The organism is Caldicellulosiruptor kronotskyensis 2002 (assembly GCF_000166775.1).
Classification (GTDB): Bacteria; Bacillota; Thermoanaerobacteria; order Caldicellulosiruptorales; family Caldicellulosiruptoraceae; genus Caldicellulosiruptor; species Caldicellulosiruptor kronotskyensis.
In genome coordinates this window covers 2,680,687-2,738,357 of record NC_014720.1, presented here as the reverse complement: position 1 = coordinate 2,738,357, position 57,671 = coordinate 2,680,687, and the positions used below count along the sequence as shown (strand labels likewise).

General features: G+C 34.2%; 51 protein-coding genes and 2 CRISPR repeat arrays (2 of these 53 only partly in view). Of the genes, 29 read left to right on the top strand and 22 right to left on the bottom strand.

The features are described from left to right. Nucleotides 1-1,465 carry the 3' portion of an MBL fold metallo-hydrolase gene (locus CALKRO_RS12565; protein WP_013431368.1) on the top strand. It extends 311 nt beyond the left edge of the window, so 1,465 of the gene's 1,776 nt are visible here — the last part of the coding sequence; the start codon falls outside the window, past its left edge; it ends in the stop codon at nucleotides 1,463-1,465. Nucleotides 1,466-1,506: 41 nt separating this feature from the next. Here CALKRO_RS12565 and CALKRO_RS13625 read toward each other — a convergent pair whose 3' ends face one another. Next, the gene (locus tag CALKRO_RS13625; RefSeq protein WP_013431367.1) at nucleotides 1,507-1,656 is read right to left on the bottom strand and encodes a hypothetical protein; all 150 of its coding nucleotides are present in this window, start codon (nucleotides 1,654-1,656) and stop codon (nucleotides 1,507-1,509) included. A gap of 43 nt (nucleotides 1,657-1,699) precedes the next feature. Further along, nucleotides 1,700-3,245: direct repeats of the CRISPR family, unit length 30 nt; unit sequence GTTTCAATCCCCAAAGGGGAGGCTACAAAC. A 431-nt stretch (nucleotides 3,246-3,676) separates the two neighbouring features. On the opposite strand from CALKRO_RS13625, the gene CALKRO_RS12555 reads away from it, so the two are divergent. The 7 genes from CALKRO_RS12555 (at nucleotide 3,677) to cas2 (ending at nucleotide 11,788) form a co-directional block, all read left to right on the top strand. Continuing rightward, entirely contained in the window at nucleotides 3,677-5,740 is a 2,064-nt protein-coding gene (locus tag CALKRO_RS12555) for a TIGR02556 family CRISPR-associated protein (RefSeq protein ID WP_013431366.1), read from the top strand. Between the two features lie 20 nt (nucleotides 5,741-5,760). After that, entirely contained in the window at nucleotides 5,761-6,666 is a 906-nt protein-coding gene (gene cas7b / locus CALKRO_RS12550; RefSeq protein ID WP_013431365.1) for a type I-B CRISPR-associated protein Cas7/Csh2, read from the top strand. Between the two features lie 20 nt (nucleotides 6,667-6,686). Beyond that, a complete protein-coding gene (gene cas5b / locus CALKRO_RS12545; protein ID WP_013431364.1) occupies nucleotides 6,687-7,439 on the top strand; it encodes a type I-B CRISPR-associated protein Cas5b in 753 nt (250 codons plus the stop codon). 91 nt (nucleotides 7,440-7,530) lie between these two features. Further along, a complete protein-coding gene (locus CALKRO_RS12540) occupies nucleotides 7,531-9,954 on the top strand; it encodes a CRISPR-associated helicase/endonuclease Cas3 (RefSeq protein WP_013431363.1) in 2,424 nt (807 codons plus the stop codon). A gap of 28 nt (nucleotides 9,955-9,982) precedes the next feature. Continuing rightward, entirely contained in the window at nucleotides 9,983-10,480 is a 498-nt protein-coding gene (gene cas4 / locus CALKRO_RS12535) for a CRISPR-associated protein Cas4 (RefSeq protein ID WP_013431362.1), read from the top strand. A 46-nt stretch (nucleotides 10,481-10,526) separates the two neighbouring features. After that, nucleotides 10,527-11,519: a type I-B CRISPR-associated endonuclease Cas1b gene (cas1b, locus tag CALKRO_RS12530; RefSeq protein WP_013431361.1), complete on the top strand. Its 993-nt coding sequence runs from the start codon at nucleotides 10,527-10,529 to the stop codon at nucleotides 11,517-11,519. A 5-nt stretch (nucleotides 11,520-11,524) separates the two neighbouring features. Beyond that, a complete protein-coding gene (cas2, locus tag CALKRO_RS12525) occupies nucleotides 11,525-11,788 on the top strand; it encodes a CRISPR-associated endonuclease Cas2 (RefSeq protein ID WP_013431360.1) in 264 nt (87 codons plus the stop codon). A 347-nt stretch (nucleotides 11,789-12,135) separates the two neighbouring features. Here the strand turns inward: cas2 and CALKRO_RS12520 are convergent, their stop codons facing one another. Both CALKRO_RS12520 and CALKRO_RS12510 read right to left on the bottom strand, forming a co-directional pair. Beyond that, a complete protein-coding gene (locus CALKRO_RS12520) occupies nucleotides 12,136-12,432 on the bottom strand; it encodes a hypothetical protein (protein WP_013431359.1) in 297 nt (98 codons plus the stop codon). Nucleotides 12,433-12,632: 200 nt separating this feature from the next. Next, nucleotides 12,633-13,258: direct repeats of the CRISPR family, unit length 30 nt; unit sequence GTTTCAATCCCCAAAGGGGAGGCTACAAAC. Nucleotides 13,259-13,768: 510 nt separating this feature from the next. After that, entirely contained in the window at nucleotides 13,769-16,213 is a 2,445-nt protein-coding gene (locus tag CALKRO_RS12510) for a transglycosylase domain-containing protein (protein WP_013431357.1), read from the bottom strand. Between the two features lie 182 nt (nucleotides 16,214-16,395). Here CALKRO_RS12510 and hydE point away from each other — a divergent pair, with 182 nt between their 5' ends. Both hydE and CALKRO_RS12500 read left to right on the top strand, forming a co-directional pair. Then, a complete protein-coding gene (gene hydE, locus CALKRO_RS12505; RefSeq protein WP_013431356.1) occupies nucleotides 16,396-17,451 on the top strand; it encodes a [FeFe] hydrogenase H-cluster radical SAM maturase HydE in 1,056 nt (351 codons plus the stop codon). A gap of 94 nt (nucleotides 17,452-17,545) precedes the next feature. Next, on the top strand, nucleotides 17,546-18,202 hold the full coding sequence (locus tag CALKRO_RS12500) for a hypothetical protein (protein WP_013431355.1): 657 nt from the start codon (nucleotides 17,546-17,548) through the stop codon (nucleotides 18,200-18,202). Nucleotides 18,203-18,246: 44 nt separating this feature from the next. On the opposite strand, the gene CALKRO_RS12495 is transcribed toward CALKRO_RS12500, so the two are convergent. Continuing rightward, complete coding sequence (locus CALKRO_RS12495; protein WP_013431354.1) at nucleotides 18,247-19,671, bottom strand: MFS transporter; 1,425 nt, start codon at nucleotides 19,669-19,671, stop codon at nucleotides 18,247-18,249. Between the two features lie 235 nt (nucleotides 19,672-19,906). Between CALKRO_RS12495 and CALKRO_RS12490 the strand changes: the two genes are divergently transcribed. Beyond that, the gene (locus CALKRO_RS12490; RefSeq protein ID WP_013431353.1) at nucleotides 19,907-20,557 is read left to right on the top strand and encodes a hypothetical protein; all 651 of its coding nucleotides are present in this window, start codon (nucleotides 19,907-19,909) and stop codon (nucleotides 20,555-20,557) included. A 78-nt stretch (nucleotides 20,558-20,635) separates the two neighbouring features. Further along, nucleotides 20,636-21,211 (top strand): Uma2 family endonuclease, encoded by a 576-nt coding sequence (locus CALKRO_RS12485; protein WP_013431352.1) that lies wholly within the window; start codon nucleotides 20,636-20,638, stop codon nucleotides 21,209-21,211. Nucleotides 21,212-21,234: 23 nt separating this feature from the next. Here CALKRO_RS12485 and queF (CALKRO_RS12480) read toward each other — a convergent pair whose 3' ends face one another. Beyond that, nucleotides 21,235-21,630: a preQ(1) synthase gene (gene queF / locus CALKRO_RS12480; protein ID WP_013291477.1), complete on the bottom strand. Its 396-nt coding sequence runs from the start codon at nucleotides 21,628-21,630 to the stop codon at nucleotides 21,235-21,237. 1,154 nt (nucleotides 21,631-22,784) lie between these two features. Here queF (CALKRO_RS12480) and CALKRO_RS13635 point away from each other — a divergent pair. Further along, on the top strand, nucleotides 22,785-22,973 hold the full coding sequence (locus CALKRO_RS13635) for a hypothetical protein (RefSeq protein ID WP_162467053.1): 189 nt from the start codon (nucleotides 22,785-22,787) through the stop codon (nucleotides 22,971-22,973). A gap of 891 nt (nucleotides 22,974-23,864) precedes the next feature. Continuing rightward, the gene (locus CALKRO_RS12475; RefSeq protein WP_013431351.1) at nucleotides 23,865-24,908 is read left to right on the top strand and encodes a GNAT family N-acetyltransferase; all 1,044 of its coding nucleotides are present in this window, start codon (nucleotides 23,865-23,867) and stop codon (nucleotides 24,906-24,908) included. 192 nt (nucleotides 24,909-25,100) lie between these two features. Here the strand turns inward: CALKRO_RS12475 and queF (CALKRO_RS12470) are convergent, their stop codons facing one another. Further along, entirely contained in the window at nucleotides 25,101-25,496 is a 396-nt protein-coding gene (gene queF / locus CALKRO_RS12470; protein WP_013291477.1) for a preQ(1) synthase, read from the bottom strand. Between the two features lie 163 nt (nucleotides 25,497-25,659). On the opposite strand from queF (CALKRO_RS12470), the gene CALKRO_RS12465 reads away from it, so the two are divergent. Genes CALKRO_RS12465 through CALKRO_RS12455 form a run of 3 tightly spaced genes read left to right on the top strand, consistent with a single transcriptional unit; the run spans nucleotide 25,660 to nucleotide 28,521 of the window. Beyond that, nucleotides 25,660-26,583: a helix-turn-helix transcriptional regulator gene (locus CALKRO_RS12465; RefSeq protein ID WP_013431350.1), complete on the top strand. Its 924-nt coding sequence runs from the start codon at nucleotides 25,660-25,662 to the stop codon at nucleotides 26,581-26,583. A gap of 44 nt (nucleotides 26,584-26,627) precedes the next feature. Continuing rightward, nucleotides 26,628-27,182, top strand: a complete 555-nt coding sequence (locus CALKRO_RS12460) for an IS607 family transposase (RefSeq protein WP_013431349.1) — start codon at nucleotides 26,628-26,630, stop codon at nucleotides 27,180-27,182. A 19-nt stretch (nucleotides 27,183-27,201) separates the two neighbouring features. Continuing rightward, nucleotides 27,202-28,521 (top strand): IS200/IS605 family accessory protein TnpB-related protein, encoded by a 1,320-nt coding sequence (locus CALKRO_RS12455; RefSeq protein ID WP_013431348.1) that lies wholly within the window; start codon nucleotides 27,202-27,204, stop codon nucleotides 28,519-28,521. Nucleotides 28,522-28,678: 157 nt separating this feature from the next. Here CALKRO_RS12455 and CALKRO_RS12450 read toward each other — a convergent pair whose 3' ends face one another. The 3 genes from CALKRO_RS12450 to CALKRO_RS12440 are packed head-to-tail and all read right to left on the bottom strand — an operon-like array spanning nucleotide 28,679 to nucleotide 30,231. Then, complete coding sequence (locus CALKRO_RS12450) at nucleotides 28,679-28,924, bottom strand: thioredoxin family protein (RefSeq protein WP_013431347.1); 246 nt, start codon at nucleotides 28,922-28,924, stop codon at nucleotides 28,679-28,681. A gap of 32 nt (nucleotides 28,925-28,956) precedes the next feature. After that, a complete protein-coding gene (locus CALKRO_RS12445) occupies nucleotides 28,957-29,928 on the bottom strand; it encodes a permease (protein ID WP_013431346.1) in 972 nt (323 codons plus the stop codon). A gap of 6 nt (nucleotides 29,929-29,934) precedes the next feature. Next, on the bottom strand, nucleotides 29,935-30,231 hold the full coding sequence (locus CALKRO_RS12440; protein WP_013431345.1) for an ArsR/SmtB family transcription factor: 297 nt from the start codon (nucleotides 30,229-30,231) through the stop codon (nucleotides 29,935-29,937). Between the two features lie 890 nt (nucleotides 30,232-31,121). Here CALKRO_RS12440 and CALKRO_RS12435 point away from each other — a divergent pair. Both CALKRO_RS12435 and CALKRO_RS13710 read left to right on the top strand, forming a co-directional pair. Next, nucleotides 31,122-31,598: a type II toxin-antitoxin system VapC family toxin gene (locus CALKRO_RS12435; protein ID WP_013431344.1), complete on the top strand. Its 477-nt coding sequence runs from the start codon at nucleotides 31,122-31,124 to the stop codon at nucleotides 31,596-31,598. Nucleotides 31,599-31,603: 5 nt separating this feature from the next. After that, complete coding sequence (locus CALKRO_RS13710; protein WP_013431343.1) at nucleotides 31,604-31,777, top strand: hypothetical protein; 174 nt, start codon at nucleotides 31,604-31,606, stop codon at nucleotides 31,775-31,777. 593 nt (nucleotides 31,778-32,370) lie between these two features. Here the strand turns inward: CALKRO_RS13710 and CALKRO_RS12425 are convergent. The 10 genes from CALKRO_RS12425 to CALKRO_RS12380 form a co-directional block, all read right to left on the bottom strand. Further along, nucleotides 32,371-34,341 carry an ABC transporter permease gene (locus tag CALKRO_RS12425; protein WP_013431342.1) on the bottom strand — a complete coding sequence of 657 codons (1,971 nt, stop codon included), beginning with the start codon at nucleotides 34,339-34,341 and terminating at the stop codon, nucleotides 32,371-32,373. Next, the gene (locus CALKRO_RS12420) at nucleotides 34,334-35,107 is read right to left on the bottom strand and encodes an ABC transporter ATP-binding protein (RefSeq protein WP_013431341.1); all 774 of its coding nucleotides are present in this window, start codon (nucleotides 35,105-35,107) and stop codon (nucleotides 34,334-34,336) included. The genes CALKRO_RS12425 and CALKRO_RS12420 overlap by 8 nt, the downstream gene beginning before the upstream one ends. A gap of 138 nt (nucleotides 35,108-35,245) precedes the next feature. Then, nucleotides 35,246-36,256 (bottom strand): sensor histidine kinase, encoded by a 1,011-nt coding sequence (locus tag CALKRO_RS12415; RefSeq protein ID WP_013431340.1) that lies wholly within the window; start codon nucleotides 36,254-36,256, stop codon nucleotides 35,246-35,248. A gap of 10 nt (nucleotides 36,257-36,266) precedes the next feature. Next, entirely contained in the window at nucleotides 36,267-36,938 is a 672-nt protein-coding gene (locus tag CALKRO_RS12410; RefSeq protein WP_013431339.1) for a response regulator transcription factor, read from the bottom strand. Between the two features lie 130 nt (nucleotides 36,939-37,068). After that, nucleotides 37,069-37,704 (bottom strand): response regulator transcription factor, encoded by a 636-nt coding sequence (locus tag CALKRO_RS12405; RefSeq protein WP_013431338.1) that lies wholly within the window; start codon nucleotides 37,702-37,704, stop codon nucleotides 37,069-37,071. Nucleotides 37,705-37,710: 6 nt separating this feature from the next. After that, nucleotides 37,711-38,736 carry a sensor histidine kinase gene (locus CALKRO_RS12400; RefSeq protein ID WP_237699098.1) on the bottom strand — a complete coding sequence of 342 codons (1,026 nt, stop codon included), beginning with the start codon at nucleotides 38,734-38,736 and terminating at the stop codon, nucleotides 37,711-37,713. A gap of 161 nt (nucleotides 38,737-38,897) precedes the next feature. After that, a complete protein-coding gene (locus CALKRO_RS12395; protein ID WP_013431336.1) occupies nucleotides 38,898-40,013 on the bottom strand; it encodes an ABC transporter permease in 1,116 nt (371 codons plus the stop codon). Beyond that, complete coding sequence (locus tag CALKRO_RS12390) at nucleotides 39,995-41,140, bottom strand: ABC transporter permease (protein ID WP_013431335.1); 1,146 nt, start codon at nucleotides 41,138-41,140, stop codon at nucleotides 39,995-39,997. Before CALKRO_RS12390 ends, CALKRO_RS12395 begins: the two co-directional genes overlap by 19 nt. After that, nucleotides 41,124-42,089: an ABC transporter ATP-binding protein gene (locus CALKRO_RS12385; RefSeq protein ID WP_013431334.1), complete on the bottom strand. Its 966-nt coding sequence runs from the start codon at nucleotides 42,087-42,089 to the stop codon at nucleotides 41,124-41,126. Before CALKRO_RS12385 ends, CALKRO_RS12390 begins: the two co-directional genes overlap by 17 nt. 506 nt (nucleotides 42,090-42,595) lie before the next feature. Then, on the bottom strand, nucleotides 42,596-43,333 hold the full coding sequence (locus CALKRO_RS12380) for a DUF554 domain-containing protein (RefSeq protein ID WP_013431333.1): 738 nt from the start codon (nucleotides 43,331-43,333) through the stop codon (nucleotides 42,596-42,598). 243 nt (nucleotides 43,334-43,576) lie between these two features. Between CALKRO_RS12380 and CALKRO_RS12375 the strand changes: the two genes are divergently transcribed. The 5 genes from CALKRO_RS12375 to spoVG all read left to right on the top strand — a co-directional run bounded on the left by CALKRO_RS12375 (nucleotide 43,577) and on the right by spoVG (nucleotide 48,955). After that, nucleotides 43,577-44,077 carry a MarR family winged helix-turn-helix transcriptional regulator gene (locus CALKRO_RS12375; protein ID WP_013431332.1) on the top strand — a complete coding sequence of 167 codons (501 nt, stop codon included), beginning with the start codon at nucleotides 43,577-43,579 and terminating at the stop codon, nucleotides 44,075-44,077. After that, nucleotides 44,061-45,797, top strand: coding sequence for an ABC transporter ATP-binding protein (locus CALKRO_RS12370; RefSeq protein WP_013431331.1), 1,737 nt, complete (start codon nucleotides 44,061-44,063; stop codon nucleotides 45,795-45,797). Before CALKRO_RS12375 ends, CALKRO_RS12370 begins: the two co-directional genes overlap by 17 nt. Before the next feature lie 49 nt (nucleotides 45,798-45,846). Beyond that, a complete protein-coding gene (locus tag CALKRO_RS12365; protein WP_193345563.1) occupies nucleotides 45,847-47,628 on the top strand; it encodes an ABC transporter ATP-binding protein in 1,782 nt (593 codons plus the stop codon). Between the two features lie 121 nt (nucleotides 47,629-47,749). Then, on the top strand, nucleotides 47,750-48,568 hold the full coding sequence (purR, locus tag CALKRO_RS12360; protein ID WP_013431329.1) for a pur operon repressor: 819 nt from the start codon (nucleotides 47,750-47,752) through the stop codon (nucleotides 48,566-48,568). 120 nt (nucleotides 48,569-48,688) lie between these two features. Beyond that, nucleotides 48,689-48,955, top strand: coding sequence for a septation regulator SpoVG (gene spoVG / locus CALKRO_RS12355; protein ID WP_013404331.1), 267 nt, complete (start codon nucleotides 48,689-48,691; stop codon nucleotides 48,953-48,955). A 73-nt stretch (nucleotides 48,956-49,028) separates the two neighbouring features. On the opposite strand, the gene CALKRO_RS12350 is transcribed toward spoVG, so the two are convergent. From CALKRO_RS12350 to CALKRO_RS12340, 3 genes are all read right to left on the bottom strand, one after another. Further along, the gene (locus CALKRO_RS12350) at nucleotides 49,029-51,251 is read right to left on the bottom strand and encodes a hypothetical protein (RefSeq protein WP_013431328.1); all 2,223 of its coding nucleotides are present in this window, start codon (nucleotides 51,249-51,251) and stop codon (nucleotides 49,029-49,031) included. Between the two features lie 92 nt (nucleotides 51,252-51,343). After that, nucleotides 51,344-52,195 (bottom strand): divergent polysaccharide deacetylase family protein, encoded by an 852-nt coding sequence (locus CALKRO_RS12345; protein ID WP_013431327.1) that lies wholly within the window; start codon nucleotides 52,193-52,195, stop codon nucleotides 51,344-51,346. 86 nt (nucleotides 52,196-52,281) lie between these two features. Beyond that, the gene (locus CALKRO_RS12340) at nucleotides 52,282-53,610 is read right to left on the bottom strand and encodes a hypothetical protein (protein ID WP_013431326.1); all 1,329 of its coding nucleotides are present in this window, start codon (nucleotides 53,608-53,610) and stop codon (nucleotides 52,282-52,284) included. Between the two features lie 268 nt (nucleotides 53,611-53,878). Between CALKRO_RS12340 and cas6 the strand changes: the two genes are divergently transcribed. The 5 genes in view from cas6 to cas5b (CALKRO_RS12315) are tightly spaced (at most 48 nt apart) and all read left to right on the top strand, a layout consistent with a single transcriptional unit that may run on beyond the window. Further along, on the top strand, nucleotides 53,879-54,664 hold the full coding sequence (cas6, locus tag CALKRO_RS12335) for a CRISPR-associated endoribonuclease Cas6 (RefSeq protein WP_013431325.1): 786 nt from the start codon (nucleotides 53,879-53,881) through the stop codon (nucleotides 54,662-54,664). 5 nt (nucleotides 54,665-54,669) lie between these two features. Continuing rightward, a complete protein-coding gene (gene cas8a1, locus CALKRO_RS12330; protein WP_013431324.1) occupies nucleotides 54,670-55,932 on the top strand; it encodes a type I-B CRISPR-associated protein Cas8b1/Cst1 in 1,263 nt (420 codons plus the stop codon). 1 nt (nucleotide 55,933) lies between these two features. Then, complete coding sequence (locus tag CALKRO_RS12325; protein WP_013431323.1) at nucleotides 55,934-56,479, top strand: hypothetical protein; 546 nt, start codon at nucleotides 55,934-55,936, stop codon at nucleotides 56,477-56,479. A 3-nt stretch (nucleotides 56,480-56,482) separates the two neighbouring features. After that, nucleotides 56,483-57,598, top strand: coding sequence for a type I-B CRISPR-associated protein Cas7/Cst2/DevR (cas7i, locus tag CALKRO_RS12320; protein WP_013431322.1), 1,116 nt, complete (start codon nucleotides 56,483-56,485; stop codon nucleotides 57,596-57,598). 48 nt (nucleotides 57,599-57,646) lie between these two features. Next, nucleotides 57,647-57,671, top strand: the 5' portion of a protein-coding gene (gene cas5b / locus CALKRO_RS12315; RefSeq protein ID WP_013431321.1) for a type I-B CRISPR-associated protein Cas5b. 803 nt of this gene lie beyond the right edge of the window; 25 of the gene's 828 nt are visible here — the first part of the coding sequence; it begins with the start codon at nucleotides 57,647-57,649; its stop codon lies beyond the right edge, outside the window.

The following is a 57,671-nucleotide window of genomic DNA, read 5'->3' as shown; positions in this document are numbered from 1 at the left end:
TGAAAAAGTTCCAAAAGAAATTTCAAGAAGGATGGATAAGGTTTCTGGGAATCTGCATAGCTGTTTTATCTGGAATGAAATTAGAAAGCTAAAAGAAAATTTAACAACATTTAAACTCTGTTTAAGTGGCAAAAACGATATTGTGAAGATAGTAGAAGATACAGACGATGCTTTTGTCAAAACACGTGCAAGTTATTGTCTTTACAATTTGGGAATTGTGGAGTGCAGGAAGCATTTAACTGAAAAATATTTGAGGCATGAAGAAAAAGTAAAATTGGGGATTGATGCTTCTGATGACATCTATTATTTTGAGAATTTAGAGGATATTTCAAAAAAGGTGTGGTATTTTAATTATCAAGATGAGCACATGCATTTTTTCACATATCCTGAATATAACATACATTTTTTGAGATTTGAAAATGAAATTTTAGTTATCGACTGCGGAAGTCAACCAAGAGAATTTTGCATTGTTGACATAGAAGGATTTTTAGCACAAAAAGGTTATTCAACAAATATGATAAAAGCTGTTTTAATTTCTCATGCGCATTACGACCATTACAGTTTTGTCCAGTATCTGCCTCATCAAATACCAGTTTATGCCACCAAAGAGACAATTGATCTTATATTCATCATGAACAGGGAATGTCTGAGAGGAAAGAAAATTAACTTTATCCAATATGCAGAAGAGTTTGAGATTGGCAAATTCAAAGTATCAGCGTTTCCAAACGGACATATTTTGGGTTCTGCAGGGTTTGACATTCATTTTGGCAACAGAAGACTCATATACACAGGTGATTTTTCTCTGCACAGTCAGATGATATTGGAAGGCATGTCATTGCAAGAAATTTTGAAAAAAGGAAAGGTAACCTATCTTGTCAGCGAACACACATATGGAATGAAAGATTTTGCTATCAAGTATGAGGATGCTGCAAGGTGTTTGGCACATGCGGTGGATTTTCTGGTAAAATTAAAACTGAAGGTTTTTATACCTGCGTTTTCTATAGGCAGAGCTCAGGAAGTTTTAGCAATTATAAATGCCTATTGCAGAACAAGACCGAAGGTGATAGTTGACGGGCTGGCAAAAGAGATAAGTCTTTATTACTTAGAAAAAAGAGAGAAAAATTTTTTCTACAATGTTAGTCTTGGAAATTCAAATGATGTTGAAAATAATATTAAAAAAGCAGACGTTGTGGTTGCAAGCTCTGGTATGCTTCAGCCAAACAGCATTGCAGTAAAGTATGTTCAACTTTTGAACGGCAGTGCATTTGGGTTTATCAAAAGCGGATATATAGAAGAACAGCAGTATATTCATGAGATGATAAAGGTAATAAAGAATTTTGAGGTTCACTATTTTGATATTCCTCTTTCTGCTCATTCTAACTACTTTGAAATTTTACACACATTAAAAATTTTAAATCCTGAAAAGATTATACTTGTTCACGGGCAAGGATTAAAAGGGCTATGAAAAGCCCTTTTTTTTATAAAAAAATTGGTTATAAACTTTACTTAACAAATTTCTAAAAGAAGGCGCTTCTTTTTTATCCAATTTTTAAGCAAATACTCTTCTAATTCCCTTAATTTCCAAAACAAAAAGCATACAGACCATGCACCTGCACTACCATTTACTACACCATTGGTAGCAGTATCAATCTCCAACAGAAAGTCTCCTTTTCTCCTCTACCTCCAAAACTTAGACTTCTTATTAATCCCCAAAGGAAAGACTACAAACGCACTGTTTGAAAAATGCCCAAGGGCTTACTTTTAGTTTCAATCCCCAAAGGGGAGGCTACAAACACAAATGGTAATAGCATAATTTAACAATGGAAATCAGTTTCAATCCCCAAAGGGGAGGCTACAAACTATCAACATAACCAAACTGTGGTTCAGCCTGTTGAGTTTCAATCTCCAAAGGGGAGGCTACAAACTGATAATCAAATGGTTTTTCATACACCACAAAAAAAGTTTCAATCCCCAAAGGGGAGGCTACAAACTGATTGGCTCACTCAAGAGAGAAGCTTCACATTAGTTTCAATCCCCAAAGGGGAGGCTACAAACCGTCGTTTGTTAGGAGGTGCTGAATGATGATTAGACGTTTCAATCCCCAAAGGGGAGGCTACAAACTGATTGGCTCACTCAAGAGAGAAGCTTCACATTAGTTTCAATCCCCAAAGGGGAGGCTACAAACGTTTTATATTTTGCTTTATTATACTTTTAGGTATAAGTTTCAATCCCCAAAGGGGAGGCTACAAACCGGTATTTCGCCCTGCGGATGCCCAATGTCGTCGCTGGTTTCAATCCCCAAAGGGGAGGCTACAAACTCGAGGTTATTTTAGAACAATAGAACAAAAATATAGTTTCAATCCCCAAAGGGGAGGCTACAAACTTCACGTTCAAGTCTGTCTCTTACAAGAGCAATTATGTTTCAATCCCCAAAGGGGAGGCTACAAACAGAACCAAATAGTATTGCAATTCCTAATATCAACGGTTTCAATCCCCAAAGGGGAGGCTACAAACTCCTTGTAGATTTTGTGTTGAAGACCCCGAAGAAATGTTTCAATCCCCAAAGGGGAGGCTACAAACTAGATACAATGGGTTTGAAAGGAATATTTTGAAAGGTTTCAATCCCCAAAGGGGAGGCTACAAACTGGTGATAAGGCTTGTGATAGCATTAATTAATATTAGTTTCAATCCCCAAAGGGGAGGCTACAAACAGTTTACATTCGAGGGTTGGGAATTACTTGACTGGAGTTTCAATCCCCAAAGGGGAGGCTACAAACCCGTCCCCGTCACTATCTACATATCCACCTATCAAGTGTTTCAATCCCCAAAGGGGAGGCTACAAACAAGGAGGAGAGCTGAATGATTGAGAGACCGCAGACTTGTTTCAATCCCCAAAGGGGAGGCTACAAACTTACAATAGCGGGGCAGGCATTTAATGCGTTTCGACAGTTTCAATCCCCAAAGGGGAGGCTACAAACCTGGTTGTTTAATGTTAAGGGATAAGTGATGGATGGTGTTTCAATCCCCAAAGGGGAGGCTACAAACTGGTGATAAGGCTTGTGATAGCATTAATTAATATTAGTTTCAATCCCCAAAGGGGAGGCTACAAACTTGGTAAGTACGGTGATATTAGAGTGAATGTGTGGAGTTTCAATCCCCAAAGGGGAGGCTACAAACGGTATTAAGTAATTTTTCTTCTTCTGGACTACTAAAAAGTTTCAATCCCCAAAGGGGAGGCTACAAACCCGTGGATAGGTTGAAGAATGCCACAAGGAACAAATGGTTAAGTTTTCAAGCTGCAGTATGTTATTTCTATTATACACCTCAAAAGCATGAAAGTCAACACATACCAGAAATTACCTTTTGCTGTCGACCCCCGGGGGTTTTTGGGGGGATTTCAGGTCGACAGCAATTGGTAAATACAAAAGTCATAATACGTCACAAATCACAAAGTACATAATTAAAAATGTCAATTTTTGTACAAGCAAAAATAATATAAAATGAAAAAAATAACATATAAAGTTAATTAACTTCGCATAAAATTTGGCCTTAAAAATTAAATAACGGTATGTAAAATTAAAAAGTGAACTAACTAACGAGAATTGCAAGTTCAAAATTTGGTTGTATCTTGAAAATAAAATTGGTATAATTAACATAAAAGTGAGGTGAGAGGCTATTGATAGAGGAAATAGTTGAGGTTGGTGATATTTTAATTGGTGATGCATCTGGAAATGATGCCTATTTATCTGTTCTTACAGAAGATATTGAGGTTCCATCTGGGGATGAAAAGAGATATGTTGCAAAAATTGACTTTTCTACAAATGAGAAAAAAATTAATATAGACTGTGCTGAAGAAATTGATGATGAAACTGCTAAAAAATATGTTTATGTTGGTTCGGCAGAAGGGGCAAATTCGTCACAATGGTTTGCTTCTACGACATCTTTTGCATATTTTCTAACAGAAACCATTCCAAACCTTGTTGAATGTGAAATACCTGTAGTATCTGACATATGTAAAAAAATATTAGATATGTATTTTGTCAAAGTCAAAGAATATCTGAGCAAATCTTCTGAACTTATCGATGAAGAAAAGAGGTATTTGCAGCAGAAGATAGAGAAAAAATACGTTTATTTTTTAGATACTGACAATATAGTGGTAAATGACAACAAGAGATTGACTGAAAAGCCGCTATCACAAATTTACAAAGAACTGATTAACAATGCAAAATCAACAGATAAGATTTTTAAGCAATTGAGAGATGTTTTTACAAAGGAATGTACAAATGGATTAAAAAAATTAACAGAGCTAAAACCTCAGCAAATAGGCTTGTATATACTCTGTGTTGATGGAAAGCCTTTGACAAGCTATCCAGAGTATATTGACGCTGTTATTGCATACAAACGCCAGGTCAAAAAAGGCACAGAAAAGACTAAAAAGAAGCAAAAAGAAGGTAATATATGTTATATATGTTTGGACACAGATAACTTATCATTCGAAGGATTTAAAAAGACAAAGTTTAAATATTTTACGACAAACCAGAATATATTTGCATCTTATCTTGACCAAAAGAACTATGCCAAGAACATAACTGTATGCGAAAAATGTCTTTTAAAGCTTGTGGCAGGAGACATATTTTTAAGAAATAAACTTAAAACACAGCTCGGAACATTTGATGTATATGTTCTGCCAACTTTTGTTTACACAAGTGCAAAGCTAACAAAAAACTATTTAGAGGAACTTTCCCAAAATATCACGAATTCGTTGAACACTGCATGGAACTATAACAGCCTGGAAAAACTGCGAGATGATATATACAACTTTCTTTCATATTTCGACCAAAACCACTATTTTTTGCTGAACCTGATTTTCTACAGGGAAGCACAAGCAGGTACAAAGATAATAAGATTTATACCCGACATCAATCCTTCAATTTTCGACAAAATTTACAATGCAGCTTCAAAAGTCTTTTCTCAGTATACTGACCTCATTGGGAATGACCCTTCTTTTAAGATTTCCCTTGAAAGCATCTATTACAGCGTTCCAATAAGGCTCAAAAACATAAGTGAGAGCAAAGAAGCGCAAAGGCTTTTGAACATCTACGATGCTATTTTTTCTGGCAAGAGAATAGCAAGAGATGTTCTCATAGAAAACTTCATAAAGGCAGTATGTGTTGTTGTTTACGGGAAAGAAGGGTATAACCTTTCAAAGTTTATAGGAAACGACATTGCTTCAATAGTTATTAAAATGGTTTTTGTTACAAAGTTTTTAGAACTTTTAGATTGCTTGGAGGTGAAAAGAGGGATGGATATTGCGCAGCTGAATTTGTCCGACGATCTCAAAACCTATATTCAACAAATGAATTATGATGAGCCAAAGACAGCTCTGTTTTTGCTTGGAGTTTTGATTGGCGAGATAGGAGCAAAACAATATCTTGCTACCAAAGATAGGCAAGACGACTCTGCTGGACACAAACCAATTTTGAACAAGATAAATTACAATGGGATTGACAAGCCAAAGCTTATAAGACTGTGTAATGATGTTCACAACAAGCTGAGGCAAGAAAAACTTTTACCGTACACCGAGATGATTTTTGCCGAAATGAAAAGGCTTTTGGACAAGCACATAGATTCATGGAAGCTTGACAAATATGAAACTCTATTTTACATCCTCTCTGGCTATGCATACAAAACTCAAAAGGTTATATTAAATGCTTCGAACTCTCAGGATACATCTAATTAAAATAGGAGGACTGATGAAAGATGGAAAAGAAGATTATTGATAAGAACAGCGAGATTTTGTTTACCTATGATGCTAAGCTTTGCAATCCAAACGGTGACCCAGATGAAGAAAATCGACCAAGAATGGATTGGGAAAAAGAGATAAACCTTGTGTCAGATGTTCGTGTAAAAAGGTATATCCGTGATTATTTAGAAGATATAGGACAAAAGATTTATGTTCGAAAGATTGAAGGCAAGAGTGAAAAGCCAGAAAAAGTTTTAGATGCTACAGCAAAAGAAAAAAATACTGAAGTTGATAAGTTAGACGTGCTTGATACATTCATTGACATAAGACTTTTTGGTGCCACAATTCCTATTAAAGGAAGAACTGAAACTTACATTGGACCAGTACAGTTCAACTGGGGATATTCATTGAACAAGGTTGAACTTTTAGAAGCGTCTATCACAAGCCATTTTGCAAGCGATGAGAAAAAACAGCAGGGTGCTATAGGCAAAGACTACAGAGTGAAATACTCTTTCATAGCTTTTTCTGGGATAGTGAGCGCAAGAAGGGCAAAGATAACAGGGCTTACTGAGGATGATATCAGACTTTTTGACACAGCAATGAAAGAAGCAATTCCACTTTTAGCAACCAGAAGCAAGATAGGTCAGTATCCAAGGCTTTACATGAGAGTAGAGTATGTAGACGATAAAACCTTACTTGGAGACCTCAGAGATTACATTAAACTCATTGAGGTTGTCGAAAAACCGCGAAAAATTGAAGATGTTCAGCTTGATATTACAGATTTGGCTGAGATTTTGCATAAGAACAAAGATATAATTTCAAAGATTTACTATTTCAAACACCCAGAACTTTGCCTTGTTTGCGGTGGCAATGTTGTGGACTTTAAAGATACATTTGGTACTTTTGATCTTGAAGAAGTTTAGAAAAACAAGGTGAGAAGAAAATGAAATTTTTAGTGTTTGACCTCAAAGGCAAGTTTGCTCACTTTAGAAAATTTTATACAAACTCATCATCGCTTTCGTATCTTGTGCCACCGAGGACTGTGATTGAAGGTATTGTTGCAGCTATCTTGGGTTTTGAGAGGGATAGTTATTATGAGGTGCTCTCAGCAGAAAACCTTTTAGTTGCAGTACAAAAGATAGAAAGGACATATAAGATTATACAGACGGTGAACTATATAAAAGCAACAACTGTAAATGAACTAAAAAATCCAAATACCCACACACAGGTGCCGCTTGAGATCTTGGCTGGATACAATGGATTTGTAGGTTTTAGAGTTTTTGTTATGCCAAAAGATGAAAAAGTATATTATAACTTAAGGTCAAGGCTTGAAAGTGGCAAGTCAGAATTTCCTATATACTTTGGCAGTGCTCCGTTTGCTGCAAAGACTGAGTTTTTGGGTGAATTTGAAGCCTACAGGTGGGAAGACAGCAGAGCAGGTATTTTAACTGTGCTTGATACAGGCTTAATAAAATCTTTGAACTTAAGCTTAGAATCTTCTTCTTCTCTTGCCCTCATGAAAGACAGGATGCCGTGCGATTTTGACAAAGATAGGTTTGCCACAAAGGTCAAGACGTATATTAACGACGAAAATCTCAATCCTATCTGGGTAGATTTAGATAGCAGTGCGCAGGACAAGGTGTATTTTATAAAAGAGTTTTCAAGTGACAAAAAAGAATGTGTCTCGTTGATGTAAAAGATATTTTGCCATTTGGGGGATAGTCCCAAGTGGCGTTTTTCTTGTTTTGGTGTAAAAGTTTTTATTTACAGCAAAAAGGGGGATTTGCATGGAGTATTTTTCTCACAAAAATCCTGATAAGCTCCTCTATGATCACCTTCTTGAAGTTTATCACTATGCTATGGAGGCAAATGTGGAGCTAAAAAGCTGGGAAAAAGAAGCACTGCAAATTATATGTCTTTGTCATGACTTTGGGAAATTTACAACATTTTTTCAAAGTCATCTTAGCGGTGTGTCAAGCAAGCATTCACAACATGGTTTTTTATCAGCCATCTTTGGGGTCTTTTGCTGGATGCAAAAGAAAGGACTGTGTTTACAAAAGATGAACCCACCAGCTTCTTTAGATGAAGTCATATCTCTTTTGATTTACGCTTGCATTCTTCACCATCACGGAGATGTCAAGGATATTAGCAAGAACCTGCCAGAAAAATTTGCAGGGGATTTCAAGGCAGATATAAACCTTATTCAGAAAATAGATGATGCCTATGTTCAGATTGAGGATTTGAGGTGCAATGCTGAAGATATAAAACCTTCGCTTGAAAAGGTTGGGCTTTGTGATGTGTTTGAAAAGTTTTTAGCACAGCAAAGGGGTTTTATAGAGGATATCCTGAGATACCTTAAAAGAATTGAATATGGCATTCGTATGATTGGTATGATACCGCAGGCTTTCAAAGATGGAACTGAGCTTTATTTTGCCCAGCAAAAGTTGTATTCTCTTCTCATATGGGCAGACAAGATGTCAGCTGCAAATTACAAGTTACTGTCGCCCTGCTATGCTTCGTTAAATAGACTTATTGTGGCAAGAGAGAAAGTTATCAAACCGACTCAGGACAAAAATCTGAAGAGAATAAGACAAAGTGTGTTTGAGGCTGTACTTTCAAACATTGAAAAGAATAAGGAAAAAGACATATTTTCTATCACAACCCCAACAGGCACAGGGAAGACTTTGGCAGGAGTGTTTGCAGCAGTAAAACTGAAAGAAATTTTGAAAAAGTCTGGAAGGATAATATATGCTCTTCCATTCACCTCTATAATAGACCAGAACTATGATGTTGTCAAACAGCTATTTGAAACAATAGAAGATTTTGAAACAAACAGAGACAGGTACTTGTTAAAACATCATCATCTAACTGATGGTGAGTACAAGGGGAAAGAAGAGGCTCTGAAAGAAATTACAGATGAAATTACAGTATATGAAAAAGTTGCATCAGAATGCTTTATAGAAAACTGGACATCTGGGTTTGTAGTGACAACATTTGTTCAGCTGCTTGAAACTTTAATTTCAAACAGAAACAGGATGCTCAAAAAGTTCCATGCTTTTTACGATTCAGTACTCCTCCTTGATGAGATTCAGGCAATTGAGGTTGAGCTTCTGCCACTTGTTGAAGAGATCTTGAGGAAACTTTCGCAGCTTTTCAGGTGCAAGATTATTCTCATGACAGCCACAAAACCACTTATATTCGAAGATGCTTGTGAGCTTGCAGGGTTTTGTGACTATTCAATTTTTAACAGAACAAAGCTTATGTATCACCACAGTGATTTAAAAGTAGCTGAATTTGTGGATTTCTTCTTACAAGAAGTATATGAAGACGAAAAATCGTTTTTGATTGTTGCCAACACCATAAATCAGTCGCATCAAATCTACAATGGGATAAAAAACAATCTCAAAAATAAAGAGGTTATTTACCTTTCAGCAAATCTTGTGCCAAAAGATAGGAAAAAGGTTATTAAGAAAATAGAAGATATGTTGAGCAGCGGCAGAAAACCCATTGTTGTTTCAACCCAGGTGATTGAGGCAGGGGTAGACATTGACTTTGATTGTGTAATAAGAGACATAGCTCCTATTGATTCAATAATCCAGTGTGCAGGAAGGTGCAACAGGCACAATGAAAAAACCCAAGGTAGTGTGCTGGTTGTAAACATGAAAGATGAAAGTGGCATAACCTTTGCAAAAAGAGTTTATGGCAACACGGCAATTGAAATATCAAGCATGCTTCTTTTGCAACATCCCGAAGTGGAAGAAAAAGACTATGGTATGCTGATTGATAATTATTTCAGGATGATAAAAGAAAATAAATCATTTAAAAAGTCTGAAGAGTTTTTGAAGGCAATAAGGCTTTTAAAGTTTGACAGTATTCTGGAAAAGGAAGAGATTACAATCTCAAGGTTTAGTCTTATCCAGCAGCGGGGTGGGTATGTCAGCGTCATCATAAGAAACAATGAAGAAATAGAAGATGCTTATCAAAGGTATATAGACTCTTTTTCCATTAAAGATTATTACGAAAGAAGAGAAATCTATCTTAAACTTAAAAATATCCTTTTTGAATACACAATTTCTGTGCCAGTAAAATACGCCCAGATTTTTGATGAAGAGAAAGGAATATTATCTTTGCCACCCACATCCTGTGAGCGGTATTACAGCCCTAAGACAGGATTTGTGTATGACCCAAACGACAATGTCATTTTTGCTTGATTTTAAGAAACAGGATGGTGTTTTGAAAATGGATATTTACATGACAGGTGTTTACATCTGGTATTACAACATCTGCAAAAGACAGGTGTGGCTCATGGCACATAGCATTTTGCCAGATGAGAACGACGATAACATCGTGCTTGGCAGGTTTCTTCATGAGTATTATTACAGTAAAGATCAGAAGGAGATAAAATTTGGCAATGCAGTGTTTGACATTCTGTATCAGGACAAAGATGAGATAGTGATTGGTGAGACAAAGAAGTCTTCAAGGTTCAAAGAAGCATCAAGGTATCAGCTTTTGTTTTATATAAAAATTCTAAAAGAAGCAGGAATTTCAGCAAAAGGAGTGCTTTTTTATCCAGAGGAGAGGAAGAAAGAGGAGGTTGAGCTGACTCTTGAAGATGAAGAAAAATTGGATAAGATGATAGCTGAGATTGAAACGATAATTGAAAAAGAGAGCCCGCCTCCTGCAGCCTACTGTAAGTATTGTCCAAAGTGTGCTTACAGGGAATATTGTTTTGCTTGAAAAGAAAAGGTTTTGTCCACAAAAAAGATTTTCGGGGTGATTTTAAGTGAAAAAAGACCTTTATGTTTTCAATTCAGGGTTTTTAAGAAGGAAAGATAACACCATCATGTTTGAAACAGATGAAGGCAAAAAGTATTTTCCTGTTGAAGAGATAGAATCAGTTTTTATATTTGGAGAGGTTGACATAAACAAAAGATTCTTGGAGTTCATGACAGAAAAGAATATATGTGTCCATTTTTTCAACAGATATGAGTACTACGTTGGCACATACTATCCGCGCGAACATTACAACTCAGGCATTGTGATACTCAAGCAGGTAGAATTTTACAACGACTACAACAAAAGAATTACCATTGCAAGGTCAATTGTTGAAGGAGCTGTTCTAAATATGCTTGTGGTTCTGAGGTACTACAATTCCCGTGGAAATATGCTAAAAGATGAGATAGAAACAATCGAAAGAATGCTCCATAACATAAACTCATGCGATGATGTAAATACGCTTATGGCTTTAGAGGGAAATATAAGAGAAGTCTACTATAAGTGTTTTAACAAAATACTGGATGATGAAAATTTTACATTTATCCGCAGGAGCAAAAATCCACCTCTTGACAAGATAAATGCTCTGATTAGCTTTGGGAATTCTCTTTTGTATGCTACAACTCTTGGAGAGATTTACCAAACACAGCTTGACCCGCGCATAGGATATCTGCATTCCACAAACCAGCGCAAGTTTTCATTGAACTTAGATATTTCCGAAATCTTCAAACCCATAATTGTAGACAGAGTAATTTTTTCTCTCGTTAACAAGAAAGTGCTGGGAGAAAAACATTTTGAAAAGGAACTAAACGGCATTATATTGAACGACCAGGGCAAAAAATTGTTTGTCTCTGAGTATAACCAAAAGCTCTACGCTACTATAACGCATCCGAAACTAAATACTCAAGTGAGTTACAAAAGGCTCATCCGAATGGAAGCATACAAGCTACAAAAATTGTTTTTGGAAAATATAGAATACAAACCTTTTGTTGCAAGGTGGTAGGCGCTATGTTTGTGATTCTTGTTTATGATGTCAATGAAAAACGGGTGGCAAAAGCTTTGAAAAAATGCAGGCAGTATCTCACATGGGTGCAAAATTCGGTATTCGAAGGCAACATATCAGAAGCAACCTTAAGAAGACTAATTCTTGAACTTGAAAAAGTTCTTGACCTCTCAGAAGATTCGGTTATTATCTACAAATTTCAAAATACATGGTACTCAGAAAGGCAAATAATTGGCATTGAAAAAAATCCTGTGGATTTTATGACATGAAAAATTTATGTATATGTTTAAAATTATAATCCTATCAATCTCCTAAAAAACATGTTAAAGCACCCAGCATCTGCGCTGAGGTGCTTTTTTATTTCAGCTACAAAGTAGAGTTTCACCATCTTCTTAAATTTTTTGCCATTATCAGCCCCTACCTTTTTCTGATAATGTTATTATTTTACTTTTTCCTTTCCTCAGGGTTGTCCGCAAAGAATAATTATTTTAGGGTAATCAACTGGACTTTTGTTTTTAAAAGTGTTTTCCCTAATTTCACAAAAGATTTCATCATGATCTTTGCTATTTAGTTTATAAAGATTTTCATTAATCATTTGTGTTTTCCCCTTCTTGATTTAAAAGGTTTTAGAGTTTATAATTTTTTCTTCATCAATTAACCAATAGAGGAGAGCATAAGCAGTTAGTGCCCTTTCAATCGCATCCTTATCACCACGATAGATGAGATCTCTTTCTTTCCAAAGTATTTCTAAGATTTTTTCTATTTTTTGAATCTTTCGTTCTTTTGTTTCGTTGTCAAAAGACAAATCTTCAATTTTAATTTTTATATTGGTTAGCTCACCGATAACTCCCATGACTATATCAATAGCAACCTCATGTTTAATATCCTCTTGAATATTTTTTATATCGCTCATCCTTACCAACCCCTTCAATAAAATAATATTATTTTTAACAATATTACGAAAGTTTTTATTTGGTTGTAATTTTGTTTTTGTAACAGATTAAATAGAATTAGATAAAATGTAAAATTCAGTTAAGTGCATAAATTGATTTTTATAAAATGGGAAACTTCCCCCTCCTTTCAATCCCCAAATGGAATGCTACACCCCCCTCCTCCTCAATCCCCAAAGGGAAGGCTACAAACTGTTGAAAATTTAGAGGATATGAACCATGGATATGTGATTTCAATCCCCAAAGGGGAGGCTACAAACTCTTCATATTATACTTTGTCACCTCAAGTATCACTTGTTTCAATCCCCAAAGGGGAGGCTACAAACCTGCAACCATGCTGCACTGCATTTTTCTTGATTTTATGTTTCAATCCCCAAAGGGGAGGCTACAAACTTTGCCCAGCCTGTTTCGTTCTCAGCTCCCAAATCGTTTCAATCCCCAAAGGGGAGGCTACAAACCTACCGGGACGGTACCTTGTTGGGTACTATGACAGAAGTTTCAATCCCCAAAGGGGAGGCTACAAACTGAAAAAAGAATGTGCAGAACTGCTTGAGAAAGGCGGGTTTCAATCCCCAAAGGGGAGGCTACAAACTCGATACGATAAGGTTGTTCAGTGTGCCTTGCGAGTTTCAATCCCCAAAGGGGAGGCTACAAACCAAGAATTTAGAAAATGTTTTGAGAAGTGAGAGACAGTTTCAATCCCCAAAGGGGAGGCTACAAACCTTGTAGGATACACATTCACCCAAGCTGCGTGAATGTGTTTCAATCCCCAAAGGGGAGGCTACAAACCCCGTGGATAGGTTGAAAAATGCCACAAGGAACAAATGGTTAAGTTTTCAAGCTGCAGTATGTTGTTTCTATTATACACCTCAAAAGCATGAAAGTCAACACATACCAGAAATTACCTTTTGCTGTCGACCCCCGGGGGTTTTTGGGGGGATTTCAGGTCGACAGCAATTGGTAAATACAAAAGTTTTAATTAATAGAATATACTAAGTACATGACTTTAATAGGAAATAAATGTTATAACAAGAATGGTAAATAAATGATTACAAATAAAATTTGATTTATAATTGATTTTTGGATATAGTTTTAAATGTCAGAAAATGTGTACAAATAGTATATCAGCGCATATAAAATGTTCAGAATAATAGACTGAACAAAGATGAAGAAAAAAAAAAGAGGCTATCTAAAAAGAAAGGTTAATAGCCTCTTTATGTAGTAAAGTATAGCTTTGTGTGGCAGAGTTTTGCCTTATTTTGCTCAATTAATATCTCAATATTTATTAACCCCTTTTTTCTACTGTGAAGAATAAGTACTTGATTGTGTTGTGTTGCTTTCAAGAGGCAAGTTTTCTTCAATGCTTTGCTGGCTGCCCTGTTCAGCAGAAGAGGATTGCTGGCTCTGTGAAGAAGGCTGCTCCAGCTGCGAGGTATTGCCTTTCTGCGGCACAATCTCCTCTTGCGGTGCTTTATGGATGTCACAGTAACTATTTGGTGCTTGGTACATATAATCATCAGGTGGGACAATAGATTCTCCCGGCCATATAGGATTGTCACGTTTTATAAATATCTTCTCTATAACATTTGGGCAGTACTGTGTTGCAAGCTTTTTAGACTGAGTGCAAACTTTAAGTTTTACATGCTTGTCGCAGTACTCTGTTGGTTCTGTGCCTTCAACAAATATCTCTTTTATAACCTGACTTCCACGAGGGTCTTGTTTGCAAAGGCTTGTTGCAAGCTTACCTGACTCTTTACACACATACCTTTCCACAATTCCAGCAGGTCTTAAAAACTCTGAGCTTACACCTTTTTGGCTCACAACTCTGTCCATTATTGCTTTGAAAATCTTCAGTGCCGGGTTTGTTCCGGTTATATAATTTAATGCAACAGGTTTGTCTTCGCCAACCCATACGCCAAGCGCATAGTTTGGAGTGTATCCTACAAACCATCTGTCTTTGCTGTCATCGGTTGTACCTGTTTTTCCTGCAACAGGATATGAAAATTTAACTCCTACTGTTATCCTTGAAGTGACAACGCTCTGAAGTATATTTGTAAGTATATATGCATTTTTTTCGTCCATTACTCTTCTTTTATAGGGTGTTCTTTCAAATATTATAATACCGTTTTTATCTTCAATTTTTGTTATGAAATAAGGCTTTATATACACACCGCTGTTAGCAACTGCAGCAAACGCAGCAGTAAGTTCAATTGGTTTTACTCCATAAGTAAATCCACCAATTGCAATTGAGAGACTGTTCATATCCTGCGGAGAAAGAGTTGTAAAACCGAACCGCTTTAGATTCCTGTAAACATTTTGAATTCCAAGATTATATGCAAACTTTACAGCAGGAATGTTTGCTGACCACTGCAAAGCTTCTCTCAAGGTCATTAATCCTTTATACCCCCTTTTGCCTGAAACCACGTTACTTTTATACCAGTTTCGTGGTGTGTACCTGCCAACCGAAAATGGCACATCATCAATCACAGTTGCAGCAGTATAACCATTTTCAAGCGCCAAGCTATAATCCGCAATAGGTTTTATAGCTGACCCAGGCTGGCGAACAGACATTGTTGCGCGGTTCAAGAGCCTAACACCTTTTAAATTTCCTCTTCCGCCCATAATACCTTTCACAGCACCTGTTTTAAAGTCAATCAAAACAGCTGCTGCCTGAGGTTGTGGTATTCCTGATGCATCGTAGTGTTTTATCTTTGGCATAATTGACAGGTCTGAAAAGACATCTTCCATTGTACTTTGTATGTTTTCGTCCATTGTTGTATAGATTTTAAGTCCGCCACCATAGATTAAATTTTCTGCTTCATCTTTTGAAATTCTTTTCTTTTCAGATAGAATTTCAATTGCTTCATCTATTACAGAGTCGACAAAATAAGGATGTTTATAAATGCTTTGCTCAGAAATATCTTTTTTTACATAAACAAGTGGCTGATTTATTGCTTCTAAGTACTCTTGTTCGGTTATATATCCAAGTTCAAGCATTTTTTTAAGAACAATTTCCTGCTTTTTCTTTGCATGGTCTGGGAATACATAAGGATTGTAATATGATGGGTTTTGAGTAATTCCGGCAATTAGGGCGCACTCTGCCAGAGTCAGCTGCGATACATCCTTTCCAAAATAGGTGTATGCCGCAGCTCCTACACCATAAGCCCCACTTCCAAGATTTATTGTGTTGAGATATTCTTCTAAAATTTGCTCTTTTGTCCATATTTTTTCAAGCTGAATGGCAAGGTATTGCTCTTGAATCTTTCGTTTGAAGGACTTTTCAAATGTTAAAAGTTTGTTTCTTACAAGCTGCTGAGTGATTGTGCTTGCACCTTCTGAAAGAGAGCCACTTTTTATATTTTTAAATATTGCTCCGAATATTCTTTTGATGTCAATCCCGTTGTGCTGCCAGAACCTCTCATCCTCAATTGCAACAAAAGCGTTTATGAGATTTTTTGGAATCTTGCTATAAGGCACTCTTATTCTGTTTTCATTACCATGAAGCCGGGCAATTTCGTTTCCGCTCTGGTCGTAAACAATAGTTGTCTGAGTATCTGAAGAAGAAGTTATTATATCAAGAGCATTTGCTGGTATTGCCTTTATGTATCCTGTGACCATTCCAAAACCAGCACCGATTAAAACTGCCATGCTTGCAATCAAAAGTACTAAAATAGTTCTTATAAAGCTTTTGAGAAAAAGCCTAAATGGCGTTTGTTTTTTTACTTTTTTATTTTTGCTTTGCAACGAATATTCCTCCCCTCTTTCCTTATTCAATTATACCACAAAAATAAATATGTATACCATTCTGGCAAAAAATGGATTAAGGTAGACTTTTAAACCGTTATATAATATGGTATAATAAAATCAAAAGCATTAAAATAGATAGAAATACTCAAATTTTCTGTTTGACAGGAGAGACCAGTAAAATGAAAGTAAAAGATATCTTGGAAAAAGCATGTTATGAGAATATTCTCACAAAAGATGAGATAAAGCTTTTGCTGATGGCAGAAGGAGATGATAAAGAACTTCTTTTCAAAACAGCTGATAGTGTAAGAAAAGAACATGTTGGAGATGAGGTCTTTTTAAGAGGGCTTATTGAATTTTCAAGCTACTGCAAAAACGACTGTTTTTACTGTGGTCTGAGACGAAGCAATAGCCAAGCTCAGCGTTACAGAATGCAGGAAGATGAGATTGTAGAGGTTGCGAAAAGGGCGTATCAGATGGGGTACCGCACGGTTGTATTGCAGTCTGGTGAGGATATGTATTATACCAAAGACATGCTGTGTTCAATTATAAAAAAGATAAAAAGTAGCGTGGATGTTGCTATAACACTTTCTATTGGTGAAAGGTCATATGATGAGTACAAGGCATTCAAAGATGCTGGAGCAGACAGGTTTTTAATGAGATTTGAAACTTCAAACGAAGAGCTATATAAAAAATATCATCCCGGAATGAGCTTTGAAAAAAGAATAGAATGTCTCAAATGGATCAAAAATCTTGGGTATGAGCTTGGGACAGGTTTTTTGATAGGTCTTCCAGGGCAAACTATTGATGATTTGGCACAGGATATACTTCTTGTAAAAGAGTTAGATGCAGATATGATAGGCATTGGACCTTTTATTCCTCATCCACAGACGCCTCTAAAAGACTCAAAAGAAGGTTCGGTGGATTTAACTTTAAAGAGCATTGCCATTTTGAGGCTTTTGATTCCAGATGCCAATATTCCTGCAACAACTGCGCTTGGCACTTTAGACCCTCTTGGGAGACAAAAAGGTCTTAAGTGCGGTGCAAATATTGTGATGCCAAATGTAAATGACCTTGAGTACAAGCTCAAATATGAGCTGTATCCTGGAAAGATTTGCATAAATGAAGATGCAACAAAGTGCAGAGGTTGTATTGAGTCAATTATAGTTTCGCTTGGTAGAAAAGTTGGACAGGGAAAAGGGCAAAGCAGGCATTACAAAAGATTTGCAGCGTCTTAAAATTCCATTGAATTTGATTAGGCTTTGTTGTAGACTTATAAGTATATAAGAAAATGTGACTTTTCATTTGGCAAAGAAGGAGTCAGGATTTTTTATGAGAATAAAAAAAGGTGCTGCAAAAAGGTTGTGGATTGCAGTTTTGATTGTAGTGGTATGTGTTCTTGGAGGTTTGGCAGGTTATTACATAGCGGGGTATCTCAATCAAAAACCTATTGTGCAGCAGCCTCATCAAGCAGATGAGAATTCAAATCAGCCAAAGCAAGAACAAAGTCAGCTTGAGCAAGAAAATCCAAGCCAACAGCAAAGCCAAGAGGTTTTGTCTGAAGTGTATAAAGCTGTTGCAAGGTTTGTCGGTGATGTTGATGTACACACTATACAGCTTTCGCTTATTAACACAAACTTTGACTTCAAAGAATTTGAAGTTGATGAGAAACTCACTCAGGGGCTTAATCTTTCAGAGGGTGAGATTGTTGAAGTTGAATTTGAAAAGCCCAAAGATGGTGGTAACCCACGAATTGTGAGCATAAAAAAGCCTGACAAGGTCACTTTAAAAGGGAAGTTTGTGGGACTTGCAGACAACAACTTTGCAGAGTTTGTGTTTGACCAAAAACACATAGTTTTGCAGATTAGTAATGTTTCCGATAAATTAGCTTACTTTAATGAAAATACCGACGTTGAGGTGACTTTTAAGACAAATCCTCAAAGTCCTAAATCAAATCCAGTTGTTGAGGATATAAAAGCATTGGAATAAAAGATATAAGAAAAACAGGGGTAGCCAGAGTTTGAGCTGCCCCTTTATTTGCTTTGTTCTACTTCAGAGTAAATATTTCCTCTTTTGTATGATGCAACAATTCCCAGAATAGAGAGAATTGCAAACACCAAAAAGCTTGTCTTCATGCTCTTTAAAATCAGGATAGAATTTTCGTGCGAAAGCTTTACACCTTTTAAGAACATGATTGATACAAACGAAACAATTGCCATTGAGAATGCCTGTCCTATAACTCTCATGACAGATATTGTTGATGATGCTGTGCCATAGAGTGATTTTGGCACACAGCTCATAACAACATTTGTGTTTGGCGATGAGAAAAGTCCAAAACCAATTCCCATGATAAACAGATTTAAAATAACAATAACAAGGTTTGTTTTAGCAGCGAAAGTTGAAAAAATAAAAAGACCAGCTGTGGTCAAAACCATGCCAGATGTTGCAAGCTTTCTTGGTTCTATCTTTTCAGAGGCTCTGCCGGAAATTAATGAAGTAATAACCTGCGACAGTGGTTGAACAATCAAAATAGAGCCTGCAAGCTGGGATGGCAGAGCTTTTACAAGTTGAAGGTACAGCGACAAAAGGTAAGATGCAGAAAATGTACAGCTGTAGTTTATAAACGCTGCCAAGTTTGAAAACCCAAACTGAGGGATTTTTACAAACAGTTTTACATCCAGAATGGGATTTTGAAGTTTTGCCTCTACGACAACAAAAATTACCATCAAAATTAACCCTGCAAAGAACAAAATTTTAGATGTATTTCCCAGTTCAAATGTGGAGGCTCCGTACATTAAAAGAAAAAGACCTGTCATTGACAGGATTGTGCCCAGTTTGTCAAGCAATTTGAGGCTGTCAAGTAGTTTTGCCTGTCTTGTATTTTTCACTTCTTTTTGAAGCAAGAACAGGTTCACAAATGAACCAATAAGTCCTATGGCAAATCCAAACAAAAATATGCTTCTATATCCCCAAAGTTTTACAAGTAAACCACCTAAAAAAGGTCCTAAGGATGTTCCCAAGTACACAACTGCTGTGTTTATCCCCAAAAGCCTTCCCCTTATTTGCGGAGAATGATTTTCAATCAAAATTGGCATCGATGTTACAAATGTAAATGCTGAGAAAAAGCCTTGCAATGCCCTAAAAATTAAAAGTGTTTTAATTGAAGTTGAAAGTGCACACATCAGGGTTGAAAGTGTAAACAGCAAAAATCCGGTTTTGAATATCTTTGTCCTGTCAAATGTGTCAGAGAGCTTTCCCATGGGAAGAATGAAGGCTGCAGAGAATATCAAAAATATGCTTATTGCAAGGTTCAGCTCTTCAGTGTTGAGTTTAAAACTTTTTGCTATATCTGGTGCGGCAATATTGACTGCGCTTGACATAAACGGTATCAAAAAAGAAGATAATGTTGTTCCAATGAGTATGTTTTTATTTATTTTTCTGTCTTCTTGAGTGTGCATAGTCCCTGTCAATCGCTCCCTTCGAAATTTCATGAACTATCAAGCTTTAAAAATTACATATATAATAATATCACTTTATGACAAAAAATTAATACACCTGGGAAGGACAATTTTGTATATTTTAAGGCTTTTGAGAAGAATTTTGAGGGTGGTAAAATAAATTATATAAAGTACTTAAGAAAAAATTGTTTGTCCACATATTTAAAAAACTACAGCACACAGGGTGAGAAAGAAAATGAAAGTTGCATGGAGCGCAACACATCAAGAGTTTCTGCTCACAGATGGCTATTACTTTTCAGGACTTTACAAGGAGCTTTGCAAAAGAAATATTGAGATTGAAGAGGTAGACAATTTTGACAGGCTTTTTGAGTATGATGTCATAGTTTTCAACTATCCAGAAAATCCTTTCAGCAATGAAGAGAAGGAAAAGATAAGAGAGGCTTTGCAGCAAAAGGGCAAGAAGATCATCTTTACAGCACATTTCAAAAACAAAGACGGTGTTTCTGAGATTTGCAATAGTATAACAAGGGATTATGGGATAAACATATTGCCAGAAGGCATAAAGGATGAGATACACCATTTAGAAGATGATCTTTTTATAATAACAACAGATGAAGTAAAACTTTACCGAAAAGGTGTCAAAGAGGTTGTGTTCCCGTACTCAGCTCCTCTTGAGGTTGGAAATGGAGCTGAGGTTGTGCTTGAAGCAAGAAAGACTAGCCTCACAGACAGCGGCAAAAAATCGCCTGTGCTTATCGCTCAAAAAAGATTTGAAAGCGGTGGAAAGCTAATTGTATGTGGAAGCTGCATCTTCTGGGACAATTTTTCACTCTTTAGACTTGACAATTTGCAGTTTGTGGTGAATATATTTGAAGGGGCTGAATAGAAAGAAGCTGGCTGACAGAATTTTTATGGTGTATAATTAAAAGTAGAAAAGAACATACTGAAAAGGTGCTTTTGTATTATGGAAGACTACATTTTAGAAGAATTCAATTATGATAAGTACAAAAATATAGAAGATGATAACAGATATGAAATTATCGAGGGAAGGCTGTACAATTTAGCTCCCTCTCCTTCGATTTTTCATCAGCATGTGTGCGGGAACATATACCATAAACTGAGGATTTTTCTGCAAGGAAAAGAATGCATACCTTTCATTTCGCCTGTGGATGTGATACTTGCCCCAAAAGGAGCTGAAGATAAGGATATAAAAAACGTTGTGCAGCCAGATGTATTCGTCATTTGTGACAAATCTAAGATTGATCAAAAAGGGATTATAGGAGCACCAGAATTTATTGTAGAGGTTGTTTATCTAAACACATCTGCAAGGGATTATCTTATAAAACTAAAACTATATGAAAAATATGGTACAAAAGAGTACTGGATTGTAAATCCTCAGGAAAAAAGCGTGGCTGTGTTTACACAAGCAGAAGAAGGTGGATTTGACAGAGGCAGAATATTTTTTCATCCAGCTGTGGTAAAATCTTCAGCTTTGCCAGGCTTTGAAATGTCAACTGAAGAGATTTTCAGCAACATATAGAGGATTAAAAAAGTGGCAAGGTGTTATTTTTCGTACCTTGCCACTACTTTTGTTGATATTCCTCCACGTTCATGGAACTCTCCAATCACTTCCATAAACTTTGGCTCAAGCAGTTTTACAAGGTCATCAAGGATTCTATTTACTGCATGTTCCTGCAGTATCCCAACGTTTCTGTATGAAGTAAGATAATACTTGAGAGATTTTAGCTCAACAAGTTTTTGGTGAGGGATATATCGAATTGTGAGCTTTGCAGTATCAGGAAGACCTGTCCATGGACAGACTGATGAAAACTCTTCTGTGATATATTCCACTACCGTGTTCTTTTCAGGATATTCATAGGGGATTGCTTCTAAGACCTCTGTGTCAATCTTTTCATACCCATAGATGTCAAATCTTCTTTGCTGGTATTTGTCAGACATAGAATTTGCAAAAAGTTTTGCAAAAACCTTGTTCTTTTAAGGCGGGAATGAATACAATGTTTGAATCTGAGAATCTAATATGATATAATTAAGGCAAATTATAAGAAATGGAAGGGCATACATTAACGAATACTTACAAATCGACTCGACATGCTAAATTCTTAATAAATTGCCACTTTGTTTGGATGCCAAAATATTGAAAGGATTTTAAAAAAACCCTGAAGTGAAGAAGACAATCAAAGAAGCAATTTGGAACTATCCAAAACATTTCCAACCTAGCGAATAGGTATTTCAAAAAAAGTTAGAAAAGCAAGTACGGCAAAACCAAGCAAGTAAGAAAAATGCTAAAGTCAAGAAAGTGGAAGCGAGTAATAATAAATCTCCATGTAAAATTTAAAACTTAGTATTTAAGTACCGTCGGTTATGGTAAATATATAGAAGTCAAAAACGACATGATATTGATTGATAGGTGTACGCTATACATAGCTGCAGAGAAACTGAATTTCCAAGAAGTTAATGTTGAGGTTATTGAGGAACTTGCAAAATGACTATAAACTACCCACGATTTGTACTCGCAACTTTCCACTTTATTCTCCAAACGTACTACTGGAGAGACTTCTTTTGCACTACTCTATTTGATTATAATTAGGAGTTAAAACAAATATTTTTAACAAAGCTGGTCAAAATATTTAAAGATGATATTGAATAGCTTAATCACAGAAGGATTTTCTTTTAGATAGATGAATCTAGAAAATACTGTAAGGTGTTAAATGAAAGAAATTACTGCAGCTATTATTATGGTGGCAAAAACGAATCTGTATGTTTTTGAGGTTTGATATTTAATATAAAAATGAGGAAAATAAAGGTGAAGAGGTTATGGCAAAAAATAACATTATATTTCTGTACGAGTGTTAAGAATACATATAAATGTCCACCAAGTGAAATATATTCAGAAAGTCCGCGATTTCGGTTAGCATATAATTTTACAAAACTTATTTCAGATAAGTAAAATATTTATTTTTTCGGCAAAAATATGGTTTGGTACAAGAGAAAATGATTATTGACCTTATAATGAAACATTGAGGTAAAACATCCAAAAGCAACAGAGATATGGATATTTGATATTAAACGAATTATAGAAATTTTCTGATTTAGTGCATGATGAATTTATTATTTTGGTAGGAGAATCTTACTATGAAAAACTGTTGCCATATCTAAGCTATTTTTGGATTCCTCTTAAAGGCAAGGAACTAGGAGAATGGATTCCAGAGTTAGAGAGGCTGATTAAACTTGAAAAAGAAACAAAAGCGGCTGAAGAACTCTCTGATTTGAAAAAACGATAGATAATACAAGGAAATACATAGAAAAATTGTTGCAGGAAGCAAAAAAGCGGGAGGAAGATTATATTGAGTTGGTTTCAGGTGATATTCACAAGCAATTAGGCATGAAAAACAGGATGCCATAGTTGTACAGAATTTTGTATGAGAAAATGCAGGCTGAAATCAAGTTTTGTATACAACTCCTAGTGGTATGAGTTCAACTATAAAAATCAGGTATTACTTAAAGAAGAGGTGATTATTGAATTACAGTTGGGGTCTATCTCCTTTTGTCAATAGCATGAAAGGAGCGGTTATAAATTTAACCATTAAGAGGTATGTTACAATATTAAGAGTTTTAAAGAGTATGAATGTTAGAAAATGCCAAAAAGTAACTCTAATGAACTGCTGGAGTTTTTAAAATAAAAAAGATTAGCAATTAAGCATTCAATTTTGAGCCTCTAAAACAAATAAGAAAGAGCAAGGAATTTTTTATTGACGAGAGGAAGTGTTAAAAGAAGAAGTTATTTTAGGGAGATAAGTTTTATTATGGCTGATATTTTATGAAAGGTTGCTAAAGATATTTTTAGAAGTTATAAACATAAACTTGCAAATTTTAACTTACAAAAAGCCTATATGAAATTTTATTAGATTGATTAAGATAAAAGAAAAAAGTTTATATTCTAACTAGAGGAGATTTTACACAAGAATTTGGGCTTGATTCATATATTACATTTCAATATTTGTAGAATTTAATATTAAAGATAGAAATGGCAAAGCTTTTTTTTAATAACAGTGATTAGTCGAGACCTTAATAATGTTATTAAATTTTTCCGAGTTTTAGTTAATATTATCCCTAATATAATCCAATATATTTAAAGTAGAAGGTTGATTGTAATTAAGGGGGAAATAACCATAATGGACAAATTTCTTGGAATAGCTTGGGAAAATATTTTTATTGGTTTATTGGGTGGCTTTATTGTAAGTTTCATAAACTACCTGTACAAAAAGATTAAAGAAAAAATAATTGAGAGAAAATTTCCCATAAAAGGCTTTTATATTACAAAATTTGAAGATGAAATAGATGGGAAAAAAGTTATTTGTACTGCGCCGGCAGAATTAAAGCAAAAAGGAAATAAAATATTTGGTAAAACTTACATGCCCAAAGACAAAAGAAGTTGGATAATTGAGGGGGAGATTTCATCAAACGGTCACATTTATGGTATTTATTATGCAGAGGACCCTATTGACAAGGGGATAGGTAATTTCTTCTTGAAAGTCGACAATAAAAGAAGGATGGTGGGGTTGTGGTCTGGATACGATTCTGTAAATGGTAAAATAACTTCAGGAAGGTATGAATTTTATCCTATTCTCACAGGAGTAAAAATTATGAATATGAAAAAATCAGATATTCCCCAAATAATAGAAATCTCTGACCAAGAATTAGGGAAAGATTATTTAAATCATAATGATATAGAACAAATGATAGATAGCAAAGAAGATTACATATGTAAGGTGGCATATTGTAGCGATGAAAGCAAAATAGTAGGATTTTGCTTGGGTTTTATAATAAACCCAGAGAAATTACAATCGCTACTGAAAGTTGAATCTGCTAAAATACCACGCTTTTTACGCCTTTCTGATAAAATTGGAGTAATAAAAACTGTAGCAGTAGAGAAAAATTATCAAGGATATGGTATTGGGAAAAAATTAGTAGAAGACTGTTATAATGAGCTTGTAAAAAGAGGAGTGCAATCAGTATTTTCTATTGCTTGGAAAAATGGTGAGGTAATTAACATAGGGGGAATATTAACATTGTTAGGGTTTAAGAAATATTTGGAAATAAATAGATATTGGGAAAAGGAAAGTTTAGAAAAAGGATATTTTTGTCCAGTTTGTGGTAATCCTCCTTGTGCTTGTTCTGCAGTAATCTATGCAAAGGCGATAAATACGAAGTTATAATTTTTATATATACTGGACAGTTCAGTTTTCCAAAGAGTATTTACTCTAATAGCTATTAAATTTACGTTGTTCACTTGCATATTGCATACGTAAAACCAAGGTTGAGGATTCAAAGTAAATCTTTAAATACAATGAATTTAGGCATATATCAAAACCTCCAATCGCATTATAAAAGTAAAAAGTGGCAAGGTGTTATTTTTCGTACCTTGCCACTACTTTTGTTGATATTCCTCCACGTTCATGGAACTCTCCAATCACTTCCATAAACTTTGGCTCAAGCAGTTTTACAAGGTCATCAAGGATTCTATTTACTGCATGTTCCTGCAGTATCCCAACGTTTCTGTATGAGGTAAGATAATACTTGAGAGATTTTAGCTCAACAAGTTTTTGGTGAGGGATATATCGAATTGTGAGCTTTGCAGTATCAGGAAGACCTGTCCATGGACAGACTGATGAAAACTCTTCTGTGATATATTCCACTACCGTGTTCTTTTCAGGGTATTCATAAGGGATTGCTTCTAAGACCTCTGTGTCAATCTTTTCATACCCATAGATGTCAAATCTTCTTTGCTGGTATTTGTCAGACATTAAAAACACTCCTTTACCTTGTTTTTTTGACCGGGGTTGCTGCGACCCGGGCAGCGCTATGTAAAAACTGCAAAAAGATTTTAGCACACTTTTATTTGCATTGTAAATTGGTGTATAATGAAAATTAACACGAGAATTTAAAATTGTTAAGGGGAAATGATAAATGCCAGAAAAAGAGCCTCTTTTTTACATAGAAGAGATTTTTGACTATGTCAGCCAGCGTCCACAGAAGTTTGCCCTGAATTTTTGGGAAGACCCAAGGTATTTTAAGCTTCACAGGCACAATTTTGTTGAGTTTATGTATGTTGTAAAAGGCGAGGGGACAGAACACATAAATTCAATCAGCTACAGTTTAAAACCTGGCACATTTTCAATTGTCATGCCGTACCAGATTCACAGAATAGATTATTCAGAGCAAACCCCTCTTTCAATCTATGTTGTTGCCATTTCGTTTGAGGAGCTTTTAGCACCGTCAAGCATTTTTTACAAAATAGGAAAGCTTCTTTTAAGTTATGACGAAAATGTCCTTCCCTATTATTACTTTGAAGGCAAGGAAAAAGAAGTGATGGACAGGCTCTTTAAAGAAGCTTGGATATATTATAACCAGCAGGATGTGTGGGCAGAGATAATACTCAAAGCCAAGATTTTAGAAATAGTTGCGTATTTTGACAGGTGCAGAAATTTGGTATGTGAAAAAAGCTTTCAAAGACCTGCTTCTAACTCTGTGATAAACAGAACTCAAGAAGAGAGCATTCCTGTTCCGTTCGACTACTGGCAGCTTGTGTACTATGTACATAAAAATTATAACCAGAACATAGACCTGAAAACCTTGTCAAAAGAGTTTCACTTAAGTCCTTCTTACATAAGCCAGCTTTTTAAAAAGCTTGTTGGGAGCAACTTTCACAACTTTTTGAATGAAGTGAGGCTTCAGCACGCATGCAGTTTGCTTCTTTCAACCGACAAGCCTGTAACAGACATAGCTCTTGAGGTTGGTTTTGATTCATATTCCACTTTTGCCAGAGTTTTTCATAAACACAAAGGTATGAGTGCTCAAGAGTTCAGGAAAAGAGGAGGTCACAACAGTTAAAAATAACAATGCAAAAAGGTATAATTTTGAATAGGTGATGTTGAATGTTGCTAAGTATTCAAAAAATTAAAGAGATACATGCTATCTGCCGAAGAACACTAATAAACTGGGAGAAGGAAGGGTTAATAGCACCTCTCAGGACACCGAAGGGAAGGAGAAGGTATAAAAAAGAAGACATAGAAAAGCTACTTGGTATGATAGAGGAAAAACCAAAACCAACCGTTGTTTTGTATGCAAGAGTCTCCACTAAAAAGCAAGAAGAGTACCTTAAAAACCAAATTAGAAGACTTGAAGAATATGCCAAGTCGCAAGGTTGGCAGTATGAAGTTATATCTGAAATAGCCAGCGGAGTGAATGAAAACAGGAGAGGACTATTAAGACTTTTGAACAAAATCAAAAGAGGAGAAGTTGCAAAAGTTGTAATAGAGTATCCCGACAGACTTGCAAGGTTTGGATTTGAATATCTTAAGTTTTTCATGGAGAGTTTTGGGGTAGAACTTATAGTGTTAAATGGCAGAGAAAACGAAGAAGATATTAACAGAGAACTGGCAGAGGACTTAATAGCGATAGTAACATCTTTTGCAGCAAGAATTTACTGACAAAGAGGTGCTAAAAGACATGGTAACAGTTCAGGCTAAGCTAATTTTTGACAGCAGCAAAGATAAGCAAAAAGTATTAGACCTTATGAGAAGATGGTCCTCTTGTATGAGGTATGCATACAAGAGGTTACTTGAAGGTCACAAAAGGAATGAACTCAAAAGGCAGCTGCAAGGAATTTTTAATCTTAATTCCCGATACGTTGATGATGCAATAATGAAAGCAAAAAGCATTTTGACCTCATGCAAAGAAAGAGGAGAAAATCCTGAAAAGGTCATTTTTGGTGGTAGGCAACTTTTTGAAAAACTAAAGAGGCGGCACATAAACGGCAAAGCAAATAGGAAACTTCAACTTAAGTGGCAGGAGAAAAGGAAGGGGAGTCTGTACTCAAGAGGAGACAGGAGCAAAAATGGGAATCTCAATACAAGGATTGAGATAGACGGAAACTTCACAAAACTCAGGATTAATGTAGGGGAAAGAGAGTACGTATATGCGACGATACAAGGTGGATGGAAGATGAAAGGTAAGACATACATGGATAGGAACCTACTGCTACAAGCGATAAGCAGCTCAAGTGAACCTTATTCTGTAGAACTGAAACTCAAAAACGGTGTAGTATATGCCTACTTCACCGTTGAAGAAGTTTTCCCCAAGCCTGCGATAACGAGAGCAAATGGAGTTATAGGGATAGACACTAACGCATATCCAAAGAATGTTGCATGGGCAGAAACAGATGAGTACGGACAGTTTCTGGGATATGGCAGAATACCACTTGAGAAGCTTGAGAGTGGAAGCTCAAGCAAGAGAGAGTATTACAGGTGGCAGTATGCACACATGATAGTACAAATGGCGAAAGAGAAGAAAAAAGCGATAGTGATTGAGAACCTTAGCATACAGGACAGGGGCAGAAGAGGAGATTTTTCAGGTAGAAAATCAAGACGGATAAGGCACTATTTTGGGTACAGGTCACTTTTGGAAAAGGTAAAACTTCTGGCAAAACGGGAAGGAGTAGAGGTTATAGAAGTAGACCCTGCGTATACTTCGGTAATAGGTATGTTGAAGTATGCACCGCAGTTTATGGTGAGCAAGGATATTGCGGCAGCGTATGTAATAGCGCGAAGAGGCCTTGGCTTGAGAGAAAGGATACCGCACAATTATATGCTGCTTCTTGGGGCAGGGGCTATGGCTTTCCCAAATACCGCCTGCTGGGGCTGGGAAAGCTTTGATGGGCGGACTACAAGTACCCCAGCCGCCAAACATGTGCTAATGTGCACAGTTTGGTTGACCAGGAGTTTGAGTAGTTCTGAGTCTAAACAGGGCAGGCAACAGTGTACACAGTGATGTTATGTAAATTGCTGAATAAAAATTCATTTTTGAAAATTTGGAACAAAAAAGCAGGTTTTACAAATAAATTTTTAGTAGATAAAAGAGTGATAGAAAATTTAATACCGAAAAGTTAAAAGGCGGGTGTGCTGCCCGCCTTTTATTAGATAACTATTCACTTTCCTGCCTCTTTTTTCAAAATTTCTTTTATTTCCTCAACACCTGTAACCCTGCCTGAGAATATGAGCTTTTCATCAACAACAAGAGCAGGCGTTCTCATAACACCGTAAGACATTATCTTTTCGATGTCTTTTACCTCTTCAAAATGAGCCTCAATTCCAAGCTCCTCAGCTGCCTTTTTAGCATTTTCCATTAGTTTTTTACAGTTTGCACATCCACCACCAAGAACTTTTATAACCATCTGTCAATCACACCTTCCCTTCTTAAAAGTTTTTATCCAAGAATAAGGTTAAATAGATACCCTGTTATAATTATTCCACAGCCCACAATTGCCACAAATATTCCAAGAAGCTTTGGCTTTAACACCCTGCGAAGAAGTATCATCTCAGGCAAAGATAGGGCTGTTACACTCATCATGAAAGAGAGTGATGTTCCCATCGAAACCCCGAGGCGTCTGAATTCACTCACAAGTGGAATTATTCCTGCTGCGTTAGAATAAAGAGGTATTCCAAGTGCTGTTGCAAAAATTACAGCAAAAGGATTGTTCTTACCAGCAATCTTTGCCAGTGCTCCTGTTGGGATGTAGCCATGCAAGAATGCACCAATACCAATTCCTACTACAACAAATACCCATACCTTTTTTATAAGCTCAATGGTAAATTCCAGTGTTTCTTTGAGACGCTGATTTAAAGTTTTTTTGTCCTCAGCAATCTGGACGTTTCCAACTTTGATTTTAAAAACATAGTCCTCAACATATTTTTCAAGATTAAGCTTTCCAATTAGGATGCCACTTACAATTGCAATTATCTCACCTGACAGGACATAGATGAGAGCGATTTTAAGACCAAAATTTGCATATAAAAGTCCAAGCGCCACCTCATTTACCATTGGGGCAGCAATCAGGTACGAAAATGTCACACCAAGTGGAATGCCTGCTTCAACAAATCCGATAAAAAGCGGAACTGCTGAGCACGAACAAAATGGCGTCACAATTCCTAAAAGTGCTGCTAAAATGTGGGCAAGGAAGATATTTTGTTTTTTGTGTGAAAGAATTTCTCTTGTCTTTTCTGGTGAGAAAAAGCTTCTTATAAAGGTTATCACAAATACAATCAAAAATAGCAGAATGAAAATTTTGATTGTGTCAAATATAAAAAAGTTTACAGCACTTGCAAGTTTTGAACCCTGCGGGATTTTGAAAACAGTGTATGTCACAAAATCAGCAAATTTTTGAACGGGGAAAAACAAATTCTATCACATCCTTTCAAAATTTTGGCTCTCAATTATGAATTTTTCTGCTATATTCAGCAAAGCCTTGACATATTCATTTTTAATCCTGTAATGCATATTTGCACCCACTTTGCGGTGTTCAAGCAAACCAGCCTCTTTTAAGATTTTTAAATGTTGAGATAAATTTGGTTGAGAAAATTCAACAAACTGTAAAAGGTCACATACGCACTTTTCACCGCTCAAAAGGTTTTGAACTATCTTTATTCTAATTGGGTGAGAAAGCGCTTTGAACACCTTTGCAAGCCTTTCTTCCATAGACATATTTTTCGCACAATCTTTCTTTTTTCAGCTTTAAAAGAAAGAGTTGTGCTTTTTGCACCTCTCTTTTAATTAGTTTATAAGCATTTAATTATATAATAAACTAATAATCACAAAAAAGCAAGTAAAATTATTTAATGAATAGAATATTGCAGAGCAAGTTCTGTTTTGAAGTCAAAGCTTTTAAAGAGTATAACCAGCTGAATAAAAGTTTAAATTACTGAGAAAAAGGGTTTATATTTATGTTTGTCGGCATAAAGTAATGTGAAAAAATTGCTGGGTTGATATGAAAAAATCGATAAAAATAATTATTTCATATACACAAATAAATTATTACAAAAATATTCATTACATAACAAAGATATATTACTATAAACAAAAGCTGCTATTCAGGTTAGATATGATACCAAACGAATGTTTAAGTTTATTTGGTTTTAATTTAGTTTTTAAATAATATTGTGAGTTCAACCATGTCTATTAATGGGGAACCTTTAAAATTAAACTGATGTGGGATATGGTGATTAATGAAAAATAGAAAAAGAAAATAGACAAAAAATTTGTTGGTTGGAGATTAGAGTCTGTAGCTAAATTTGTGCAGTATATTAATTCGGCGCAGGACAGCGCATAGGCTTTTAGCGTTGAGTCAATTTAGAAAAATACCAATAATAATGATTGCAAATATTAATTTCTAATATCCAATATAAATCAAAAAACTTTTAAGGCAGGGACAAAGTTAAGTCAAAGCAGAAAAGTGAGAAAAAGATTAATTCTAATGATTTTAGTGGTTCAATTGTATGTTCATATTTTTTAACACAGAATACGCTGGCTTGTGGTATAATTAAATCAGAGGCAGGGAAGAGGTGTTAGTGTAAGAAAGGAGAAAATTTGTAACATTGAGGAGGCTACGAGTATACCTTGACACCTCAGTTATAAGTCACTTAGACCAGCATGATAATCCTGAGTATATGCAGATAACAAAAAAATTTTGGGAAGAGCTCAAACAAGGAAAATACAATGTATACATTTCAAGTACAGTGATAACTGAATTAAATAAGTGCAAGGAACCAAAAAGAAGCAGGCTATTAGAGTATATGTCCCAGATAGAATTCACGAGAATTGAGATTGACCAACAAGTTTTGGAACTTGCACAGAGGTATGTGAATGAATGTATAATTCCGTCAAGGTTTTTCGACGACGCAGTTCATATTGCAGTAGCAAGCATTAACGAATGTGATATTTTGGTATCATGGAATTTTAAGCATATAGTTAGATATAAGACTATTCAAGGCGTAAACGCAATAAACAAACTTATGGGTTATAGAGAAATTCAACTGGTGTCACCACTTATGATGTTAGAGGAAGAGGAGTGACAAATATGTTTGAAACAAGCGCGATGAAAGAACTGCACAGAATACAGGAGGAGATCTACGAAGAAACAAAAGGCATGACTCCTGAAGAATTGATTAGGTATTTTGAAGAAACGGCAAAAAAAGTAGAGAGAGAATTAGAGGAACTGAAAAAGAAAAAAAAGAAGGAAGTTATTCAATAATTTCATAACAGGTAAGCCACAGATAATTTTTTCTGCAAACTATCTGTGGCTTTTTTGTTTTTTAGAAACCCGGCTTTTTGATTGAGGTGAGGATTCAGCACGTATGCAGTCTGCTTCTTTCAACAGACAAGCCAGAGACTACTGAAGATAGCTCTTAAGGTAGTCTTTTATTCATGTTCAATTTTTGCAAGGGCGTTTCACAAACACTAAGACATGAGCGCTTTAGAATTTAAAAAAATGGATTTTTTTGTAGTCATTGACCTCTTTAATGAGTAAAGGAGTATTCCAAGTAAAGTTACAAATACCACAGTAAAGGGATTGTTCTTGCCAGCAATTTTTGCAAGTGCACCTGTTGGGATGTAGCCGTGAAGAAAAGCACTAATGCCAATTACCACAACTACAAATACAAGAGTTTGTGTCATACTTACTTTAAAAATTTTTTATCCTCAGCAATTTGAACATTTCAGGACATAAACAATATACAATATTTAAGTTTTAAGTTAGGCAATACTTACACAAAAATAAAAAAACCCTCCGCAGCATTTAAAATATCTATCCTTTGCTGCAGAAGGCAACAAAAAGTATTGAATAAACTAACTTACAATTTTATAATAGGTTTTTGCTGTAAGGGCATACACGCCAGTATAAAATATAGCAAACACAAGTATAACAGCAGATGTGCAAAGAGCATACAAAGGTATATTTGTAAGGTTGAATACCTGTAACATTTTAACTATTATTTTAAAAGCAAACGCTATGTGAACTATTGCTGAGAATAAAGGCAAAAAGAAGGTTGCAAGTATTTGGCTTTGTATTGACTTTTTAATCTCCAGACGCGTCATACCCACTTTCTGTAAAATTTCATAGCGATGCCTATCATCAAATCCTTCTTCAATTTGTTTATAGTAAATTATAAGCACTGTTGCCATAATAAACAAAAGTCCAAGAAACAAGCCAATGAATAATAACCCGCCATGGATAGAGTAAAAACCTTCTCTTGCCATTTCACGAACTTCAATTGTTGCATTATTTACTATTTTATTTAAGCTATTTTTTAGTGATGTGTAAATGTCCATGAGATTATCCTTATTACCATCAAAATCAAAACCATAATAATATGAAAATTGTACCATGTCGTTTTTATTGCTATTTAGTGAACAGAAGATTTTCTTCATTGTTTCAATGTCTTTGACTATTATCCAAAAGTAACTAATGGCTGGTGTAAGGCTATTAGTTAGAGAGTTTGAAGTTAATCGTTTTTTAATTGAGAGCTTGAAACCATTGAAATTGATAAAATTTCCCGGAATATTAGCATCAATAGTATACAGAAGAACTTCTTTATCAGATAATTTGATAACTTTCTTTTCAATTTTACTGTAATCCTCAAGAGGCACTACAAAGGCAATGGCTGAGTTCTTATCAAAAAAATTTTGTTTTTTTATTCTGAAATGAGTTTTATCTTGAATTAAAGCAAGCTCTAAATATTTGTATTTAACCATGTTTTTAGGAACTATATTAAATTTTCGCAATTGCTGCATTATCGTATTATCAATTTTTTTTACATTTTCCAAATTAATATTGTCCGATGTAATAATTATTTCTTGTGGATAGCGAGTTTTTAAAACATCCTCAACTCCAATATACAGGGAAATTGTGGTTGAAAGGACAACAATTACTGCGGTTGAAAGTATACATATGTTTGCAAGTCCAACTGCATTTTGTTTCATCCTGTATATCATGTTAGAAATCCATATAAAATGATGAGGTTTATAGTAATAGTTTTTGTTTTTCCGAAGAGTCTTTAAAAATGCTATGCTTCCAGCTGTAAACAAACAATATGTCGCTATCATTACTAAGATAACTGCAACAAAAAAGATGTTCATCGCTGCTAAAGGCTTTTCAGTTGTAAGTGCAATGTAATATCCAATACCAAGGCAAACTATACCAATGATAGTCAAAAGCCATTTTGTTTTTGGTTCTTTTTCACCTACATTGCTTGCTTTTAATAATTCAATGGGTTTTGATAGATGTACCGAGAAGATGTTATATATAAGGTTTAAAATAAAAATTCCGCTGAATAAAAGAATTGTGACCAAAATGGATGACGGTGATATTTCAAAACCAAACACAACTTTAAAACTTACAATTTTAAAAAGTAGAAGTGTCATAAGTTTGCTTAAAATTATTCCTGATAAAATACCAGTTGCAATACATATCAGTCCTATGATTACCGTTTCAAAAAACATAATCCTTGCTATATGTCTTTTTTCCATTCCAAGAATATTGAAAAGTCCAAATTCTTTTTTACGCCTCTTTATCAAAAAGCTGTTTACATAAAAAATAAATATAACAGAAAAAATACCAATTACTCCTGCTCCAAATCGCAAAATACTCCTCAGCGCTTGGCTATCGCTCAAATGTCCGATATCTTCTGTATTAGACAAAAAACACATGTTGTAAAACATCATAACTGCTCCAATACAGGTCAAAATATATGGGATATATGCTTGGGTATTTCTTTTTATGTTGTTGGCTGCAAATTTTATATAAAAAAATTTAACCATTTCGGATACCTCCTGTTGCAATCATGGTAAGCGTATCGGAGATTTTCTGATACATTTCATCATTTGACATTGAACCTTTATAAATTTGATGAAAAATCTCTCCGTCTTTTATAAACAAAACTCTTTTTGCATGGCTTGCAACTTTTATGCTATGTGTGACTACAAGAATGGCTTGGCCTTCATTATTTATTTCGGAAAATAGTTTTAATAATTCTTCGGATGAACGTGAGTCAAGAGCGCCAGTTGGTTCATCGGCAAGAATAATTTGGGGTTTTGTAATAAGTGCACGGGCAATTGCAGCTCTTTGTTTTTGTCCGCCTGAGACCTCATAAGGATATTTTGAGAGAATATCAGAAATTCTAAGTTTTTCAGCAACAGGTTTTAACCTTTCGAACATTTCTGTATATGGTCTTCCTGCTAATACAAGAGGTAACAGGATATTGTCTTGTATAGAAAATGTGTCAAGAAGATTGTAATCTTGAAACACAAAGCCTATGTTATTTCGTCTGAAGGCTGAAATTTCTTTTTCATTCATTGACGTAATTTCTCTGCCATTTAGAAGTACTTTACCGCTTGTGGGTTTATCAAAACCTGCAATGATGTTTAACAGTGTTGTTTTACCTGAACCTGATTCGCCCATAATAGCTATATAATCTCCTTGCTCGACTGAAAAAGATACACTTACAAGTGCCTGAACAGGATTTCCACCAAATCTTGTTGTGTAGATTTTCTTTAAACTATTCACTTCTAAAAGAACATGTGTCATATTTTACTTCCCTCCGAGCGCAAAATTGACTTTTTTATTCTTGTCCATTATAACAAAAAAGAGAAAATGCTTGCCTTATTTTTGGCTTACATTTTCTCTTCTCAATCTTACATTTTAGTAAGGTTTTAATTAGATAAACTAATCTGCTGCTATATCAACAGTATCAAAATTGATTTTTACTTTTGTACCCTTTCCAACTTCTGATTCGATTATAATTTTGTGTGATAGTTTATCTAAAATCCGCTTGCAAAGGTAAAGTCCAATACCTGTAGATTTTTTGTCCAAGCGACCGTTATATCCTGTAAAGCCTTTTTCAAAAACACGGGGCAAATCCTCTTTTGCAATACCTATGCCTGTATCTTCAATAACCAATGTATTTGGCAAATTGTTTTCCATATAAATAGAGATTTGACCACCGGGGTTTGTATATTTAAGCGCATTTGAAAGTATTTGTTCAATAACAAATGTTAGCCATTTTTCGTCAGTTAACACATGGCAGTTTAATTCTTTGTAATTGAGTTTTATCTTTTTACGTATAAAAATTAGAGAGTATTTTCGCAGCGCTTGTTTTACAATATGGTCAAGTGAATATTTTTTTAGTAGTAAGTCATTGCTCATATTTTCCATACGAAGATATTGAAGAACCATTTCAACATACTGCTCTAGCTTAAAAAGTTGTTCTAAAAGTTCATTGCTAATTTTTGATTGTTCTGCTTGTAAAACCAGCTTTATAGCAGCTATGGGTGTTTTAATTTGATGTGCCCATGCTGTGTAATAATCAATCATATCTCTATAGACTTTTTCATTATTAGCTAAAATTTCAATTTTGCTTTCATTAATGATTTTAATTAATTCTTGATAATCTTTTTCAATCAAATCCTTTGCAATTGGAAAAGAAAAATCCGCAATCGTAATGTTTCGTTTTAGTTTTTCAAGTGTTATATGTCGTTTATAAAATGAGAAAAAGTCAGTAATTCCAATGATAAATGCAAAAATATATGTTAGTACTAAGCTATAAACTGTGGGTTCTAAAGGAAGAGAATAAAGGAATGAAATAGAAAAAAATATACAGCTTGAAACCAACAGATAAATGATAAGCAACATATTCCGTTTTAAATATGCCCCTATAATGTTTATGTGTTCCTTCATATTTTTCCCCTCAATCTATAATATATCCAATGCCTTTTTTGGTTTTAATGAAATTTTCGAGACCTAACTCGGCTAACTTTTTGCGAAGCCTTGTTATATTTACTGTAAGAGTATTATCGTCAATAAAGCTATCACTTTGCCAAAGGTGTTGCATAATTTCTTCACGAGATACCACTCTTCCGGCATTTTCCATAAGCAATTGCAAAATTTTGTATTCATTTTTTGTTAACTCAATTTTTTTATTTTGGTAAAGTAGAGTGGTATTATTGAGATTTAAAATAACTCCCTTGTACTCAATAAGGTTTATATTTGAGACAAATGAGTAAGTTCTCCTTATCAGAGCATGGACTTTTGCTGTAAGGACGTTCAAATCAAAAGGTTTTTCAATAAAATCATCTCCACCCATATTAATAGCCATTATGATATTCATATTGTCGCTTGCAGAAGATATAAACATAATAGGAACTTTTGATATTTTGCGTATTTCATTACACCAGTAAAAACCATTGTAAAAAGGCAATATTATATCAATTAACACGAGATGTGGCTCAAATTGAATAAAGCACTCAATGATATTTTTAAAATCTGTAACATAACGTACGTCGAAATCCCATTTAGACAAGTGGTTTTTTATAGTTTCAGCAATAGATATATCGTCTTCGATAATCATTATTTTATACATTAAAAATCACTCCGACAAAAAGTCTACATAAACTGGGTACAGACAGATTATATTTTTTTATGACCATTTATTCAAGCATGCTTTTGAGTAACAATTGATTAACAAATGTTCCTGTCTAACACTTTTAAGATTAAGAAAATTTGGTAAGATAGTATACTGCAATTTGGGTTCTATTTTTAAGATTTAACTTTTGAAGAATGGATGTTATGTAGTTTCTTACTGTACCTTCAGAGATGAAAAGCATCCTTGCGATTTCCTTATTTGAGTATCCTTGTGATATGAGCTTTGCAATTTCAAGCTCTCTTTCAGTAAGGTTTTGTGTCTTTTCAAAATACTGCTTACTAGTCCTTTTCAATACATCTGAAATGTATAAAGCAATTTCTTTGTCCATAACAACCTTACCGTCAAGCACAGACAAAATAGAATTTACAATATGCTTTGCGTCAGAGCTTTTGAGGATGTACCCATCTGCGCCAAAGCTCAGACTCTTTTCTATGTAATCTTCTTCACAAAATGTTGTTAATATTATAACTTTGACGTTTGGAAATTTGGTTTTTATATTAAAAGTTCCTTCAATACCATCCATAACAGGCATTCTAATATCCATAAGGACAACGTCTGGGTTTTTTTGTTTTACTATATCCATTGCATCTTTTGCATTTGTACAAAGCCCAACAACTTCAAAATTCTCAAGCTCAAGGATGATTTTAAGACCGTCCAAAACAGATTTGTCGTCGTCAACTATCAGTACCTTTATTGTTGTCATGTAAGTTTAATCCCCCTCAGATTTTAGTGGAACAAACACAACTATCGAAAATCCAGAACTGTTGTCAATATTAATGGTAGCATTCATTGCTTTTGACCTTAGTTTAATACTCATAAGTCCTATACCTTCTTTGATTTCTCCCTTTTTTGTGCCGTTGTCATGTATATACAAACGAACATACATTGGATTTGCTTGTAAAGATACATCAACAAAAGTTGCATCTGAGTGTTTAGAAACGTTTACAAGAGCTTCTTTTAAAATTGCCATTAAGTTTTCGAATATATACGATGGTATATTCTCAATGTCACCGCTGCAGTTTAAATTTAATTTGCAAAAGTTAAACTCTTCTATAACCTTTTCTAAATACCTTGTTTTAGACTCAAAAGAGTTTTTTAATGAATACACAAAGTTTCTGAGGCTCTTATATGAAACTTGAGTCTGATTTAAACATGATGATAGTATATGATTTATTTGTTCATCTCCTAAAAGGTCTTTTTTCTCAAGGAGTGTTTTCAGGGCATTGAGCTGAATATTGATTGCTGCTAAGCTGTGCCCCACTGTGTCATGCAAAGAAGATGCAAGTTTCATCTGCTGATTTTGTTCAGAAAGCTTTTGTATTATCTGCTGGGATTGCAAAAGTTCTGTTTTCAATTTGCTCAGTTGAAGATTTAAAAGTCTCAGGTTATCTATGTTCTGAATATACTTTTGTTTGCTTTCTTGAAGCATTTGGAAAGCTGATTTTGAGTAAAGAACAAATATACAGATTAAAAAATAATCTTTTGCAAAATTTGCAGGTACAAAGAACATAAATATCAATAATAAAAAGGCTATTAGCAGCGATGCAAGTTTGTTTTTATAATCCCAGAATATGCTCATTGAGCAGGGAATAAAAAATGAAAATTCCCATCCAAAAAGTTTGATGGAAATTGTAATTAAGATAAACTGGACAAAAGATATTGTTAAAACAAAAAATCTTGATTTTAAATATTCAGTTTTTGCAAAATCTAATATCAAAAATACAAGCAAAAACAAAATTGTAACTTTTGAAATTTTTTGATTGATGTATAGACTAAAGAAGGTATATAAAGTCACAATAAGTGATAACATGGTATTTTATATCAATTAATTATTTTCTTACAAACATTTTATCATATTTGAGAGATTAATGTGAGAAAATATAAGCATTTATTTAATTACATTTTTGAAATTACATTTTTGGAAAGCTGATTTATACCAACAAGGATAAAAAGCACACAAAATGCTAATACTATCAATATGTCAATCAGCATACTTTCGAGGGGTTTACCTGTTAGCATGTTTTTCGTAAGATTTGTTGCATATGTTGTTGGAAAAACAAGAGCTAACTTTTGCATAAACTTTGGCATAATGTGAAGAGGCCAGTAGCAGCCGCCAACCATGCACATGATTGTTACAACCATAGAATTCAAAGCTGCAAGTTTTTTAATATCATTTACTATGCTTATGAACATCACAGCAAATGAAACAAACATAAAGCCGCAGATAGAAAGAACCAGTAATACACTCAAAAAGTTTACGCCAAACGAAAAGCTGAAAAAATACTTGCATAGCACAATAAAGAATAAAAGCTGTAAGAATATGACCGCAAATATGCTCAATATAGATTGCAAAATGTAACTTTGTTTTGAAACAGGTGAGCACAGAATCCTCATAATAACTCTTTCTTGATAATCTTTTAGTATAATGTTTGAAGCATTTAAAGCGAGCCAGAAGAGTGACATTACAAAGAATCCTGAGGCAAATGAAACTGAAATAGCTTTTGACTCATGCTTAAGTTGTTTGCTTAATACTAAAGGTGAGTGCTCAAAAATATACTTAGAAGATTCTAAAAATCTTGTGCTGTTGATGTTATTTTGTGAAATAAGAACCTTGAATATGCTGTTTAAATATTCTTTTAAAACAATGTGTGTTTCAGACTTGCCAAAGGTGTATATTTTAATATTTTTACTTTTTTCGTTTATAATATCATCAACTGCCTTATTATTTAACACAACAACACAGTCAACTCCGCTTTGGACCATCTGGCTTGCAATAGACTTTTGAGGGTCAAAAATTTTTACATCAAAGCATTTTCTGAGTTGCTGCTCTACAAGTTCGGCTGTGTTGCTTTTATCTTTGTCAATAATAACTCCTATCTTGTATGTGGTCTCAACAACACTTGTTGTGAAAAATGTCGAAAGAGCTACTGCAACAGAAGGAAGCACAATCATCAAAAATAGATTAAATTTATCTTTTAATAGCCTTTTTATATTTATCCTGAAAACTGCCATGATTTCACCTTCCTTATCGAGAGTGTACAAATAATGAAAATGACTGAGCAAAGAAGAGTAAGATATGTTATAGCGTTTTTAAAATGATTTATATCCGCAGGATTGTAAATTACACTAAAGATTGCTGATTGCACAGCATAATTTGGCAAAAACTCTCTCAAAGTACTCAATAACCCCTCTCCTAAGTCAACTCTCACATATCCTCCTGCCAGAAATGTAAATACAATAGCAAGTGAGCTTACCAACACATTTGAAACTATATAGTTTTTAGCAACAAGAGCAACAAAAACTCCAAGAAGTATAGCAAATATGCTGTATACAAGCAAAAGCAGGAATACAAGTATTAAGTTGTTACCCCAGTTTGCATGATAAATGTATTTTGAAAATATTACAATAATACAGAGCTGAACATACAAAAATACCATTTGAGCAAACGCTTTTGCAATGAATATAGCATATGGGCTTTTTGGTGATGAAAAAAGTCTTATTAAGGTATTTTGACGTCTTTCTTCTTCTATAACTGCGATGCCACCAAAACTGCCGTACAGTGCCATCATAACAACCATAGTAACAGCATAATAATCAAGAGCTCTTGGAAAGCGACCTGAAAATGCAGATTCAAAATTTATTGATTTTGGTATGTCGGAAGGAGAATAAATACTTCTTGCAAATTTGTAGTAGTTTGCAAAAATATTAAAATACACTTTGACAAATCCAGCTTCTTGTGAACCCCCTTTTGAGGAGATTTCAATATCAAAATTCCCAAAAGGACTATAATTTGAATGGTTATTCCTTTGATGCTCTTTGAATGTCACAACAGCAACATATTTATTAGATGAAGAAAACTTTTTCAGTGCAGCCGACTTGGAAGAAAAAATTTCTGCATTGAATAATTTTAAAAAAGTTTTATCATATTTCAAAACGGTATCATAAATGCTTGGTTTTAAATTTTCTTCAACAATGATTATATTCATTTTTGGAATGTTGGCTTGCTTAAAATATCCAGATAGTGCATTTCCAAGGATGAAAATCAAGATGATTGGGAAAATTAGCATTATAGAAAGAAGAGGAATACTCATAGCATTTTCTTTTAAAGTATATAAAAAGGCTTTAACTGCTGCTCTCATGGACAATCTCTCCTTTTTCATCTATGGTATAGCCCATCACTGCAAAGTAGAGCTTTTCCATTGTGGGCTTTTCATAAGATATGGAAAGTATTTCACATCCATCCTGAGACAAAGTTTCGACAATCTCTTTTATAAGATTTTTTGACTTTTCAACAGAAACTGTAAGTTCATCTCCAGTAAAAGCTACACTTTCAACTCCATCTAAGTTTTTGATTTTTGTCAGAACCTCATCTAAAATCTTGCTCAATTTTATCCTGATAATATTTGTATCTGACAGTTTTTTTAATAAAAATTCTTTTGAGCCATATTCTATGATTGTTCCTTTATTTATGAACGCAACAGATGTACAGATTCTGTCAACTTCTTCGATGTAGTGGGTTGTGTAAATTATTGTAATGCCGCTTTCAGAGAGTTTCTGAACAGAGTCCAAAATTAGCTTTCTTGAGTATATGTCAATTCCAACAGTTGGCTCATCCATAATAAGAAGTTTGGGGCTGTTAAGAAGAGCTGCTGCAATGTTTATTCTTCTTTTCATCCCGCCAGACAGTTTTTTGATCTGTTTTTTGATGCTATCCTGCATCTGAACAAACTCTAAAGCAAACTCTATTCTCTCTTTCAAAAGCTTCCCTGAGAGGTTATAAAGCGAACCAAAAAAGCTTAAGTTTTCATACACAGTTAGGTTGCTGTAGAGCGAAATTTCCTGTGGTACAATTCCAATTTGTGATTTTAACTCTTTTAAAGCTTTGTTTAAAGGTTTTTCGAATATATAAATTTCGCCTCTGTCAATGTTTGTGAGTCCCAGTATGCAGTTTATAAAAGTGGTTTTTCCTGCGCCATTTGGTCCTAAAAGTCCAAAGACTTCGCCTTCTTTGACTGTCAGTGACAGATTGTCAAGAGCCAAGACATTTGCGTATCTTTTTACAAGGTTTTTGACTTCAAGTGCAATCATAACTTTTCATCACCTTCTTAAATATTTAAATAGGATTTTTCTTTCAATATTAGAATATACTATTGAAGAAAATTTTTGTAGTGACATTTGTCATGTTTTTGTTAAAAGATTGTTTACAAATTTTTAAACATTTCTTTATACTTTTTTAAAAAATTTTGGGTTAAATATTATATAGAAAGGAAAATGAGAAAAGATCAGATGATGCAAAAAAGAGACTCCTCCTTTTAGAATAGATTTTGGAAGGGGCGGCAAAAGCGCAAAGGAACTCTATCCTTTGCCTCCGCCCCTTTCTTTGTTGAGGAGTTTGGATAAAAAGTGGAGTTGAGGTTTCACGGATTATTTCCCCTTTTTTAGAATATATAGAATAAGAGCCCTCTGTAAATGAGGGCTCTTTTTTGAGAACTTACGAGCCGGCATTTTATTAGTCGGGTGCCGGTTACCGACAAAACTTGCTTAAGAAAGATTTACACCCCTATTAACAATTATACCCTTTATTTTATCTCATTTCATATCAAGGTAGTTATTGCATAATAAAAGGCGGGCACGAATATTGCAGGGAGAAGATTGCCAACTTTAATTTTTGATACACCAAGCATATTAAGACCAATTGCGAATATCAAAACAGAACCTACCATTGACATTTGCAAAACTACTGTGTCTGTCAAAAATGGTTTTATCAATCCTGCTAAAAGTGTTATGCTTCCTTGATATAAAAGCACAGCAACGCTTGAGAACATAACACCAATTCCAAGTGTTGCTGAAAATATTATGGAGGTTACACCGTCTAAAATAGATTTTGCAAAAAGAATACTAAAGTTGTGGTTTAGCCCATCTTCAAGGCTTCCTACAATAGCCATAGCTCCAACACAAAATACAAGACTTGCTGTGACAAAACCTTCTGTAAATGTTGAATTTTCTGATTTTATCATGCTTGATACAGCCTTTTTAATTCTATCGCCAAGCTTTTCCAAAAAATCTTCAATTCTCAAAATTTCTCCTACAAGCCCGCCAATCACAAGAGAAAAAATCATAAGCATTATAAACTGCCTGTCTATCTTGCCATTTGAAAGTACTTTAAAAATTCCCTGCAATACTCCAGAAATTCCAATAAAAATAACAGAAAGAGATATTGCCTGCATAATTGTTGCTTTAAATCTTTCTGGTATCCCAAATTTTAAGATCAGTCCCAAAGTGGAGCCTACAATAACGGCAAGTGCATTTACTATAGTTCCAAGCCCCGTCATATTTTAAATTCTCCTTTGTATATAATATTTTTGACTTCAAACTGGTTATAGTAGTATAATTATTATATGAAAATAATTATTTTGAATGCTTATAAGTACTGATACTACAGACTTATAGCATTTTTATTATTTATATTTAAATAACGATTTTAAACTCACGACATGTTGAAAAGGTAAATTTTAAAAATATTATATTACTTTTTTTCAGGATTATCAAATTATTTTAAAAGGAGTGGTGAAAATATGAATATTTCAAAAGAGATGATAAATCAGATTGCAGAAAACATGCTGTCTCTTTTTCCAATGATAACAAAGAATATTTTAAAAAAAGACGAATTTTCAGAAAAATATGGACTGCCACCACGGTTTATTCACATTTTGCATATCACAGACGTTTTTGGACCTATGAACATGTCTGAGCTTGCAAAAAGGCTTAACATTTCAGCACCAAACCTTACACCTATTGTAGATAAGCTTATCGCAGAAGGATATGTTCAAAGGCTTAAAGATGAGTCTGACAGACGAATTTCAATAGTGCAGACAACAGAAAAAGGCAAAGAACTTTTAAGTCTTCATACCCAGTGGGTAAACCAAAATTTAGAGAAAAACCTTTCAAGACTTTCTGAGGATGAAATTGAAGAGCTGTGGTACTTGCTCAAAAGGTTAAAAACGCTTGTATTGAAAATGATAGGGTGTTGTTTAGAAAAAAAGGAGGGTAGCAGGAAAGATGATAAAACTTTTTAAGTATTTAAAACCTTATAAGTGGGCAGTGATTTTAGCTCCGCTTTTTATGCTTTTGGAAGTTTTGATGGACCTAATGCAGCCAAGGTTTATGGAGAAGATAATTGATATTGGGCTCAAAAGAGGAGATATAGGATATATTTTAAGAACAGGTCTAATAATGATTTTAGCAGCTTTAATTGGGATGGTTGGTGGCGGTGGCTGTGTTGTGTTTTCAAGCATTGCAAGCCAGAACTTTGCATATGATTTGAGAAGTGAACTTTTCAAAAAAGTCATGGCTTTTTCTTTTAAAAACGTAGACAGGTTCAGACCAGAAACTTTGATTACAAGACTCACAAATGATGTTGTTCAGATCCAAAATGTTGTCATGATGATGCTGAGAATTGTTGTGCGAGCACCTCTTCTGTTCATAGGTGGGATTATAATGACTCTCACAATCGACCCAAAACTATCTTTGGTATTATTTGTCTCTATACCATTTGTAATACTTATTTTTTACTTCATGATAAAATTTAGCTTTCCTTTATTTTCCCAGCTCCAGAAAAGAATAGACAGGGTAAACGCTGTGATGCGCGAAAATCTCTTGGGAAGCAGAGTTGTAAAAGCTTTTGTCAGACACGAACATGAACAAAAAAGGTTTTATGATGCCAACCAGAACCTTTTACAAACCTCTTTGAAAGCTTTTGGGGTTGTTGTAATAACAATGCCTCTTTTTGGATTTGTCATGAATATGGCGATGGTTGGCGTTGTTTGGTTTGGCGGGTTTGAAGTAAAATATGGACACCTTCAGGTTGGGCAGCTCATGGCGTTTATAAATTACACTATGCAAATATTGTTTTCTCTCATGATGATAGGAAATATCTTCTTATTTATCACAAGAGCAAGCGCATCTGCAGAAAGAATCAACGAGGTTTTGGATTGCAGCATTGATGTCAAAAGCAAAGAAAACGCCATTAAAAAACCAATTGAATTTGGCAAGGTAGAATTTAGAAATGTAACCTTTTACTACAACCAAGATGAAGAAAGTCCGGCGCTTGAAAATATATCATTTGTTGCAAATCCTGGCGAGATAGTTGGGATTATTGGTACAACCGGTTCTGGTAAATCCACCTTGGTAAGTTTAATTCCAAGACTTTATGATGTTCAAGAAGGCGAAGTGCTGATTGACGATATAAATGTAAAAGACTATGATGTTGAGGTTTTGCGAAAGAGCATAAGCATAGTTTTACAAGACACAATTCTATTTACGGGTTCTATAAAAGAGAACATTGCATGGGGCAACGAAAATGCCACTATGGAAGAGATAATACAAGCTGCAAAGGCAGCGCAAGCTCACCATTTTATCATGAGTTTTGAAAAAGGGTATGACACAGAAGTGTCTGAGCGCGGGGTAAACCTTTCTGGTGGACAAAAACAAAGAATTTCGATTGCCAGAGCAATCTTGAAAAAGCCTAAAATATTAATATTAGATGATTGCACATCTGCTGTTGATATGGCAACTGAAAAGAAGATTCAAGCAGCTCTTAAAGAGTACATGAGAGGGACAACAACATTTATAATAGCCCAGAGAATATCGTCAATAAAACATGCAGACAAGATAATTGTTATGGACGCAGGTAGAATTGTTGCAATTGGCACACATGATGAACTTGTGAAAAACTGTCCAATATACAGAGAGATTTACTTAACTCAAACTGGAGAGGAGGAAGGCAAAATTGCCTGATAGGAGACAACAATCTACATTTCAGCCACCTGTATTTGGACCAGGTCCTGTGCCGGGAAGAGGACCAGGGCACAGATTTTCATCCAAAGGTGCAAAACCTAAGGATTTGAAAGCTACTTTAAAAAGGTTATGGGGATATTTTAGAGAGTTTAAGCTTTTGCTATTAGGAATATTTTTAACTATCACAATAGGTGCAATTTTGCAGATTATCTCTCCCCTTTTGATTCAAAAAGCTATAGACAATTATATAATTCCCAGAAAACTTAATGGACTTTATAAAATAGTTTTGGCAATGATAGGGATTTACATTATCAATTCAATTTTTGCTTATCTTCAGGGCTATGGTATGATGGTAATTTCGCAAAGAGTTGTTTTTAAGATGCGAAATGAACTTTTTTCAAAACTTCAAAAACTGCCAATAAAAATTTTTGACACAAGAGCGCACGGGGATTTGATGTCGAGACTCACAAACGACATTGACGTTGTCACAAACACATTGAACGCAAGCTTGACTTCAATATTTTCAAGTATTATAACAATTACAGGTTCGATTGTTGTTATGCTTTTATTAAGCCCTGTTTTGACAGCTTTAACATTGACAGTTGTGCCGCTTATGTTTTGGCTTACTAATCTTATCGCATCAAGAACAAGAAAGTTGTTTTCTCAAAACCAAAAGCTATTGGGAAGTTTAAATAGCATAATTGAAGAAGATATAACAGGTCAGAAGGTTATAAAGGTTTTTTCAAGAGAAGAAAAAGAAATTAAAAAGTTTGAAAAAGTTAATAAGGAACTAACACAGGTTGGAATAAAAGCACAGATATTTTCAGGAATTATTCCGCCTCTTATGAACCTTTTGAACAACTTTGCGTTTATCATTGTTGCGGCATCAGGGGGTTTTTTGGCACTAAAAGGTTTTATAACAGTTGGCACAATTGCAAGTTTTATTCAGTATGCAAGACAGTTTACAAGGCCACTCAACGAGCTTGCAAACCAGTTCAATCAAATTCAATCTGCATTTGCCGCAGCAGAGAGAGTATTTGAGATAATGGATGAGGAAGAAGAGACCTCTTTAGAAGATGAAATTGACCTGAAAGACATCAAAGGCGAAGTTGAATTCAAAAACGTGTGGTTTTCATATACAAAAGGTCAGCCTGTTATTAAAAATATCAGCTTCAAAGTAAAACCTGGGCAGATGGTAGCACTGGTTGGTCCAACTGGAAGCGGTAAAACTACAATTGTAAATTTGCTTAGCAGATTTTATGATGTCGACAGTGGTCAGATTTTAATTGATGGTACTGACATAAGAAAGATAAACAGGCAAAGTCTCAGAAAAAAACTTGGGATTGTTCTTCAAGATACATTTTTATTCTCAGAATCTGTGAAAGAAAATATTCGATATGGAAAACTTTCAGCCACTGACGATGAAGTGATATTAGCTTCAAAGATGGCAAACGCACATGATTTTATAAAGCATCTTCCGCATGGTTATAATACAGTGCTTACAGACAACGGAATGGACTTAAGCCAAGGTCAGCGTCAGCTTTTGGCTATAGCTAGAGCAATTTTGTCTGACCCTGCAATTCTTATATTAGATGAGGCAACAAGTAACATCGATACAAGAACAGAAAAGCTTGTCCAAAGCGCAATGCTAAAGCTCATGCAGGGAAGAACAAGTTTTGTAATAGCCCACAGGCTTTCGACTATTAGAAATGCAGACCTCATCCTTGTCATATTAAATGGTGAAATTATCGAACAGGGTACACATGATGAGCTTTTGGCAAAGAAAGGGTTTTATTATAATCTATATATGAGTCAGTTTGTGGTGGTGTGAAAATCGAACGTTCGCTCAAAAAATTTTTGTATCATTCGGAAGTTGTGATATAATTATTTACAATAAATATTTTAATATTAAAAGTATTCCTTGTTCTTTTGTATTTCTGGAGGTGTCTTTTTTGCAAAAGATTGGTAAACAAGAGCGGCTCATTTTTATAACAAGCACACTTGTGCAAAATCCGATGAAACTTTTTAGTCTTACTTTTTTTTGTGAAAAACTCAGCTGCGCAAAATCCACATTGAGTGAGGATATAGATTTGATATCTCAAATATTCGAGCAAACAGGGCAGGGAAGGCTTGAAACAGTTAGCGGTGCTGCGGGTGGAGTTTATTATATTCCTATTATGAAAAAAGAGGAAGAACTGGAGTTTTTAGAGTTTCTCAAAAATGATTTGCAAAATCCTGAAAGAATTGTGTCAGGCGGGTTTGTATATATAAACGACATTGTCTTTAATCCTGAAATTATAAAAAAGGCTGCCAGAATATTTGTAAGGTTATTTTTAGAAAAAGATATAGATTACATTGCCACTGTTGAGGCAAAAGGTATAGCTTTGGCATCGTATGTTGCCCAGTATTTCAATAAACCTTTGGTTGTTGCGAGAAACTCAAGCAAGTTTACAGAAGGATCAACTGTCAATATTTCGTATATTTCTGGTACAACTGGTAAAATTGAAACAATGACAATGGCAAAAAAGTCTATAAAAAGAGGTGCAAAGGTACTGTTTATAGACGATTTTATGCGCGGCGGTGGAACAGTGCGAGGCATGAAAGAATTACTTTCAGAGTTTGAGTCAAGTTTAGTTGGTGTTGGGGTGCTCATTGCAACAAAAGACAAAAAGTCTGTTGATGTGGATTACAAAAGCCTCTTGATTCTTGAGGAACTTGATGCCGAAAATAAAAAAATTATCTTTTCTATCAACCCTCAGGTTATTTCATAAAAATTATACAAAATGCACCAAATAGAAAGAAATTTTTGTTAAAAATGATAAAGGGAAAGATTAAAAAGTGGAGAATTATATAAAATAACAACATTAAATTTTAACATGGAGGATGGACTTATGCAGGTGACAGATGTTAGGATTAGAAAGATTACAAACGAAGGAAGAATGAAGGCTATTGTATCTGTGACATTTGACAATTGTTTTGTTGTTCATGACATCAAAATTATCGAGGGGCAAAACGGGCTTTTCATTGCTATGCCAAGCCGCAAAACACCTGAGGGCGAATTTAAAGATATTGCTCATCCAATAAACCAGGAGACGCGAGACATGGTTCAAAAAGCTGTGATTGAGAAGTATGAAGCTGTTATCTCAGCTGGAGAATAAAATATTAGCTGAAATTAAAAGGAGGAAAAGGGACTTTAGGCGAAAAATTGACTCCTAAAGCCCCTTTTGTTTTTTAGTGAACCGTGATGAGGTTTATACCTGGAAGTAAGTCAATAATAATTCTTTTTTCCTGACCATTGGGCAAAAGTGAAATAAGTGTAAAACCTCTCATTTCAGAGTAGTTTTTGTTATCTATAACAAGGGTTGTTGAGTCAAGCGGCGTTATTTGCACGTTTTTGAGAGCTATTTCATATTCAATAAACTCTTTTACTGTTGGTACCCACAAAAGTTTTTTGCTCATAAGGTTTGCAATAAGTCTTAGACTTTTATCAAACTGCGGCGAGATATATACGTTTTTGTTTCTCACAACAAAAAGTTTATTTTTCTGCATAGGGTGTGCAAAATAGTCATGAATAATACACACTCCATTTTCATTTACAAGTTTGTCAAGCTGAGGTGAAGAAAGCATCTTTGGAAGATTTCTGAATCTTACCGAGTTCCATTGGTAAAGCGAGTCACCTTCTCCAAAGTTGTAGTTTTTGAAAAAAATCTGCGGATGCCATGTAACCTTGTCAGGCTGAAGCATATTGAGAGTGTCAAGCTTTACGTCAAGGTACGACCAGCAGTATTTGTACCCGTGTTTCAAAAAAAGGTCAAATGAATAGTTTTTGCTACCACGAATAGCACCTTCGCTCTTTAAAGCTGCACTTCGGGTGCCGTCAGATAGACTGTGGTCAATCCAGTCATCAAGCTTTAAATAGCTTGTATCTTCCAGTGCTTTTTTTATAAGCTCAACAGTATTTTCTTTGGCAACTGGTGATGCTGTGTGCAAAGCCACTTCTATTTTCTTTTGAGCTAAAAACTCTATGAGTTTTTTGTACTCTGGATTATCAAATCCAGGTATTCCTTTTACTGATTTGTAGAAGAATCCCCATGTTATTGGTATTTTATATCCTACAAATCCCTTTTTCATATAAGAAGGGTCTTTGGTATCTGTTGTGCCAAACATCATAGCTTTTATGATTGATATCATATTTGAGTCAGAGTGATGAGAAAATATTAAAATAGCTTTTGTAGCGTTTGGCGACCTTGATTTTATCGAATATGTGTATTCTGCTGGAAAAATTGAATATACATATGTCTTTTCAAATCCTTTTCTAAAAAGCTGTGTAGTGGTGTATATATGTTCTTTGTTTTTCCCAATCACAAAATACTTTATATCATCAGAATTTGAAAGAAACATAAATACATTTGCCTTATTTTTCAGGTTATATGTTTCGATTGAATCATAATTATTTGCATAACCTATAGCACAGTTCTCAAGCTTTAAATAAAAATCTGAAAGGGAATCTGTAACATACATCGGTTTTGCAAATTTTTCGAGCTTGTAATCTCTTTTAAGAATAAAAAGGGGTCTTGACTCAAATTCAACTAAGGAGTATTCTTTGAAAACTTGATGGTCTTCTTTTGCTTTTAAAGTCTCTTCTACATTTACAACATCCTGAGAGGATGAGACAAATATTCTTCTGGTAAGCTTTTGAAAGCCATTTTCAAACTCCTGCTCAATATAGTTGTTGTAAACCTGAACATTTTTCAGTAAGAAGGTGTACTTTGAAGGTTTTATAAGAGTTATCTTGAAATTTTCAAACTCACAGCTTATTAAATTGTGGCTTGTCTGAGAAATCTCAAAACTTATATACCTACTATCCACCGGGATAGAAAAAGAGGTTTTAAATGTCCCTTTGCCAGAAGTTACTTTTATCTTTTCAGGAAGCACCAGTATTTTTGTTTTGTTTTCAGAAAAAATAGAGATTTCTACATTGATTGTTTCATCATCTTTGAGCTGGGGAAATCTTTTAAATTCACAGTTGTAGTTGAAGGTAAGCCGGGCAGATTGATATTGGTCTTTGAAAGCAATATATGGCGAGGTTATTTTATAAAATGCATCTAATGTATGAAAGTTAAGCTTTAAAGTTTTATTTTTGCCGTCTGACAAAAATAAAAGGTCTGAAGGTTCACTTTTTTCAATCCTCCAGTTAACCACCCCATTTTCAATAAACGATAGCTGAATTGTTTGTGTCTCTTCCTTTTTTGCTGGAGATTCATTTAACAGTTCGGGTGGCAATATCTTGGCAATAGCTTGACTTCCCCTCAAAATCTCAATATAGTTTCCTTTTGGTTTTGCGGCAAATAAAGGTTTTTCTGGTGTGCTCTGCAATGCTTGTGCCTTGATAAAAGAAAATAGATTTGTGAAAAAGACAAGTGTTATCAAAACTGCAACAAGGTTTTTCTTCATGTCTTTTATTCTTTTATCTCCTTTCCGCTTCTTATTCTTTTGTGTTTCTGAATATTAATTATATTGCGGTGAAAAGAAAGATTCAATTAAAATTACTTAATATTTTCCTTTTGAAACTTTAAAATCTCTGAAACAAATACAAACTTTATATTTTCTTTTTCAGCCTTTTGAATGGTCTGCTTGAATGCTTCAATTGTTGTGATACCACCATCTGTTCCAAGGTGACCTATTGCCACTGCAAATCCTTTCTTCTTTGCTATGTTAAAAAGAAGATTAAACTTGTCTTGTATTGGTTTTAGCTCATTTCTTGAATCAAGTACAATGTCTGGTATGACTACTTGAAGTCCCATCTGCTTTCCTATTTTTGCAAAGAGTGACTCTGAGGAAAAGGTAGAGTCTACTATAAACAAATTATTTTCTTTAGCAATAGCAGAAAGCTTTTTTACTATTCTTTCATTTTTGCAGACAAGTGTACCAAGATGAATGCTCAGTCCTTTGCTATATGCTACATTTGCCAGAGCATCTTTGAAAATTTTTTCAATCTCATCATCTGGCGTTGAATTCATTATACTTCTTGGACAGAGCCAAATGGTATCTTGATCTTCAGGTTCCATCGATAGGTGAAGAATAACTTCTTTTCCTTTTTCATAAGAGGCAAGTGATATCTTGTTTGAAAAAGGCAAAAAAGGAATTATGGCAATATCAAACGGTACGTTTATACTCAAAAGCTTTTGTACTTCTTCCTCATCCATTCCAGCATCTTCGAAAATAATAGCAACATATGATAATGTTTGGCTGGCAGCTTCTTTTATTTTTGGTTTCGGATTGTAGAAAAGATACACAAGCAGTAATGTAATACAGCAAAAAAGAGCAAGAAAGGGTATAAAGAACTTGCATAGCTTTGTTCTTTCTATTATCACAAGGATATATCTTTTAAATCTCATCTGCTTTCTCAAAATTAGCGCTTTAATCTCTCAATAAATAACTTATTCGGATTTTGCTTTTTGTATGCAAGTTTGAAGTAATAGATTTATTTGAGGTTTTTCAAAAAACGTTCAAAATTTTCGGTAGACAATACCTTATATTCCCTGTTATATCTAACTTTGTTATATTCTTCAACAAGCTTGTTCACAACATCAGCATTTAAAAGTTCACCTTTTGAGATAGTCTTTCCCATCTCAAGTGGGGTGTAAGAGCTTTTGAGCACATAATTTTTTCTGTGATAAAAATATTCCATTGTAAATTTAAAGATGATTCGAAGTCGCAAATTTAAGTCGTTAATTTTTTCAAAATGTACTTTTTTAGCTTTAACGTTTTTGAGTTTTTGATGCTTGGATTTTTTTGCAAAGATAAATGTCTTTACATCTGTATAGTTTTGCCCTCTTTCTTCAATCTGAAGATTACTAGCAATGCTATTCAAAAAGAGCAAAAAGTTTGCCATCATCTGTTTCAATATATTTACAAGAATCCCTAATGCCTTGTATATCAAAAATCCCAAAATTGACAATGCAAGAACATAACCAATAAAGTCAAGGATTTGAGCAAACAAGCTCTTTTTTGCAGGTCTCATTGTTTTAAGAAATTCTTCTAATCCATTTTTTGTATCTGTCTGTGGTTTTGTTGTGGCAAACAAAGAGTTTAAAAAGTCAAGGATTTTCTTTATTACTTTGAGCAAAAACTTTACCACTTCCACAATAAATGAAACAATATATGGTGCAAGTCCTTTGAACTTGAAAAGAAGAAGAAGTATTACGATAAATCCAATACTCAAAAATAGGTTAATATAACTTATACTGTTTGATATGCTATTTTTTCTTCTATATCTTCTGCTCAACAGGTTTTCCAAGTTAACCCTGTTTATGAGATAGACACTTGTCACCAAAAATATTATTGAATAGGTGGTATATTGGTTTGTAATGTTTCTTGGGATGTTCATAAAACTTGATACTGCTCCCACGATTATTATAGCCCAAAGACCTGCTAAGATTGCTCCAAGTGAAAGGGAGACCTGTTCTTTTTCGAATATTAAATATGAGTGTATATAAAGTCCCATGCAAAAAACTTGCCCGAGAAACATTTCAAAAAAACCGTATGGCTTTAACACAATTAACGCAAAACCTTGTGGGACTATTATTATAAACAAAATATTTAAAATCTTTTCCCACATTCCCTTGCTTTTTGTGCGAATAAGATGTGGTATTAGCAAGAACAAAATGTCCATGACCACAAATGCCAAAAAAATATTGGATACGTCCACTGGAGCTACCATTGAAGAAAGCATAATAAATATTGGAAAGACAAGGCTTGTTATTGCAAAAAGATATACATACTTTGTAATAAACTGATTGGCTTTTTCCATAATTTTCACTCCAAAAGAGATTTAACTATAAATATAGTAGCAAAAAATAATAAAAAATTTCAAAAAAATTTTTTGCTTAAAAAGCCAGATTAGTTTTGAAATAAAATAATAAAATATGAGAATAAATTTATGCCATAAACTATCTTTCAAGCATCTAAAAATTTTAAAATTTTTCAAAAATAAAGAAGGATTTTAGCAATTAATGTCGAAATATATAATTTAATGACATCATACAGATTAGAATATTAAAAAAGGTGGGATATTGTACGTGAGAGCAAAGTTCATTTTTAAGGTGATTGAAAATCAAAGTGAGGGACATAGTCTTCCAGTTTACTACAGAACTATTTTTATGAGTTTTTTAAAAAGTGCCCTTTCTCTATATGACAAAGACTACTTTAATAGAATTTACTGGTGGGGTGAAAAAAAGAATAAATGGCAAAAGCCATTTGTTTTTTCAGTTAATCTTCCCAATATGAACTTTCAAGATGATACAGTTTTTTTCAGAGGAGATATTATGCTAAATATTTCCACATCCGACTATGAATTTTTTGTAAACATGTACAATAGCTTACTCAACAATCGCCTCTATCCATGCCACTTAACAGAAAACTGCAAAATTGAATTAAAGAGAATGTATTTGGTAAGAGAACCAGAACAATTTAGATCAACTATGATGTTCAAAACATTTGCTCCAATTTTGATTGAGAAAAAAGAAGGCAACAAAAAGGTGCCAGTTTTGCCTTACGATGAAGGTTTTGAGGACATTTTTAATGAAGTTGTTGACTTTGGGATAAGAAATATTCGTCTTTTGAGAGGGCAAAACAAAGGACTGCAAAAGAGGTTGACTTTCAGACCAATAAATATTCAAAAGATTGTTGTAAAACACAGAATTTCTGAGTTTGTTGAAACAACAGGCAAAGATATAATGTTTTTGACAGGATTTTCTGGTTTGTTTGAACTATCAGGAGACCCAGAGGATTTAAAAGAACTGTATCAAAACGGCATAGGATTTAGACGGGGTCAAGGGTTTGGGTTTGTAGAGGTGGTGAGGTAAGAAAAATGGATAAGCTTATATTATATCCAGGTAATTGGCTCTATAATGCTTCGGTGATTGGATTTTTAAGTGTTATTTCAAGGGAATTAGGTGAGGATGTAGTTGAAAGTTGGTTAAATGAAGATGGTAGTTTAGCTATAGATAAAGCAATTTTTGAACCTGTCAAAATAGGTAAAGAAGATATACCTAAATCTTTAGTTTATTATGTAGAGTATTTAACTGAGAATGATGATATTGAAGAATGGTTAGAAAAAAAGAATAAGAAAAATGATGAAAAAAAAGAACAAAGTAATAATGAAAAGCATAAAGAATATTTTGCTGCAATGGGGAGATTTGGTTATAAACTTATTAAAGCTTTTGATAAATTATTTTTCAATGAAATGCTATATCGTAACCTTGTACAACAAGGAGATAGAAAAGAATTTATAACAATTTTACTAAATTTATTTTCTATAACTAATAATAGAGTTACTCATAGATGTGATTTTTGCGGAATTGAAAGAGCTGTAGAGCCAGATGAAAACAGCAAATTAGAAAAAAGACTTTTTAAATTTGACTTAATGCATTCTTCTTTATTAGGATCGTCGGTAGGAAAATTTCCAAACTCATTTTGGAATAATAGTACATCGTTAAGAATCTGTCCGATATGTTTATATTTTATTATCCATCATCATTTGGCTCTTACTAAGCTTGAAGACGGTTCAGAAATTTTTATAAATGCTCAATCATTTCAAGTGATGTGGTATTTGAATAAGTATATCAAAGCTGTTAACGAGAAAGCAAAAACAGCTGATGTAAGAAGGTTATTGGGAATGTCTGTAATGGAGATGGCATTAAAAACAAATATTCAGCTTGGGAAATGGACTATGATGAATATTGAAGCTGTCAGCAAATTAATGTTTAAAATTAAAGGGAAACCAAAATATAAGATAGATTTTTATAGTTTACCTCATGAGGTAATTTCGTTACTTTTGAATCGAAAAATTTCAAGCATATTGAGTGAAATTGGAGAAACGAGCATCTTAAATTTAGTATTAAATCAAAATTATGGAAGAATTATGGAAATTGGTGAAAAGGTTTTTAAGATAGCCTTAAAAAAACTGTCAGGAGAAAGTAACAAAGGAAATGATGATGAATCAGACGAAGATGATAAGTTTATTGCTCATTACTTTCGATTAGCTAAAGAAAAAAATGATTTAATAAAAATTTCTCAAAATCTTTTTGAACTTTATCTATTGATAATGGAAAAACAAAAAAGGAGGCTCTGATATGAATGAGAGGTTTAATTTTGATGAGCTTAAGAGAGCATTAGAAGAATCGATTTTTCATAATAAAATTAAATTTGAGGATTTTGCAAAGACAATTAATTCATACAAGAATCTTGGATTTGAACTGGAAAAAATGTTAGAATGGGCAGCTAATAATGCGAAAGGAGAAGACAAAATTAAACTTTGGAGTTTGTATAAGGAATTTTCTTTACAGAATGTTAGTGAACTTTGTGAAAGGTTAAGATGGTATGGAGAAAATTTAAGAAAAAGTAAGGTTTATGATAGGTTTTTTGATAAAGACAAAAAAGTGCCCAGAGCAATAACTTTCAGAGTTCTTGAATTAACAAGGTTAGGAAAGAGAGAAGAAGTTTTTCATATTATTCTGAGAGAATTTGTAAATGCACAAGAGGAAGTTGGCAAAGATTTTGTAAAAGCTTTTAGTCCAAAGTATTCTGTTGAAAGCTTTAAAGTGATGGTATATTCATTTTTAAGTGGATTGTTAGGTGAAGAGAAGGAAAAGAATAAGGAAAAAAATAAGGAGGGTTAAAAGATGCATCTTGATACAAAAATTTACACAAGGCATATAACTTTAACAGCTGTTATTGAAGCTTGGGCTTTGAACAGAGACGAAAAAATTGGTGGTAATATATTGTCAATTAAGAAATTGAAAAGAGATTTAGAAACAGTAAGTTATATAGGCAAACCAGGTATAAGACATTATCTCTTTGAAACATTAAAAAAAGGATTTGGATGGAAAGAGGCTTTGGTAACAGTAGCTAAACAGGATGAAACAAAAGTTATCCAATTCGATATAACAAAAGATGATATTTTGTCAAGTCCAGAGCTTGACGTATTTGGATATATGTATACTATAAAAGGACAAGCCTCAATTACACGAAAAGCACCCTTAGGGATAACAAAAGCTATAGGATTAAATTTGTATGATGGAGATATGTCTTTTTACGCAAACCATGATCTTGTTAATAGAGGAATTAAGCAAGGTATTGATGACATATCACCTAATCCATATAGCAAAGAAGAACATATATCTTTTTATAAATTGAGTTTTACTATTGATACAGATGTATTGGGTAAGGATGAATGGATTGTTGAAAATGAGCCAAAAGTTGAAGACGGAATTATAAAGATTATACTTTCTGAAGATAAAATAAAGCAAGTATCATATATTGAACAACTTGATGAAAGAGTATATAGGGTTGAGAAAGGTATTATTAGATATGACAAAATAGAATTAGATGGTAACAAGAAAAAATATAAAATAATTTTTGAAGTTAACAAAGAAGAAAAACTAACCCGTATAAAGCAAATTCTTGAAGCTATTAAAGATGGGCTTTATGCTCAGTCAAGTGGAGAAGCAAATACTATAGTCCCACTTTTTTTGATTGCGGGTTATGTAAAAGTTCCTTCACCAGTATTTCACCCATATATTGAGATAGAACCAGTTTCAGGTGCAAAAAGGGGCAGAGTTATAGGTGTTAATGATTGTTTAAAAAATTGCTGGATAGTGGACAAAGTATTTTTGATGGATTGTGAAAGAATGCAGATAGAAAGAAAGAAAGAATTGATTTTCAATACAAGCAAGTTGGGTAAGTTTGAAGTAACCGAAAATTGGGATGAATTTTTAAAAGTCTTGGATGATGAATAATACAACAAGCAGTCCATCCATAGGCAAATAATCAGGAAGGGAAGAGAAATGAAAGAGACTAAAAATTCTATTT

Coding starts and splice junctions, on each gene's coding strand:
- cas7b (WP_013431365.1), top strand. CDS start 5,761: ATGGAAAAGAAGATTATTGATAAGAACAGCGAGATTTTGTTTACCTAT.
- cas5b (WP_013431364.1), top strand. CDS start 6,687: ATGAAATTTTTAGTGTTTGACCTCAAAGGCAAGTTTGCTCACTTTAGA.
- CALKRO_RS12540 (WP_013431363.1), top strand. CDS start 7,531: ATGGAGTATTTTTCTCACAAAAATCCTGATAAGCTCCTCTATGATCAC.
- cas4 (WP_013431362.1), top strand. CDS start 9,983: ATGGATATTTACATGACAGGTGTTTACATCTGGTATTACAACATCTGC.
- cas2 (WP_013431360.1), top strand. CDS start 11,525: ATGTTTGTGATTCTTGTTTATGATGTCAATGAAAAACGGGTGGCAAAA.
- CALKRO_RS12520 (WP_013431359.1), bottom strand. CDS start 12,432: ATGAGCGATATAAAAAATATTCAAGAGGATATTAAACATGAGGTTGCT.
- hydE (WP_013431356.1), top strand. CDS start 16,396: ATGAAAGTAAAAGATATCTTGGAAAAAGCATGTTATGAGAATATTCTC.
- CALKRO_RS12500 (WP_013431355.1), top strand. CDS start 17,546: ATGAGAATAAAAAAAGGTGCTGCAAAAAGGTTGTGGATTGCAGTTTTG.
- CALKRO_RS12495 (WP_013431354.1), bottom strand. CDS start 19,671: ATGCACACTCAAGAAGACAGAAAAATAAATAAAAACATACTCATTGGA.
- CALKRO_RS12490 (WP_013431353.1), top strand. CDS start 19,907: ATGAAAGTTGCATGGAGCGCAACACATCAAGAGTTTCTGCTCACAGAT.
- CALKRO_RS12485 (WP_013431352.1), top strand. CDS start 20,636: ATGGAAGACTACATTTTAGAAGAATTCAATTATGATAAGTACAAAAAT.
- queF (WP_013291477.1), bottom strand. CDS start 21,630: ATGTCTGACAAATACCAGCAAAGAAGATTTGACATCTATGGGTATGAA.
- CALKRO_RS12475 (WP_013431351.1), top strand. CDS start 23,865: ATGGACAAATTTCTTGGAATAGCTTGGGAAAATATTTTTATTGGTTTA.
- queF (WP_013291477.1), bottom strand. CDS start 25,496: ATGTCTGACAAATACCAGCAAAGAAGATTTGACATCTATGGGTATGAA.
- CALKRO_RS12465 (WP_013431350.1), top strand. CDS start 25,660: ATGCCAGAAAAAGAGCCTCTTTTTTACATAGAAGAGATTTTTGACTAT.
- CALKRO_RS12460 (WP_013431349.1), top strand. CDS start 26,628: ATGTTGCTAAGTATTCAAAAAATTAAAGAGATACATGCTATCTGCCGA.
- CALKRO_RS12455 (WP_013431348.1), top strand. CDS start 27,202: ATGGTAACAGTTCAGGCTAAGCTAATTTTTGACAGCAGCAAAGATAAG.
- CALKRO_RS12450 (WP_013431347.1), bottom strand. CDS start 28,924: ATGGTTATAAAAGTTCTTGGTGGTGGATGTGCAAACTGTAAAAAACTA.
- CALKRO_RS12440 (WP_013431345.1), bottom strand. CDS start 30,231: ATGTCTATGGAAGAAAGGCTTGCAAAGGTGTTCAAAGCGCTTTCTCAC.
- CALKRO_RS13710 (WP_013431343.1), top strand. CDS start 31,604: ATGTTTGAAACAAGCGCGATGAAAGAACTGCACAGAATACAGGAGGAG.
- CALKRO_RS12425 (WP_013431342.1), bottom strand. CDS start 34,341: ATGGTTAAATTTTTTTATATAAAATTTGCAGCCAACAACATAAAAAGA.
- CALKRO_RS12420 (WP_013431341.1), bottom strand. CDS start 35,107: ATGACACATGTTCTTTTAGAAGTGAATAGTTTAAAGAAAATCTACACA.
- CALKRO_RS12415 (WP_013431340.1), bottom strand. CDS start 36,256: ATGAAGGAACACATAAACATTATAGGGGCATATTTAAAACGGAATATG.
- CALKRO_RS12410 (WP_013431339.1), bottom strand. CDS start 36,938: ATGTATAAAATAATGATTATCGAAGACGATATATCTATTGCTGAAACT.
- CALKRO_RS12405 (WP_013431338.1), bottom strand. CDS start 37,704: ATGACAACAATAAAGGTACTGATAGTTGACGACGACAAATCTGTTTTG.
- CALKRO_RS12395 (WP_013431336.1), bottom strand. CDS start 40,013: ATGGCAGTTTTCAGGATAAATATAAAAAGGCTATTAAAAGATAAATTT.
- CALKRO_RS12390 (WP_013431335.1), bottom strand. CDS start 41,140: ATGAGAGCAGCAGTTAAAGCCTTTTTATATACTTTAAAAGAAAATGCT.
- CALKRO_RS12385 (WP_013431334.1), bottom strand. CDS start 42,089: ATGATTGCACTTGAAGTCAAAAACCTTGTAAAAAGATACGCAAATGTC.
- CALKRO_RS12380 (WP_013431333.1), bottom strand. CDS start 43,333: ATGACGGGGCTTGGAACTATAGTAAATGCACTTGCCGTTATTGTAGGC.
- CALKRO_RS12375 (WP_013431332.1), top strand. CDS start 43,577: ATGAATATTTCAAAAGAGATGATAAATCAGATTGCAGAAAACATGCTG.
- CALKRO_RS12370 (WP_013431331.1), top strand. CDS start 44,061: ATGATAAAACTTTTTAAGTATTTAAAACCTTATAAGTGGGCAGTGATT.
- spoVG (WP_013404331.1), top strand. CDS start 48,689: ATGCAGGTGACAGATGTTAGGATTAGAAAGATTACAAACGAAGGAAGA.
- CALKRO_RS12350 (WP_013431328.1), bottom strand. CDS start 51,251: ATGAAGAAAAACCTTGTTGCAGTTTTGATAACACTTGTCTTTTTCACA.
- CALKRO_RS12345 (WP_013431327.1), bottom strand. CDS start 52,195: ATGAGATTTAAAAGATATATCCTTGTGATAATAGAAAGAACAAAGCTA.
- CALKRO_RS12340 (WP_013431326.1), bottom strand. CDS start 53,610: ATGGAAAAAGCCAATCAGTTTATTACAAAGTATGTATATCTTTTTGCA.
- cas8a1 (WP_013431324.1), top strand. CDS start 54,670: ATGGATAAGCTTATATTATATCCAGGTAATTGGCTCTATAATGCTTCG.
- CALKRO_RS12325 (WP_013431323.1), top strand. CDS start 55,934: ATGAATGAGAGGTTTAATTTTGATGAGCTTAAGAGAGCATTAGAAGAA.
- cas7i (WP_013431322.1), top strand. CDS start 56,483: ATGCATCTTGATACAAAAATTTACACAAGGCATATAACTTTAACAGCT.